Below are 56868 nucleotides of genomic sequence, written 5' to 3' on the forward strand. Positions count from 1 at the left end.
GCGGTGGGACTGGCCCGCCAGCCGGTGCTGAGCGGCGAGCACATCGTCGATGCCCGCGCCAATATGGGGGAGATGGGGCAACCCCAGGTCAACATCGTGCTCGACACCCTGGGGGGGAGCAAGATGAACCAGTTCAGCCGCCAGCACGTGGGCAAGCCCATGGCCACCGTCTTCACCGAGTACAAGACCAACGCCGAAGGCAAGCTGCGCGCCCGAAGCGAGGTGATCAACGTCGCCACCATCCAGACCGCCCTTGGCAACCAGTTCCGCATCACCGGGATTGGCAGCCTGCCCGAGGCCCAGGAGCTCGCCATGCTGCTGCGGGCCGGGGCCCTCACCGCGCCGCTGAAGATCCTGGAAGAGCGCAGCATAGGCCCGACCCTGGGTCTGCAGAACATCGAGGCGGGCTTCACCGCCCTGGCGTTCGGCATGGCGGGCATGATGCTGTTCATGATGGCCTGGTATCGCAAGTTCGGCTGGGTCGCCATCACGGCGCTGGTCGCCAACCTGCTGATGCAGGTGGGCATGCTGGCGGTATTGCCGGGGGCCGTGCTGACCCTGCCGGGGATCGCCGGTCTGGTGCTCACCGTCGGCATGGCGGTGGATACCCATGTGCTGATTTTTGAGCGGATCAAGGACCGGCTGCGGGAAGGGGGGAGCCTTGCCAACGCCATCGACTTTGGCTATCGCTCGGCGTTTCGCACCATCTTCGATGCCAACATCACCACCCTCATCTGCGCCGTGGTGCTCTATGCCATCGGCTCCGGGCCGCTGCAGGGCTTCTCCATCACCCTGATCCTGGGGCTCATCTCCAGCATGGTGACCGGCATCTGGGGCACCCGCGCCATCATCAACCCCCTGTGGGGCAACAGCCGCGCCAAGCTGCTGAGGGTATGATCATGAACCGACTTCATCACCATGACGCCGCGCCCGTGAGTCTGCATGACCTGCGCACCGACCACTTCCTGCCGGGAAGCCTGAACCACCTGACGTCGAGGGAAGAACAATGCTGAGAATGATCCTGGCCATGGGGCTGACCCGCTGGCGCTATATCGGGCTGTGGGCCTCCGTGCTGCTGACCCTGGCCTGCGTGGCCGTCCTTGCGACAAAAGGGCTCGCCCTCGGGCTCGATTTCACCGGCGGGATCCTGCTGGAGTTTCGCATCCAGACCCTGAAAGAGGCCCATGAGCTCAACGCTCTGCTGACGGCGCCCCTGGCGGGGGTGGTGGAGCTGCACGGCGCCGGTGTGCCCGGCGAGTGGCTCATCAAGCTGCCCCCCCACGCGCTGCCCTGGGCGGCGGAGGATCTGGCGACCATGCTGGGGCAGCAACTCGCCCTGCCGGTGGAACTCTTGCGCACCACCATCGTCGGGCCCCAGGTGGGGGCGGAGCTATTCCAGCAGGGGATGCTGGCGGTACTGGTGGCCTCGCTCGCCATCTCCGCCTACCTGGCGGTGCGCTTCGAGTGGCGCCAGGCTATCGGCATCCTGGTGTCGGTGCTGCACGATGGTCTGGTGGCCATCGGGCTGCTCGCGCTCTTTGACATCGAGTTCGACCTCAACGTCATCGCGGGCCTGATGGCGGTGATAGGCTACTCCCTCAACGACAGCATCGTCATTTCGGACCGGTTGCGGGACTTGCTGGGGTCGCGTACCCGCATGGGGATCCACGAGTGCTCGGACGTGGCCATCAAGGCCACCTTCAGCCGCACCATGATCACCTCGGGCACCACCCTCTTCACCGTGGGGGCCCTGCTCCTGTTCGGCGGCGACGCCCTCTACGGCTTCTCCTTCACCCTGTTCGCCGGCATCCTGGTGGGGACGCTCTCCTCCATCACGGTGGCCTCCACCGTGCAGGAGCTGCTGGGGCTCTCCCCCCAGGCCTACCAGAAAAAAGAGGAGGAGCTGGCCGAGGCGGCGTGACCGCCGAGCGCCCCGTCACGGGGCACATGGGCGGCCAGTGCGGCCGCCCCGGGCAAAAAAGGAAGGCGAATGCCTTCCTTTTTCCATTCTGCCAGAGGGGGCGGCGGTCCCGAAGGCCGGGCTGGGGCGGCGGGTGTGACGCGGCCGAGCAGAAGTTGAAAAGTGTAATGAAATGCATGTTTTAGGCGCTATTTTCGGGGCCCGCTTCGGCTACACTGGCAGGGAGTCTATGGATGGAGTAAGCACTCATGAATATCGCTCGTCGGCTTCAACTCATTGCCCTGCTGGTCATGCTGGCCCTGGGGTGTCTCAGCTGGTTCAGTATCAGCAGACTCTCCTCCGCCCATGCGGATCTCAGCTATGTAACAGACAACACAGTCCCCAGCATTTCCACGATCAAGGAGATAGAAACGGACTTCTACGCCCTGCACTCATTGATCCAGGCGCACGTGCTCAACACCGACGACGGCAAGATGAGTCAGATAGAGCAGGGCATCGCTTCCTATCACACCAATATGGACGCCCTGCTGAGCCAGTATGAAAGCGGGATGATCACCAATGAGGAGGACAGGCAGCTCATCGCCGATGATCGGCGCCTGGTTGCCCAGTACGACAAAGCCTCCGAAGACGTCCTGCGCCTGTCCCGCGAGAACAAGAGTGTGGAGGCCAGAGAGGCGATCGACAAGGCGCTTGCCCCCTTGTATGAGCAGCTTACCAAGGCCATCGACAAGCACGTCCACTTCAACATCCAGCAAGGTGACGCCGTCAAGCTGCGAGGCGAGCAGAATGCCGATAGCAGCATGCAGGCACTGTTGTTCATCTCGGTGGGCACGGGTGCCCTCACGCTGGTGCTCTTTCTCTGGCTGTTCAGGCAGGTCGCCAATCCCCTCCGTCTGGCCATGACGACCCTGTCCGAAATCCAGCGCGACCTGAACTTCACCCTGCGGGCCAATGTGAGCCAGCAGGACGAGATCGGCCAGACGCTGACGGCGGTCAACCGCCTGCTGGACACCTTGCAGCAGACCTTCACCGAGTTTTCGGTGGGCAGCCTGCAGATCAAGAGCACGGCAGAGTCCCTCTCCCAGGCGGCCCAGCACATGGCGGAGTCGGCGAGTCAGGCCAATGACGCCACCAGCCTTATCGCCGCCGGGGTGGAGGAGATGAGCGTGAGCATCACGGACATCTCCCAGCGCACCCAGGAGACCAGCCGCATCACCAATGAATCCGGCAAGCTCGCCAGTGACGGCGGGGCCACCATAGATCGCACTGTGCTCGCCATCAACGACATCGCCGACGCCATTCGTCAGGCCTCCCGCGATGTGACGGCGCTGGGGGAGGGGATCTCCCGCATCGGTGGGGTGGTGAACGTCATCAACGATGTGGCGGGGCAGACCAACCTGCTGGCGCTCAACGCCGCCATCGAGGCGGCGCGGGCCGGTGAGCAGGGACGCGGCTTTGCGGTGGTCGCCGACGAGGTGCGCAAGCTGGCGGAGCGGACGGCCCAGTCGACCCAGGAGATCTCAAGGACGGTGGAGGCAATCCAGCAAGGGTCCGAGGCCACGGTGGCCAGAATGGTCCTGGTGGAGGAGAAGGTGGCGCAAGGGGTGGCCATGGCGACGGAAAGCGGTGCCATCATCACCCAGATCCGCCAGGCCTCCCATCGCGTCATGGATCAGGTCGGCGAGATCTCCTTGGCCATCCGCGAGCAGACCTCGGCGGCGGAATCCATCGCCCTCCAGGTCGAGCAGATAGCCCAGGTGGTGCAGCAGACCAGCAGCACGGCGGAGGAGACCTCCGCCGCCGCAGAGGAGCTGAACGTGACCACGGAGAATATCCACCAGCAGATCTCCCGCTATCGCATCCAGTGATGTGTGGATCGGTTGTTCTCTCCCCGCCATGCCCATGGCGGGGATTTTTTTATGTCAGAACCCCGAACCGGGCTGTTGCAGGAAGGCGGCCTCTTCCTCCGTGCTCGCCCTGCCCAGGATGGCGTTGCGGTGGGGGAAGCGGCCAAAGCGATCGACGATCACCTGGTGGCGCCGGGCAAAGTCGGCAAAGCCTTCGAAGGTGGCCCGGGCCGGGCCTGTGGCCTGCTCGTCGGCCAGGGCCTCGAACAGGGCGACGCTTCTGGCCTGCTGCTCTCTGGACTCCGCGTGCTCGAGGGGCAGATAGAAGAAGACCCGGGCCAGCGGCGAGAGCCCCTTGTCGACCCCGAGGGTGAGCCCCTTGAGGCACAGCGCCCTGGCCTTGTCGTCCTGGGCGAAGGCGGCGGGGGTGTGGCGGTGAAGGTTTCGCGGCAGCTGGTCCAGCAGCAGGATGAGGGCCAGGCGCCCTGCGGGATCGTCCTCCCAACGGGCGAGCTCGCCTGCTGCGGCACGGGCCGCCAGTTCGCCGAAGCGTGAGGCCAGCAGGGCATCGGTCTCGCTGCTCTTGCCCCACCAGAGGGGGGCCTGACGGGCGGCACGGGGGGCGTCGTCTGCGTCATCGCCAAACCAGAAATCGAGCAGAGGTTGCCAGGGTTGCATGGGAACTCCTTGGGCCGGTGGCCGTGAGGTGAAAACGGAGCAGGGGATCTGCCATAGGGGGCTGCCGCCGTGGCGGCTTCCCGTTACACTGTGCCATCTTTTGCCCCAAAGGGTGATCCCCGGATGGGCCCGTGATCCCCTGACCCCCTCATCACCCTGACCGGGGCAGCCCGGATGTGTCCCACTCAATAGAAGGAATGCCAGATATGGCCGGAGCCAGTTTGTTGACCCTGCTCGATGATATTGCCAGCGTGCTCGATGATGTCGCCCTGATGACCAAGGTGGCGGCGAAGAAGACGGCCGGGGTGCTGGGGGACGATCTCGCCCTCAATGCAGAGCAGGTCTCCGGGGTGCGGGCCGAGCGTGAGCTGCCGGTGGTGTGGGCGGTGGCCAAGGGGTCGTTTCGCAACAAGCTCATCCTGGTGCCTGCCGCCATCGCCATCAGTGCTCTTATCCCCTGGCTCATCACCCCGCTCCTGATGCTGGGGGGGGCCTACCTCTGTTTCGAGGGGGCGGAGAAGCTGGTCCACAAGTTCCTGCCCCACGAGGAGGAGGCGCATCAGGCGGCGCCGGTGCCCGAGGATCTGGCGGCCTATGAGCGCCAGAAGGTGAAGGGGGCCATTCGCACCGATTTCATCCTCTCGGCGGAGATCATCGTCATCGCCCTCGGTACCGTGCAGGGGTCGAGCCTGGGCCTGCAAATCGCCGTGGTGGCGGGCATCGCCCTGCTGATGACCGTCGGGGTCTATGGCCTGGTGGGGCTCATCGTCAAGCTCGACGACATCGGTCTGCACCTGCTGCAAAAGCCCGATGGGGGCGCCGTGCGCCGGGCGGTGGGGCAGGGGCTGCTGGTGACGGCGCCCCGTCTGATGCACCTGCTTGCCCTGGTGGGCACCATCGCCATGTTCATGGTCGGCGGCGGCATTCTGGTCCATGGCTGGCCCTTCCTCCATCATCTCATCGAAGGGACGGCGGACACGGTGGCCGCCCTGCCCGGGGTCGGCGGGGTACTGGCCGTGGTGACGCCCACCCTGCTGAGCGCCCTGGCCGGCGTGGTGGCAGGGCTGGTGCTGGTGGTGGCCATGACCCTGGTGAGCAAGCTTCAGCCCGCCAAATAGATCGCTTGTCGGGGGAGGGCCGACAGGGGCCGTCGCACCCGGGGGCGCTCTTCTGCTGGTTGCCTCGAATGGGGGCTAGGCAAGTGCCTAGCCCCCTTCGTACTATCCGGTTTCACCCGCCCGCAGAGGCGGGGTGACCCGATATGGACGCAAACAGACAAGGATAACCATGAAACCACCCGTTTGGCGAGATGGTCACATCTATGCCGCTCCTGACGATCCTGCCATCGAGGCCGCCTTCCAGGAGGCTGCCCGCGCCCTCACCCGGCTTGACGCCCTCCTGGCGGACCTGCCGGATCCCGCCCATCCCGTTGCGGATGCCAATGCCCTGCGCCACCTGCTGCGGGCCATCCGCCGCGAGGCCAACGGGGTGAAGAGCCTGGCCTGGAACAGCCAGGTCTATGGTTACAACCGGCTGAGCCAGAACGGGCGCGGCGAGGAGGCCCGGGTACTGCTCTCCCGGGGCCAGCAGCTGGAGGCGACCCTGGCCCAGCGCAGCAAGCCGGTGGACCTGTTCTGGGTTCGCGCCCCCGAGTCACTGGTGCGCACCCTGCTGCAAGACCCCGAGCTCTTCGAGCTGGCCTACCAGATCCATCACGACAGAGCGCTGCAGGATCAGTGGCTTTCGCTCGAGAGTGAGCAGCTCATCGAGGGGTTGGCGGTAGACGGCCTGCAGGGGTGGGGGGATCTCTACGACAACCTGGTGGGGCGGCTGCTGCCGGTGGTGGAGGGGGTGCCCATGGGGCTTGCCCAGGCGGACAACCTGCTCGCCCACCCGGACAGGGCACGGCGCGCCAGTGCCTGGCACGCCATCCAGGGCGCCTGGGAGGCGGAGCAGGAGACGGTGGCCGCCATTCTCAACGCCATCAACGGCTGGCGCAACGAGCTCGGCCGCCAGCGCGGCAAGGGGCGCAGGCTGGATGCCCTCGAGGTCACCTGCCATCAGGAACACATCACGGGCGCGACCCTGGAGACCCTGATGGCGGCGGCCGGGGAGCACAGGGAGCTCGGGCGCCGCGCCTTGCGTGCCATGGCCTGTGCCCAGCAGATCACCGACTTCGCCCCCTGGGATCTCTTTGCCCCGGCGCCCCAGGCCGTACACGGCAAGTTCGGCTTCGAGCAGGCGCTGAATCTGGTGATGGAGGCCTTTGCCGCCTTCGATCCCGAGATGGGGGCGTTTGTCCGCATGATGGCCGACAAGGGGTGGATCGATGCCGCCCCGAGCGAGCACAGGCGAAGCGGCGCCTATTGCACCGAGTATGCCGATCCGCCCGAGCCAAGGGTCTTCCTCACCTTCGAGGGGACCATGGACAACGTCATCACCCTGGCCCATGAGCTCGGCCACGCCTGGCACAGCTGGTTGCTGCGGGATCTTCCCTTCGAACAGCGGTGCTACCCCAAGACGCTGGCGGAGACCGCCTCCCTCTTTGCCGAGGTCCTGGTGCGCGATGCCCTGCTGGCCGCCACCGACAAGGTGGAGCAGCGCCGGGCCATCGCCTGGCTGGACGGGGAGCGGGCCGCGAGCCTGCTTCTCGACATCCCCGCCCGCTTTGCCTTCGAGCGCGCCCTGGTGACGGCGCGGGAGGCGGGTTACGTGGGGGCGAGCCAGATGCGGGAGATGATGAAATCGGCGCAGCAGCAGTGCTATGGTGACGCCCTCAGCCAGTATGACGAGCTGTTCTGGGCCAGCAAGGGTCACTTCTCCATCGCCGAGTCCGGGTTCTACAACTACCCCTATCTGTTTGGCTATCTCTTCAGCCTGGGGCTCTATGCCCAGCATGCGCGGGCCGGGGGCGAGTTTGTTCCCGCCTATCGCGCCCTGCTGCGAGATACCGGCCGCATGAGCGCCGAGGCGCTGGTGGAGAAGCACCTGGGGGTCGACATCCGCGAACCCGGGTTCTGGCAGGAGAGCCTGCGCTATGTGGAAGAGGCGGTGGTGCGCCTCGAGCGGCTGGTGTGAAGCCTGCCCGCGAAGGTGGTGGCTCTGGCCACCTGGATTTCACGACGGGCCAGGCCCGTCCCTGACGATGAGCGTTCGATGCAACAACGAGTCTATCCACAGCAGTGGCAAAATGATCACATCTACCCCTCCCTCGACAGCTGTGTCCTCGAGGCGGACATGAGCCTGGCCCGCGCCAGCCTGGCCGAGCTGAGCGGTTTTATCGAGGGAGTGGCCCTGGTTCCTCGCACCCCAGGCGCCTTGCAGGACTTCCTCAGGGAGGTACGCCTGCGGGCCCGGCGCATTCGCGACATCGGCTGGAACATCGCTGTGCTGGCCGCCTGCAAGGGGAGCCAGGACGCCCGGGATCCCCTCGCCAAGCAGGTTGCCTCCCGGGCCCGTGCCCTCAATGCGGATCTGTTCAAGACGCTTGCCCCCATCGAAGATCTGATGCTGGGGCTGCCTGCGCCCGAGTTTGAGCAACTGATGGCCGACCCCCTGCTCGGGGAGGAGGGGTACCGGCTGCGCCACGAGCGTCGCCTGCAGGATCAGCGGCTGCCGGTGGAGGCGGAGCAGCTGGTCATCGGCCTTGGCACCGACGGCCTGCACGCCTGGGGCAACCTCTACAACGATCTGGTGGGCAAGATAAGGCTGGTGATCGCGGGTCGCGAGATGGGGCTGGCAGAGGCGAGCAACCTGCTCTCCAGCCCGGATCGTGCCCTGCGCAAAGAGGCCTTCGATGCCATCAGCACCGGCTGGGAAGGGGAGCAGGAGACGGTAGCGGCCATCCTCAACGCCCTCAACGGCTGGCGCCTGGAGCTCTCGCGCCAGCGCGGCAAACATCGGCGCCTCGATGCCCTGGATCTCTCCTGCCACCAGAGCCACATCGAGCGGGCGACCCTGGATACCCTGATGGCGGAGACCTGGCAGGCCCGCCATCTGGGCCAGCGGGCCCTGGGGTTGATGGCCGGTCACCTCGGCCTCGAGGTGCTGGGGCCGGAGGATCTCTTTGCGCCGCCCCCTGCCGCCAGCCGCCGGGAGATCCCCTTCGAGGAGGCGGTCGACATCATCGCCCAGGCCTTCGCGCGCTTTGACCCCGAGATGGGGGACTTTGCCCGCATGATGGCCGAGCGCGGCTGGATTGATGCCGCCCCCACCCCCAACCGGCGCACCGGGGCCTATTGCACCAAGTTTGCCGAGCCGGTGGAGCCGCGGGTCTTCATCACCTATGCGGGCACCATGGACAACGTCATCACGCTGGCCCACGAGCTCGGTCACGCCTGGCACAACTGGCTCATCCGCGACTTGCCCATGAGCCAGCGCAGCTACCCCATGACCCTGGCGGAAACCGCCTCCATCTTCGCCGAGACCCTGGTGCGCAGCGCCCTCTACGAGCAGGCCCGAAGCGCCGAGGAGCGTCTGGCCATTGCCTGGGCGGATGCCGATGGCGCCGCCACCTTCCTGGTCAACATCCCGGCCCGCTTCGACTTCGAGCGGGCCCTGGTGGCCGAGCGCGAGCAGGGCTATGTGTCGTCGGCCCGGCTCAAGGGGCTCACCGACGAGGCCTGGGGGCGCTGGTACGAGCAGAGCCTCGACCGCTATCACCCCCTGTTCTGGGCCGCCAAGGCGCACTTCTCCATCGCGGGCTTCGGTTTTTACAACTACCCCTACCTCTTTGGCTATCTGTTCAGCCTCGGGGTCTATCAGCAGCTGATGAGCCGCCAGGCCGCAGGGGAGGCGGGGGTGGCCGAGGCCTACCGCGCCCTGCTGCGAGACACAGGTCGCATGAGCGCCGAAGAACTGGTCGAACGGCATTTGGGGCAGGACATTCGAAAACCCGCCTTCTGGCAGGGGAGCCTGGCCCTGGTGGAAGCGGCGGTGGCGCGCTTCGCCCAGTGCGGCAGTTAACCTCGCCAGACCCGGTTTGCGCCATGTCCCGCCGGGGCATGGCGCTGCCACAGCCGCCCCGACGCGCGGTTTGGTGGCCCGAAGGGGCGTGATCCAAAGCAAGAAAGTGGGATGTTTTGGTGGCGCAAGGCCCTGTCGCTGGGGTAGTTTCGATAGAACCGACACAGTTTTTGAGGTCTTGTCCATGATCATCTATCTGCATGGCTTTGATGCCACCAGCCCCGGCAATCATGAAAAAGTGCTGCAGTTGCAGTTTATCGATGATGATGTGCGTTTCGTGCACTACAGCACGGTTCACCCCCGCCACGACATGAGCCATCTGCTCAAGGAAGTGAAGAAGCAGCTCGACATGAGCACCGATCCCAAACCCCTCATCTGCGGCGTGGGCCTGGGTGGCTACTGGAGCGAGCGGATCGGGTTTCTGTGCGGCATCAAGCAGGTGGTCTTCAACCCCAATCTGCACCCGGAAGAGAACATGCAGGGCAAGATCGACAGGCCGGAAGAGTACGAGGACATCGGCACCAAGTGTGTAACCGAATTTCGTAATAAAAATTCAGGAAACTGCCTGTGCATCCTTTCCGTTCAGGATGAAATCCGCGATAATCGGGACACTGAACGTGAATTGAAGAACTATTACGACATCGTATGGGATGAGCGCGAGACCCATAAGTTCAAGAACATCTCGCACCATCTGCAACGGATGAAGGCCTTCAAAGAAGCCTGAGCCATCACGTCAACCGATTTCGTTTTAGGGAGCCAATGGCTCCCTTTCGTTTTGAGGAACCAAGGAAAATCATCATGATGAATATTGTCGTTGTAGGCGGTGGCGCCGGTGGTCTCGAGCTTGCGACCAGCCTGGGCCGCAAGCTGGGCAAGAAGAACAAGGCCAGGATCACCCTGGTGGATCGCAATCGCACCCACTTGTGGAAACCCCTGCTGCACGAAGTGGCCACCGGCTCCATGGATGCGGGCATCGACGCCCTGAGCTACCAGTCCCACGCCAAGAACCACGGCTTCGAATTCCAGCTCGGCAGCCTGACCGACATCAAGCGCGACGAGAAACGCATCGTGCTGGCGCCGATCCACGACGAGAGCGGCGCCCTGGTGGTCAACGAGCGGGAAGTGGCTTACGACATCCTGGTGATGGCCATCGGCTCCGTCTCCAACGACTTCAACACCAAGGGCATCAAAGATCACTGCATCTTCCTGGACAGCCCCTCCCAGGCGCACCGCTTCTACAACAGCATGATGAACCGCTTCCTGCAGTTCGCCACCGAATACCAGCCCGGTGACAAGGTGAAGATCGCCATCGTTGGCGGTGGCGCCACCGGCGTCGAACTCTCTGCCGAGCTCTACAACGCGGTGGAGCAGCTCTACGCCTACGGCTTCAAGAACCTCACCACCGACAGTCTCAAGGTGACCCTGGTGGAAGCGGGCCCCCGCATCCTGCCGGCCCTGCCGGAGCGCATCAGCGGCTCCGCCCATCAGGAGCTGGTGAAGCTGGGCGTGGACGTGCGCACCGCCACCATGATCACCGAAGCGACCGCCGAGGGTCTGCACACCAAGGATGGGGAGCTGATTGAAGCAGACCTCATGGTGTGGGCCGCGGGCATCAAGGCGCCGGACTTCATGAAGGAGATCGCGGGCCTCGAGACCAACCGCATCAACCAGCTGGTGGTCCACGAGACCCTGCAGACCACCCGGGACGAGAACATCTTCGTCATCGGCGACTGCGCCGCCTGCCCGCAGCCGGACGGCAAGTTCGTGCCGCCCCGCGCCCAGTCCGCCCACCAGATGGCGACCCAGGCGTTCAAGAACATCCTGGCCAAGATGAACGGCGGCGAGATGAAGCCCTACCGTTACCACGATCACGGCTCCCTGGTCTCCTTGAGCCGCTTCTCCACCGTGGGCAGCCTGATGGGCAACCTGATGCGGGGCTCCATGATGGTGGAGGGCTACATCGCCCGCATCGTCTACATCTCCCTCTACCGGATGCACCAGGTGGCCCTGCACGGCTACATCAAGACCGGCCTCATCATGCTGGTGGGCCGCATCAACCGGGTGCTGCGCCCGAGCATGAAGCTGCACTGAGTGCATGGCGGCTGCCGCTGCGAACATCAAAAAGGAGAGGCTTGCCTCTCCTTTTTTTATGGCCGACGCGGGGCGCTCCTGGCAGCGCCTGCCGCCGTTCAGGGGGCCGGTGCAGCTGCCGTCGTGTCTGCATCATCAAGGCCCCGCTTTCATCGTGGCCCGGAAACCCTCTCCCCAGCACCGGTGCCCAAGGTCGCTGTGCGGGGGAAAGTGGCACGACACAGGCCCTATGGATGGCACCTTGATGAACCTGGCGGGCGCTGTGCTTGAAGCCCCTGGCCACGCCGGGCTTATGCTTTGGCCAACGCCTTGCTACCATGACGGCAACGGTGCTTCGCGCACCCAGCCCAACTCACAGGAGACCTCATGATCCTCTCAACCACCCCCACCCTGGAAGGCAAGACCATTCGCGAGTACCGCGGCATCGTCGTGGGCGAAGCCATCCTCGGCGCCAACATCTTCAAGGATCTGTTCGCCGGCATCCGCGACATCATCGGCGGTCGCTCCGGCGCCTACGAAAAAGAGCTGGCCCGGGCCCGGGAGATCGCCTTCGAGGAGCTCAAGGAGCGTGCCCAGGCGCTGGGGGCCAACGCCGTGGTGGGCATCGACATCGACTACGAGGTGGTGGGCCAGAACGGCAGCATGCTGATGGTCAGTATCAGCGGCACCGCCGTGGTGGTGTGAGCTTGCGCTCACGCCGTTAGAAGCCAATGCCCAAGCCGATCGCGAGATCGGCTTTTTTATTGGGGAACGGCGGCGGGATGTCGTCGGGAGAGGCGGGAACTGACCTCGCGGCCATGTATCAGCGCGTGATAGGCACCTTAAAGCCGGGGAAAGGGCGCGATCTGTGCTGTTATTGTTCAGTTTTTGTGTGCATGTAGCGAAAGTCATTTGATTTTTCTAAACAAAAACGAGCACTGTGAGTGCGATTTTTCGCCCTTGCCGGGCGTTCAAAGGCCGCAGTAGGATGCAGTCTGGCGCCGGGCTCGCATTTCCCGGCGGCGTTCATCTCATATGGCAGGGCTGCATCCATGACCTTACTCAAACCGCCGGGGCTCAATTCCGGCGACACCATAGGTTTCTTCTCCCCCTCCAGCGCGGCCACCGCCTGGGCGCCGAACCGCTTTGCTCGCGCCAAGGCTTATCTGGCGGCGCAGGGCTTCGAACTCAAGGCGGGCAGCCTGACCGGCGAACAGGATCACTGGCGCTCCGGCTCCATCGCGGCGCGGGCCGCCGAGCTCAATGCCCTCATTCGCGATCCACAAGTGCGAGCAATCATGTCGGTGATTGGTGGCAGCAACTCCAACTCCCTGCTGCCCTACCTCGATTTTGATGCGCTGAAGCGGGATCCCAAGATAGTCATCGGCTACTCCGACGTAACGGCCCTGCTGCTCGGCATTCATGCCCAGACCGGCCTCGTCACCTTCTATGGCCCGGCGCTGGTAGCTTCCTTTGGCGAGCTCTCGCCGCTGGTGGACGAGACCCTGGCGGGCTTCCTGTCCGTTTGCATGGCCGGTGGCGCCAGCCTGCCCCACCGGTTGCCGACTCCGACGCAATGGACCGAGGAGAGGCTCGACTGGGAGCATCAGACCCGGGCCAAGCAGTGCTGGCCAAACCGGCTGATCTCGGTGGGCACTGGCCGGGTGCGGGGTCGGCTCATTGGCGGCAACCTCAATACCCTGGCGGGGATCTGGGGTTCCCCCTTTATGCCGTCCATCGAGCGGGGCGACATTCTGCTGCTTGAGGACAGCCTCAAAACCGCCGAAACGGTGGAGCGCTCCTTTGCCCACCTCAAGCTGTGCGGGGTGTTTGAGCGCATCGGTGCCCTGGTGCTCGGCAAACACGAGCTGTTCGACAGCGAGGGCAGCTGCAGGCGGCCCCTCGACATCCTGCTGGAGGTCGTGGGGGAGCCGACCTTCCCCATTTTGGCGGAGTATGACTGTGCCCACACCCACCCCATGCTGACCCTGCCCCTTGGCATCGAGGCCGAACTGGATCTCGATGCCCAGAGTCTCACCCTGTGCGAGTCCTGGCTTGGGGAGTGAGTCACTGCACTGCCTGCCATAGTTGCATCGGCACATAGACAAAGAGGCCGCCCGGGCGACCTCTTTGTCGTCTGCTACTTCGCTTCGGATCAGGGCAGGGCATCGGCCCGGAAGGTGTTGCAAGGATCTGTGTCCCTCGTGTCTCAATCGATCAGGGCAATGCATCGGGCCGGAAGCTGGCGCGGATCTGCGGCACCAGGGGGGAGGGGTCGAAGCCTTTCTCCTCCCCGAGCACCGGGTGGAGCAGGGGTTGGTCCCGGATAGGGGTGAGGTCCCCCGCCAGCAGCTGCCTTGTGGCCTGGCCCATCTGGTAGAGCTGGCGCACCGGGTCGAACTGGCGGGCGAGATCCAGCCCGTCCCCGGCCCGGGTGAAGGCCATCATGGGGATCTGGTAGCTGGCATCCCGTGGTGGTTTGGTGCCGTGGATACCCTTGCCCGCCGACATCAGGAAGGGCTGGTGGTCCCCGAAGGCCACCACCAGGTAGCGCTTGCCGGAGTTGTCCAGGGTCTTGAGCAGCCGCTCCAGGGAGGCCATGGCATCCACCACCCCGGTGTAGTAGGTGTTGAGCAACTGGGTATCCGCCGGGCTCTGATCCGGGCAGGCGCCACTGCGCTGCTGGGCCCGGTAGCGATCCCCGTCGAAGGGGCCGTGCCCCTGCATGGTGACCGCGTAGGCGAACAGGGGCTGATCGTCCTGGTTGCTGCGTTTGAGCAGGTGATCGATGAGGGCATCGTCGGAGATGTAGAGCCCCTTGTGCTCGAGGGCGGTGAAGCGGGTATCGAACCAGCGCTCCTGATAGCCGAGGGCCGGGATCGCCTTGGCGCGGCCCCAGAACTTCTCCACATAGGGGTGGGCGAACAGGGTCTGGTAGCCGCTTTGGGCTGCGCTGCGCGCAAGGCCGGGCACCCGGTCCGAGAGGTAGTAGTAGGGCACCACCCCCTGTTTGAGCAGGCCCACCGGCAGGCCGGTGTTCATCTCGAACTCCGCCAGTACCGTCATGCCGCCCGTGGTGGGGGAGTGGATGGTCTTGCGCCATTGGGCCACGCTGGCGGGCAGGCTCAAGGTGGGGGCGGGGGCGCAGAGACGGCCCTGCCAGTCAAGCCAGAGCGACTCGTATTGCAGCACGATCACCAGATCGAAGCGGGGAGCCCTGGGCTGGGCGGGCAGGCTCAGCTCCGGGGTGCGCTCGTTGATCTGCAAGGGGTAGCGAAACACGTTGCCGCTTTGCAGCATCTCGTCCACCAGGTTGAACAGGTAGAGGCCGGGGCCGGCGCGGATGATGTCCCTGTGGTAGTTCACCGCCCTGTCCACATAGCGGATGTTGGCCCCGAGCAGCTTGTTGCCGGTCTGGGTGGCGAACACGCAGAGGGCAAAGAAGGCGGCGGTGGCGGCGGCGGTGCGCAGCAAGCCCCGCAGGATCCAGCGGGAGAGGGCGAAGCGCCACACCAGAAAAAGGAGCCCCAGCACGACGAGTACCGGCACCACAGGGTGCTGATCGAGCAGGATGTGCAGCAGGGCCAGCAGGTTGCCCAGATCGTCCCCCCCCAGCGGCACCCCGTAGATGGCGATCTTCATGAAGTTGGCGAGCAGCCCGATGCCCGAGAGGGCGGTGAAGAGCAGCCCCATATAGAGGCTGAAGCCTGCGAGGGCACAGAGGCTCCAGCCCAGCACCATGCTGCCCCAGGCGAGGTAGTAGTGCTCTGGCCGAAAGCCCGACCAGAACAGGAATTCCCCCAGCTTGAACACCACGAAGCCGTGCAGCAGCACGAAGGTGAGGTTGCCAAGCAGCAGGCTGCCTGCCACCCGGGCGCGGTAGCTTCGGCGCAGCCGCGGCAGCAGGGCCTTGAGCACGGCGGCGCTCACCAGCAGCACCAGCAGCAGGCTGGTCATCAGGTAGAGGAGGTTGAAACCGCGCTCCGGCAGGGTCTGGAGGATCTGGCTGTATTCGGCGCTCTCCGGCCTGTCTGCCAGCAGCAGCCCGATGCGCAGCTGGTAGCGGCTGTCCAGGGCGTCGTCGGGGGCGCGCAGGGCGCTGTTGAGGCTCAGGGTGCAGCGCTCCTTGCGGCACTTCTGGCGCTTGTCCACCGCCTGGCTCAGCTGATCGATGCGAACCCCTTTGTCGTTGAGCAGCTCCACCCGCACCTTGTCCCCCTCCTGCAGGGGTTTGAGCAGTTGCCACTGGCTGCGCACCACCAGATAGAAGCCCCGGTTGTCACTTTTGTAGAGCAGGCTGTAGCGATTGAGGGTGGCGATGGGCTGATCCGCCGGGCCCAGAATGAGGGGGGCGGCACGCCCGAGCCAACTGACGGGGTTGAGCAGCGGCAGGGCGAGGGTCAGCAGCAGCAGGGCGGTCAGCAGACCCAGCAACAGCCCGGCCAGGGGCTGGGAGGCGGGGCGGTGGCCGGTGACGGGGGCATTCATAAGGGCTCATCCTTGGAGCGGTCATGGCAGCGACGACTGCCTCTATTTTGACCCGATGGTGCGTGGCTTGTTCCTTGATGTCAATTTAATGACAGCAAGATGAATATTCCGTGATGAGCACAGTGAAGCAATTTGTGATCCCGATCCGCCAGGGGCACTCATTCTGTGATGAAAGCGTCATCATGAGCCTTTGCTGCTGGTCTGGGAGGGGGGCGCTGTTTAGTCTCTCAGTAACGGTTGGAGGTACATGTATGAATCCCAAAGTTGCGGCGCGTCAGGCCAGATTGCTCCAGATGCTGGAGAGCAAAGAAGAGATCCGGATCGGGCGGGAGCGGGACTGCCCCCTGCCGCTGCCCCAGCTCGTCCGGCTGACCGAGGATCACCCGGACGTCGTCAAGGTCTACGGTCACGGGCTCACCGCCGAGGTGTTCCATCTCAAGGTGGAGGGGCACCACTGGTGCCTGAAACGCTGCCGCCAGGACTCTCTGGTGGCCAATGTGGACGGCAAGACCGCCTTTCTCACCGAGCTGGAGCGGCGTCGGGAGATAGAGAGCCTGCGGGAGCTGCACCCCACCATCCTCTCCAACGTGGTCTGTACCAGTTTCGGCTCCGCCCGGGCCGGGGTGCTGGTCTCCCCCTGGCTGCGGGGGGAGCCGGTGCGCACGCTCTGCGAGCGCAACCTGGCGCAGATGCTGGCGGTGGAGGCGGAGCTGGCCCGCTGGGGCTGGTTTGACTGGGATCCGAGCCCGGGCAACCTGCTGGATGACGGCCAGCATATCTCGGTGTTCGATTTTGGCTACATGTGGCCCTTCGATCCCCTGCACGAGTTCAACTCCAACGGCCTCACCGATCCCGACTTCCATGTGCCTGAGCGGCTGGAAACCCGCACCCTCTCCGGGCTCTGGCTGGACGAGGCGGATCCCTTGCCGCTGTTTCGCCGCTGGCGCGAGCTCTGCCTCGCCTGGGCCAGGGGAGAGCTGCAATACCTGTCGCGGGAGGGGGCGAGCGCCCCCGTGCTGGCGCGGATGCAGGGACTGGTGGGGGAGTGGAGTGCGGCGCTGGCAAGCGACGAGGCGCTGGCGGCCAACTGGTGGCGCGACATGTACCGCAGCCATCGGCTCGACATCCTGGATGATCTCAGCGGCAAGAGCTGCGGCCCGCTCACCCTGCGCCGCCTTGACTGGCTGGAGCAGGCGGTACGGGAGCACTTCCCGGCCCTGGTGGACAATCTGGCTCCTGACGAAGCGGGGCTCGGTCAGGCCGGGTTGCTGCAACGGCTGGGAGGGTTGCGCGAGCAGATCCGGGCCAATCTGCTGCCCACCCGGGCCACCCTGGTCACCAGCTGATGGTGGAAGAAGAGTGACAAGAGGGGCGCCGCGGCGCCCCTCTTTGCTGAGTGGGGAAGGCCGCCCCGGGTGTGATGGGGCGGAGGAGGCTCGTTGTGTGCCAGCGCCGGGGCGACTCAGTCGAGCAGTTCCCGGTGCAGGCAGTTGACGATGTGGCCCGCCTCGTCCTCTTTGACCAGGAAGCAGAGGTTGTGGGCGCTGGCGCCGTAGCAGATCATCCGGATGTTGTGCTCGCGGATGGCGTCGAACACCTGGCTGCCCACCCCGGCCGCCTCGCTCATGCGGTTGCCGATGAGCGCCACCAGGGCGAAACCGGTCTCCACTTCGACCTTGCACAGCTGGCCGAGCTCCGCCAGCACCTTGTCGTTCAGGATGGGTTCGCCGTTGCTCTGGCTGCCGGTGTGATCCAGGGTCAGGGAGACGCTCACCTCGGAGGTGGTGATGAGATCCACCGAGATGCGGTGACGGGCCAGGATGCCGAACACCTCGGCCAGGAAGCCGTAGGCGTGGAACATGTTGAGGCTGTGCAGGGTCACCAGCACCTGCTGGCGGCGCAGGGCCACGGCCCGGAACAGCGGGTTGCTGCGGGTGGTGGCGCGGATCCAGGTGCCACCGGCGGCGGGATCCCTGGCGGAGCCCACGAACACCGGGATGTCCTGGCGCAGCGCGGGTTGCAGGGTGGCCGGGTGCAGCACCTTGGCGCCGAAGGTGGCCATCTCCGCCGCCTCTACGAAGCTGATTTCTGGGATGGGGCGGGCGCGGGTGACCAGGCGGGGATCCGTGGTGTAGATGCCGGGCACGTCGGTCCAGATCTCGATGCTGCCTGCGTCCAGGGCCTCGGCCAGGAGGGCCGCGCTGTAGTCGGAGCCGCCACGGCCGAGGGTGGTGGTGCGGCCATCGCCGTCGGCACCGATGAAGCCCTGGGTGATGACCAGGCTGTCACTCAGCAGCGGGCCCACCGCCTGCTGGCAGAGGGCGCGGGTTGCCGCGAGATCCACGGTGGCCTTGCCAAAGCGGCTGTCGGTGCGCAGCAGTTGGCGCGCATCCTGCCACTGGGCCTTGACCCCGCGCTGGTGCAGGAGTTCGGTGAAGAGACGGGTGGACATCAGCTCGCCGCAGGCGATGAGGCGATCGGCGAGTTCGGCGTCGGTGTGCTGACTGGCCTGACGGGCCATGGTGCGAATGTCGCCGAGCTGGGCATGGATGAGGGCGCTCACGTCGCTCGGGTTGCCAAGGGCGGCCAGAATGGCCAGCTGGATGTCGGCAAGCCTGGCAAGCTGGGCATCCTGTCCGGCTTCGTCCAGTTCACCCTGAGCCAGGCTCACCAGCAGGTTGGTGACGCCGGCGCTGGCGCTCAGCACCACCACCCGGGTCGCCGGATTGGCCAGCACCACGTCGGCGCAGTGGTTCATGGCCGCGGCATTGGCGACGCTGGTTCCGCCAAACTTGGCGACATTGATCGGGTTCATTGCATACTCCTGTCTCAAGGTGAAAATCCGGTTTCATCGGGCAAATAGAGAGGAGGAGGCAAAAAATGGCAGGAAAACGCGAGGATCCCGGCCAGAAGCACTCCACCTGCAGAGCCCATCCCGTACCGGCCCCAGGTGGGGCGCGGTGTGGGATGACCACTACCGATGACAACCCGGGGGATTCAGCCCCCGCAGCCGACGTGGCGGTGTCCAGTCACTCGCCTCGTCTCGGCGCTGCTCCCCCTGACCCAAGTTCACCGGACACTGGTGTCCTCCCCTGGGCTGCCTGGGCAGCGCTCCTCTTCTGGTGCCACCTGTGACAGGTGGCGTGCATGTACAAATACCTTGGTCTGGATTGCACTGTCAATCGAGTTCGTAAAAAAGAACAAAATTGACGGTAACCAGGCACAAGATCAATCAGTTACGAAATGGTCTTGGACAAAACCTTGGAGCGACGCTGCCAGTTGTAGAAGCGCTGGCGCTCCACCGGCAGATCTTCGACTTCCAGGGGATCGAAGCCCCGCTCCCGGAACCAGTGGATGGAGCGGGTGGTGAGCACGAACAGGCGACGGATGCCGAGCCGCTTGGCCCGCTCGGCCACCTTGGCGATCAGGGTGTCCCCCCGGTTGGAGTTGCGATACTCCGGGTGGATGGCGACGCAGGCCATCTCGGCCATGGCTTCTTCCATGAAGCAATAGAGCGCGGCGCAGCCGATGATGAGGCCGTCCCGCTCGATGATGGTGAACTTGTCTATCTCCATCTCCAGCTGCTCCCGGGAGCGGCGCACCAGGATCCCTTCCTCCTCCAGAGGACGGATGAGATCCAGGATGCCGCCGATGTCCTCAATGGTGGCGGCCCGGGCCCGCTCGGCGCTTTCGCGCACGATCTGGGTACCCAGCCCCTCGCGGCTGAACAGCTCCTGCAGCATGGCGCCGTCGTCCTGATAGCTCACCAGATGGGAGCGGGGCACGCCACCCCGGCAGGAGGCGATGGCCGCGCGCAGGTAGCGGGCGGTGCCTGACATCTCTTCCCCCGCCTGCTCCAGCGCCACCAGCAGCTCTTCGGCCTGCTCGGGGAAGAGCTCGGAGATGGCCTCCCCGTGCCTGTCCATGACCCCCTGGGTGCTGCTGAAGCAGATGAGCTTGTCGGCTTTGAGATCCACCGCCACCCGGCGGGCTACCTCTTCCGAGCTCAGGTTGAAGCTCTCGCCGGTGACCGAGCAGCCGATGGGGGAGATGAGCACCAGGCCGTGCTGATCCAGCTGGCGGGTGATCCCCTCCACATCGATGCGACGCACCCGGCCGCTGTGGCAGAAGTCGATGCCGTCATCCACACCCAGCGGCTGGGCGGTGACGAAGTTGCCGCTCACCACGCTGATGCGGGCCCCCTGCATGGGGGTGTTGGCGAGGCCCATGGAGAGCTGGGCGGTGATGTCGTATTGCAGACCGCCGCACACCTGCTTGATGATGGCGAAACTGGCATCGTCGGTGACCCGGATCCGCTTGTGATACTGGGCCTGGATGCCGGCGCGGGCCAGGGCCTCGTCATTTTGCGGACGCGAACCAAACACCAGTACCAGGCGGATCCCCAAGGTCTGCAGCAGGGCGATGTCGCTGACGATGTTGGCGAAATTGGGGTGACAAATGGCTTCCCCGCCGATCATCAGGACGAAGGTGGCCCCCCGGTGCACATTGACATAAGGGGTGGATTGCCGAAAGGCATGGACCAGGCTGGGTTCGCGTTCACGCACGTGTTTCATTCCATAAAAAAGCAGCAATTCGCCCAATATATGAAAATAAATTCACAAATCAAGACTAAATATCGACTTGGTGTTTTTTTGTCGCCATTTTGACCAGTGCGGGCGGGGAGGGGAAGACGCAGGCGAGGGCGGGAGGGTCGCCCCGGGGGCCGCTCCCTGGTTGATCCGGGCTAATAACCTGATATCTTCGGTGTTCCTTTTCGTCAGCCGCATTGCGCGGGGTTTTATACAAGGACAGGGCATATGGAGCAGATTATTTCACCGGCAGAGGCGCTGCCGGGACGGCGGGAAGCGCTGGAGATTGGCCAGGTGCACGCAGTAAACGGCCACCCGACCCAGGGACCCTGGCCCGAGGGGATGGAGCTTGCCTGGTTCGGCATGGGCTGTTTCTGGGGTGTGGAGCGTCTGTTCTGGCAGCAGCCCGGAGTCTATTCCACCGCCGCCGGGTATCAGGGGGGGCTGACCCCCAATCCCACCTACAAGGAGGTGTGCAGCGGCCTGACCGGCCACGCCGAGACGGTGCAGGTGGTGTTCGATCCCAAGGTCATCAGCTATGGGGATCTCGTCAAGCTGTTCTGGGAACACCATGATCCGGCCCAGGGGATGCGCCAGGGTGGCGACATCGGCACCCAGTATCGCTCCGTCATCTTCGTCGGGGACGACACCCAGGAGGCGATTGCCCAGCAGAGCCTGGCCGCCTACCAGCAGGCCATGACGGCGAGCGGTGACGGGCGCACCATCACCACCCGCATCCTGCCGCTGGCCCCCTTCTACTATGCCGAGGATTATCACCAGCAATATCTGGAGAAGAATCCCGAGGGGTATTGCGGCCTGGGGGGCATTGGCGTCTGCCTGCCTCCCAGCCTGAATCGCTGAGGCGTCATTGCATACCACGGGGGCCATCAGGCCCCCGTGTCATTGTGATGAAAAATAATTGAAAAAAATGCGTCAGGTGGGGAACTAAACTGAACCCTGGCTGACCAACAGGGTAGCGACCACGGATGGTTGCCAAGACCAGACACATTTTTTTGCCCCGAAATTCATTACTCTGACAAGCGCGATGAATTGACAATGCTAGCAAGCAGGGCTGCCCGATGAGGCGGCCCTTTTCATTGGGCGTCCCGCCTCACTCCTCGCCTCATTGCATCTCGTCCCCTTGCCGTCACGGCAGGGATGGGATCAGCCGATGGTGCTGTCGAACAGGTTCTTGATCAGGTCGATGAACTCGATGAGGAAGGCTTGCTGGGCTTCGCTGGGGGCGGACAACCAGACGGCGGAGAGCACCTCTTCCAGGTCGGCGACCACGGCATCGGCCTCCTGCATGATCAGGAAGCGCACCTTGGGGTCGAGCTGGGGGTTCTGCTCGCAGATGGCCATCAGGTTGCCGGCCACCCGGCTGCTCACCAGATCCTCGATGGTCTGGGCGCCCCCGCCCTGCTGCTGGCTCTCGAACAGACCCAGACTTTCTACCAGATACTCGATCAGCGCAATGTAACCGTCGCTCTCTACCACCATGATGGCTGCCCTTTCTTCATTGCCTTGGGGAAATGGTGCGTATTTTAGTGGCTGAACCCGTCATGGCAAGCGGCAGTGGAGCCGATGGCGGATAAATTGGACACCGCCGCGCTCCACTGTCTCCAATCCGGTCAGCAGGAAGCCGTGACGCAGGAAGAGGGCGAGGCTGAAGGCGCTCGCCTCCGTGGTGAGGCTGCCAAGCCCCATCTGGCTGGCGGCTGCCAGCACCCGCTCCAGCAGCAGGGTGCCAAGCCCCTGGCGCGGATGATCCGCGCTCACGTAGAGCAGGCTGAGATGACCGTCATCGCTCAGGGTGGCAAAGCCAAGGGGCACATCGTCTTGCTCGATGACCCAGCCATGGTGCTCGCGCAACTGGCTGGCAAGCCCCGGGTGATGGGCGCCCCTGGCCCACTGCTCCACCTGCTCCGGGCTGTAGTGTGCAGGCCCCAGGCGGCGTACCGACTGCTCGAACAGATCCAAAAGTCTTGGAATGTGCGCCTCCACAAGGGGGACGATGCGAGGAGAAGAAGGAGACGGCATGGGTCAACCCTCCCTGATGGTCGAGCGGGGGGCCTGGGGCCGCTTCGCCCTAGGCAGACCCGCCACCACCCGCTCATAGGAGTGGACTATCCAGCCCTGCCAGAGATCGTCAGACAGGCCTTCACTCAGGGTCACCGTGTTCCAGTGCTGCTTGTTCATGTGCCAGCCCGGTTTCACCTCGGGGTGGATCTCCCGCAGCAGCAGGGCGAGCTCGGGTTCGCACTTCAGGTTGATGGAGAGGGGCTCCGCCTGCCAGTCCACAAGGGCAAACATCTTGCCGGCGATGCGGTAGACCAGGATCTCCGGGCCGAAGGGGGTGTCCTCGGTGGCGCCGGGCTGGCTGAGCAAAAATTCACGCAATTGAACGAGGGTCATGGGGACTCCAGGCTGGTCCGATCATGGTGGAAGCATGTTCACCGGGGTGAGCCTTCTGTTAATATGCGCGCCGAGTATACCCCCCATCACCCCGGGAGCCCATGAGATGTTGTACCACAAGACCTTTGAACTGGGTCCCGATCGGGATTGGGTGGTGTTCGTGCACGGTGCGGGCGGCAGCTCCTCCATCTGGTTCAAGCAGTTGCGGGCCTACCGGGAGCACTTCAACGTGCTGCTGCTGGACCTTCGCGGTCACGGCCAGTCCAACCAGCTGCAGCAGGTGGTAAAGGGGCACTACAGCTTTCGGGCCGTGACCGAGGATATCCTGCGCCTGCTGGATCACCTGCGCATCCCCCACGCCCATTTTGTCGGCATCTCCCTTGGCACCATCCTCATTCGCCATTTGGCGGAGCTTCGCCCCGAGCGGGTCAAGAGCATGGTGCTCGGCGGTGCCATCCTGCGTCTCGACATCCGCTCCCGGGTGCTGGTGCAGCTTGGTCGCCTTGGCCAGCACTTCCTGCCCTACATGTGGCTCTACCGCCTGTTCGCCTTCATCATCATGCCGCGCCAGCACCATCAGGAGTCCCGCAACCTCTTCGTGCGCGAGGCCAGAAAGCTGTGCCAGAAGGAGTTCAAGCGCTGGTTCCGTCTCGCCACCGAGGTGAACCCCCTGATGCGCTACTTTCGCGAGCGGGCCCTGCCCATTCCCACCCTCTACGTGATGGGGGAGGAGGATCACATGTTCCTCGCCCCGGTGCGCGAGCAGGTGGCCCGCGACCCTTACAGTTGCCTCGAAATCATCGAAAAGTGCGGCCACGTCTGCAATGTGGAGCAGCCGGATCACTTCAACCGCCAGTCCCTGGCGTTTCTCTCCCGTCAGGCGGCGTCATCCGCCCTTTGAGGCCCGACAAGGGCCTCAGATGAAGTAGTGGCCAATTTCCAGATAGCGCTGGCGGATGTGCTCGATGAGCAGCCTTATCTTGCGCGGCGGCTGGCGGGTGAAGGGGTAGACGGCGTAGATGCCGAGCTTCTTGCCCACCCGGTCGGGAAACAAGTCCACCAGATCCCCCTGCATCAGGTCGTGATAGACCAGACAGCGCGGCACATAGACGATGCCGCGCCCCCCCAGCGCCGCCTTGCGCAGGGCCCCGGCGTTGTCGGTTGAAAAGCTCCCCGACACCGACACCAGATAGTTGCCCTCTTCCCCCTTGAAGGCCCACTCCGAAGCCCCCGTGCTCTGGTAGGCGTAGCGCAGGCAGTTGTGGGTGAGCAAATCCGACGGCTCCCGCGGTGCCCCGAAGCGGCGCACATAGGCGGGGGCGGCGCAGATCACCCACTGGGAGTCGAGAATGTGGCGGGCAATCAGGCTCGAGTCATCCAGATAGCCGGTGCGAATGACCAGATCGAACCCCTCTTCCACCAGGTTGACGAAGCGGTTGTCCAGCGACATCTCCACCGTGAGCCCCGGGTGCTGCTGGCAAAAATCGGCCACCGCATCGGCCAGCAGCAGCTCGCCGGAGATGGTGGGCACCGACATCCGCACATGACCGCTCACCTTTTCACCAAATCCCGCCACCGCGTCGAAGGCGTCCAGTGCGGCGGCCTTCACATTTTTGGCACCCTGATAGAGCGCCTTGCCCGCCTCGCTCAGGGTGAGCCGGCGGGTGGTGCGATAGAGGAGCTGCACCCCGAGCTCCTCTTCAAGACGCCCGATCCGCTTGCTAACCACTGAATTTGTCAGGGAATTTTGTTCAGCCACCTTGCTGAAGGAGCCGGCCTCCACCACCTGGGCGAAGAGGATGAGGTCGTCGGTACTGGCCATATTGATCAACTTTTGGAACGAATGTTGTTCATTATTTCCATATATCGCGAAAAAGGAACAGGGTAAGGTCACGTCCGCTTAACAAAACAACAACAAGGTGCGCCTCTGCACCCCTCTGGACAAGGACGCAATGATGACAGACACCCTGCTGGCCCTGGTGGCCTTCTCGCCGATCCTGGTGGCCGCCGTGCTGCTGGTCGGCCTCAACTGGCCCGCCAAGCGCGCCATGCCCGTCGCCTTCCTGTTGACCGTGTTCATCGCCCTCTGGGGCTGGCAGATGAGCCCGACCCGGGTCTTCGCCTCCACCCTGCAGGGGCTGGTGATCACGGTGACCGTGCTCTGGATCGTGTTCGGCGCCATCCTGATGCTCAATACCCTCAAACACACCGGTGCCATCACCGCCATTCGCGGCGGTTTTACCAACATCTCGCCGGACAGGCGCATCCAGGCCATCATCATCGCCTGGTGCTTCGGCGCCTTTATCGAAGGGGCCTCGGGCTTTGGCACCCCGGCCGCCATCGCCGCGCCGCTGCTGGTGGCCATCGGCTTTCCGGCGCTCGCCGCGGTGCTGCTCGGCATGATGATCCAGTCCACCCCGGTGTCGTTCGGCGCGGTAGGCACCCCCATCCTGGTGGGCATCAACAAGGGGCTGGATAACCAGGCCATCGGCCAGACCCTGAGCGCCGGTGGCAGCAGCTGGGACATCTACCTGCAACAGGTGACCACCAACGTGGCCCTCATTCACGCCACCGTCGGCACCCTGATGCCGGTGCTGATGGTGATGATGCTGACCCGCTTCTTTGGCCGCAACCGCAGCTGGACCGAGGGGCTCTCCATCCTGCCGTTTGCGATTTTCGCCGGGCTCGCTTTCACCGTCCCCTATGCCCTCACCGGCATGCTGCTCGGCCCCGAGTTCCCGTCCCTCATCGGCGGCCTGGTGGGGCTGGCCCTGGTGGTGACGGCGGCGCGAGCCGGTTTTCTGGTGCCCAAGAATTCCTGGGATTTCGCCCCCGAGAACGAGTGGCCCGCCGAGTGGCTGGGCTCCTTGAAGCTCGATCTCAAAGAGGCCGCCGGTCGCCCCATGTCGCTCATGCTGGCCTGGCTCCCCTATGTGGCGCTGGCGCTCCTGCTGGTGGCGAGCCGGGTGAGCCCGGCATTCAAGGCGAGCCTCCTGTCGGTGAGCCTCGCCTTCACGGACCTTTTGGGGGAGAAGGGGGTCAGCGCCTCCATTGAGCCGCTGTACCTGCCGGGGGGCCTGCTGGTGCTCTGCGCCCTGCTCGCCACCTGGCTGCAATCGCGCTCCCTCGCCCCCTTCGGGCGGGCGCTGGGGGAGTCCAGCCGCACCCTGATCGGCGCCGGTTTCGTGCTGATTTTCACCGTGCCCATGGTGCGCATCTTCATCAACTCCGGCGTCAACGGGGCGGATCTCGCCAGCATGCCGGTGACCACCGCCAATTTTGCCGCCGGGCTCGTCGGGGAGTTCTTCCCGGCCCTCAGCGCCACCATCGGCGCGCTGGGGGCCTTTATCGCCGGATCCAACACGGTATCGAACATGATGTTCAGCCAGTTCCAGTTCGAAGTGGCCCAGACCCTGGGGGTCTCCACCGCCGCCATGCTGGCCCTGCAGGCAGTCGGCGCCGCCGCGGGCAACATGATCGCCATTCACAACGTGGTGGCGGCCTCGGCCACCGTGGGGCTGCTCGGTCGTGAGGGGGCGACGCTGCGCAAGACGGCGCTGCCGACCCTCTACTACCTGCTGGTCACCGGCCTTATCGGGCTGGCGCTCATGTACAGCTTCCACATCTCGGACGCACTGCTGCAGCTCAAGTAAGGAGAGCAAGTGATGAAGGTAATGCGGGTCTACCCGGCCAAGCCGGCCGATGTCTATCTCTACGCTACCTGTCTGGTGGACCTGTTCGACCCGGTGGCGGGGCTCGATGCCATCGCCCTGATCGAGCGGGAAGGGATAAGGGTGCACTTTGTCGAGAAACAGACCTGCTGCGGGCAGCCGGCCTACACCTCGGGTCACGAGGAGGAGGCGCGCAAGGTGGCGCAAAGCCAGATGGCGCTCTTCCCCGAGCCCTGGCCGGTGGTGGTGCTGTCGGGCTCCTGCGGCGGCATGATGCACCACCACTACCGCCGCCTCTTCCCCGAGAGCCCCGATGTGGCCGATTTTTGCGATCGGGTGTTCGAGCTCACCGAGTTTCTGGCCCGGGTCTGCCGGGTGCGCTGGCACGGGGTGGGGGAGGCGAGCATGGTCATGCACACCTCCTGCTCGGCCCGGCGCGAGATGCAGGTACACACCACGGCCCGCAGCCTGCTGGGGCAGCTCGATGGTGTCACCTTGCATGAACAGGCCTACGAGAGCGAGTGCTGCGGCTTTGGCGGCACCTTCTCGGTGCGTCACCCCCACATCAGCCAGGCCATGGTGGAGGACAAGACCCGCCACCTGCTGGCCACCGGCGCCGACACCCTGGTGAGCGCCGACTGGGGGTGCCTCTTGAACATCAAGGGATCCCTGGCCTATCAGGGCAGGATCTTGCCTGCCACCCACCTGGCGAGCTTCCTGCTCGCCCACAGCCGCCCCGACAGTGACGAAATAGCTCATGACGGCGCCGCTGTTAGCGATTTGGCTCATACCAAAGAGGCCCAGCCCCATGTCTGATCACGCCAAGTATTCGCCGCGCCGCTTCCATCCCCAGGCCGAGGCGGCCCTGGCCGACCCGGTGCTGCGCCAGAATTTTCGCGGCGCCATGGATTACCTGCGCGCCAAGCGCCGGGATGCCTTCGCCGACCCCGCCGAAGAAGCGGCGGTGCGCGATGCGGCGGAGCAAATCCGCCAGCGCTGTCTCTCGCGCCTGCCGGACCTGCTGGAGCAGCTCGAAGCCAACTGCGAGCGCAACGGCATAAAGGTGCACTGGGCCCAGACGCCGGCCGAGGCCAACGCCATCATCCTTCGCATCGCCCAGCAACACGGGGTGAGCAGCATCGTCAAGGGCAAGTCCATGGTGAGCGAGGAGGTGGGGTTCAACCACGAGATGGCGCGCCACGGCATCCGCTGCCTTGAGAGCGACATGGGGGAGTTTATCGTCCAGCTCGACGGCGACACCCCGTCACACATCATCATGCCCGCCATCCACAAGAACAAGCAGGAGGTGAGCGACACCTTCGCCGGCAATCTGGAAGGCTTCACCCCCACCACGGACGTGGACGAACTGATCCAGACCGGGCGGCGGGCCCTGCGTGAAGAGTTTCGCCGCGCCGGCATGGGGCTCTCCGGCGTCAACTTTGCGGTGGCCGAGACCGGCAGCCTGTGTCTCGTGGAGAACGAGGGCAACGGGCGCATGTGCACTACTGTGCCGAAAGTGCACGTGGCCATCACCGGCATCGAGAAGGTGGTGGAGTGCCTATCCGACGTGCCGCCGCTTTACAGCGCCCTGACCCGCTCGGCCACCGGTCAGGCCATCACCACCTACTTCAACGTCATCAGCGGCCCGCGCCGGGCAGGAGAGCTGGACGGCCCGGACGAGGTGCACCTGGTGCTGCTCGACAACGGCCGCAGCCAGGCTTACCGGGATGAGGAGCTGCGCAAGACATTGCAGTGCATCCGCTGCGGCGCCTGCATGAACCACTGCCCGGTCTACACCCGCATCGGCGGCCACGCCTACGGCACCATCTACCCGGGTCCCATCGGCAAAATCATCTCCCCCCACCTGCTGGGGCTGGAAAGCACGAGCGATCTGGTGACGGCCTCCAGCCTGTGCGGTGCCTGCGGCGAGGTGTGCCCGGTGCGCATCCCCATTCCCGACCTGTTGCAGCGCCTGCGCCGGGAGGCCAAGCACGACGCACAGCCCGGCCACGAACCGCTGGCGGGGCAGGGGGCGGCCAGGAGCCGACTCGAGACCCTCGCCATGCAGGGCTTTGCCTTTGCCGCTACCCACCCGCGCCTCTACCACGCCGCAACCGGGGTGGCCGGTCGCCTGCGGGGCTTGATGCCCAAACACCTGGGCCCCTGGACCCAGTGCCGCGAAGCCCCCAAACCCGCCCCCCAGAGCCTGCACGCCCTGCTGCGCCAGAAGAAGAAGGAGTCCTGAGATGTCGAGCAAAGAGGCCATATTAAGCCGCCTGCGCGGCGCCGCCACCCCCATGGCCCACGCACCGCACGCCTGGCAGCCCTGGCGCGGGGTAGATGACAACGCACGGCGCGAGCGCTTTGTTGCCGGGATCAGCGCGAGCCACGCCGAGATCCTCACCGTCAAGGAGGAAACACTGGCCCGGGAGCTGACCGCCTGGCTGGATAGAGAAGCAATAACGCATCTGGCTTGTGGCCAGGGCGGCCGTTGGCAGAAAGCGGTCGCGGCCGCCTGCGCCGGGCGCTCTGTGCTGGCCCCGGCGGGGGAGTTCGCGAGCTGGAAAGACGATCTGTTTGACATCTGTCAGGCGGGCATCATCCACTGCGCGGGGGCCATCGCCGATACCGGCACTCTGGTGTTGCTGCCGGATAACGGTGAGCCGCGCACCTTGTCCCTGGTGCCCCCCTGCCATATCGCCCTGCTGGCGGCCTCCACCATCGCCGACAACCTGGCGGGGCTGGTGGCGGCCGGGCGCTGGCAACAGGCCATGCCCACCAATCTGCTGCTGGTCTCCGGCCCCTCCAAGACCGCCGACATCCAGCAGACCCTGGCCTACGGCGCCCATGGCCCGAGCCGTCTCTTGGTCGTGCTGGTGGAGGATTGCTGATGCGCTGGAATGAATTTGACGCTGCCGTGCTTTCGCGCATCCCGCAGGAGCGCCTGGTGAGCGACCCGGACTTGCGATTGGCCCACGGCACGGACGCCAGCTTCTACCGGCTGGTGCCCGAGCGCATCGTGCGCCTCGACTCTTTGGATGAAGTGCGCTTCGTGCTGTCGGTGTGCCGCGAATTGGGCCTGCCGTGCACCTTTCGCGCCGCCGGCACCAGTCTCTCGGGCCAGGCCCTGAGCGATTCGGTGCTCATCACCCTGACCGACAGCTGGCGCGGCCACCGCATTCTGGACGAGGGGGCCCGCATCGCCCTGCAACCCGGGGTGATCGGCGCCGATGCCAACCGCTATCTGGCGCCCCTGGGGCGCAAGATTGGGCCGGATCCCGCCTCCATCAACGCCTGCAAGCTCGGTGGCATCGCCGCCAACAACGCGAGCGGCATGTGCTGCGGCACCGCCCATAACAGCTACCACACCCTGCACGCCATGACCCTGCTGCTGGCCGATGGCACCGTGCTGGAGAGCGGCGACCCCCGGAGCCGCGCCGCCTTGGCGGCCAAACGCCCGGAGCTGCTCTCGGGGCTCGCCGCCCTGCGCGCCGAGGTGCTGGCGAACGCCGAGCTTGCCGCGAAAATTCGCCACAAGTACCGGCTCAAGAACACCACCGGCTACGCCATCAATGCCCTGCTCGACCATGAGGACCCCGTCGATATCCTCACCCACCTGATGATCGGCTCGGAGGGGACCCTCGGCTTTATCGCCGAGGTGGTGCTCGACACCGTGCCCGAATACCCCCACAAGGCCTCGGCCCTGCTGGTGTTTCGGGACGCCGAGCAGGCCTGTCTGGCCACCTCGCGCCTGAAAAGTGCGCCGGTGGCGGCGGTGGAGCTGATGGATGGGCGATCCCTTCGCTCGGTGGCGGGCAAGCCCGGCCTGCCGGACTTTATCAAGACCCTGGACCTGGCGGCCTGCGCCCTGCTTGTGGAGGTGCATGGGGCATCGAAAGAGGCGCTGGTCGATCGCTGCGAGCAGGTGACGGCCATGGCCGCCGAGTTCGCTCAGGTCGCTTCTGTGCCCTTTACCGGCGACAGCGCCGGGCTCTGGGCGATTCGCAAGGGGCTCTTCCCGGCGGTGGGGGCGGTGCGCACCACCGGCACCACCGTCATCATCGAGGATGTCGCCTTTCCCATCGAGCGCCTGGCCGAAGGGGTGGCGGGGCTGCAAGCCCTGTTCGATCGCTTCGAATACGGTGAAGCCATCATCTTTGGCCACGCGCTGGAGGGGAACCTGCACTTCGTCTTTACCCAGGGCTTTGACGATCCGGCCCAGGTGGCCCGCTACGGCGCCTTTATGGATGCGGTGGCGGAGCTGGTCGCCGTGCGCTTTGGCGGGTCCCTCAAGGCCGAGCACGGCACCGGTCGCAACATGGCCCCCTATGTGGAACTGGAATGGGGGCCGGAGGGGATGGCGCTGATGCGCCGCATCAAGGCGCTGCTGGACCCCGATGGCTTGCTCAATCCCGGCGTCATCATCAACGACGACCCCAAGGCCCACCTGGCACACCTCAAACCCATGCCGGCGAGTGATGCCATCGTCGATCCGTGCATCGAGTGCGGCTTTTGCGAGGCGGTCTGCCCCTCGCGCACCCTGTCGCTCTCGCCGCGCCAGCGCATCGTGCTCTATCGCGAACTGGCCCGCCGCAATCGTGCCGATGAGCCCTCCAACCAGCTGGCCCGGCTGTTTGACTATCAGGGCATCGACACCTGCGCCGCCACCGGGCTCTGCGCCGATCGCTGCCCGGTCGGCATCAACACCGGCAGCCTGATCAAGAAGCTGCGCACTGACAAATACCGGCGCTTCGTGCCCATCGCCCGCTGGAGCGCCGATCACTTCGCCGGCGTTACCCGCACGGCGCGCAGTGCGCTGGGCCTCAAAGCCATTGCCGGCAAGCTGCTGGGAGACAAGGCGCTGGCAGGATTGGTGAATGGGGTTCGCCATCTGAGCGGCCAGCGCACCCCCGCCTGGTTGCCCACCCTGCCGGGGCCGAGCCGTTACCGGTGGTCGCAAGGGGAGGGGAGCCATGGCGGATCCAGCGAGCGCGCTGTGGCCTATTTGCCGTCCTGCGCGAGCCGGGTGTTCGGCCAGCAGGAGGAGGCCCCGTCACTGCCGGACGTGGTGTTATCCCTGCTCAATAAAGCGGGCTGCCGGGTGATAGTGCCGCAAGGTATTGAGGGGCTCTGCTGCGGCATGCCCTATGACAGCAAGGGGATGGTCGAGGTGGCCGCTGCCAAGCGTACGGAGCTGGCCGAGGCCCTGTGGCAGGCAAGCGAGCAGGGGCGCTGGCCCGTGCTGCTCGACACCAGCCCCTGCGTGCAGCGACTGCTGTCGGGGGCGCTCGGCAAGGGGCTTCGGGTGTTCGAGCCCTCCGCCTTTGTGCTGGAACACCTGCTGCCCCACCTTGAGCTGACCCCCATCGATGAGACAGTGATGCTCCATATCACTTGCAGCAGCCGGCGTATGGGGCTGGGGGATAAGATGCTGGCGGTGGCCCGCGCCTGTGCCCGCGAGGTGATCGTGCCAGAGCATATCCAGTGCTGCGGCTTTGCCGGCGACAAGGGGCTGATGACCCCGGAGCTCAACGCCGCGGCGCTTGCCAGCCTGCCCGCCCAGGTTCCCAACGATTGCCGTCAGGGTTTCAGCAACAGCCGCACCTGTGAAATGGGGCTCAGCCAGCACGCCGGCATTCCCTATCACAGCATCCTCTATCTGGTGGATCAGGCGGCGAGATAGGGAAACAAAACGGCAGGATAACTATCCTGCCGTTTTCAATGGGGTGAACAAGGTGGCTTAAAAACGGGACTTGTCTGGTGCTACGTGCTATGAAAGGGGCCGATGCTGATACGAGCGATGGCAAGGAAGGATTGATGACGCCGCTAAACCACTATCTGCCTGCCTATCACTTCTGTGAAGAGCACGCTCGCGACATTGCCGCCGACCCGCACACCGTCATCCAGGCGGCGGCCAACTATCGACCGGAAGCGGATCCGACCTTTCGCCACCTGATCGGCTTGCGGGAAGTGCCGATGCGCCTTGGGCACCTTCTCGGCCGCCAACAGAGCGCCAGCCCGCCTCCCTTTGGCCTGCACAGATTCGTGCCGCTCGACAGCCAGGACGACAACACGCTGCTCTACGGCCTTGTCGGCCGGTTCTGGCGGCCGGACTTTGGTCTGGTGACCATGGCGGACAGTCAGGCTTATCTGGACTTTGCAGCGCCAGGCGTTGCCAAGCTCGCTCTGGGGTTTTCGGCCAGCCGCCAGCCAAACGGCACCACCCGGTTGACCACCCAGACAAGGGTGTTCTGCCCGGATCTGGCTTGCCACCTCAAGTTCGCACCTTACTGGTATCTGATCCGCCCCGTCAGCGGCCTGATCCGGCGCCGGATACTGGGCGCCATCAAGGCAGAGAGTGAAAGGAGGTTGTAGTCGTTATGTCGGAGCATTCACCACTAGGTGATAACAAACATAGAGTTTATTAAATTTATAGATAGCTTCCACTAACATGCCAACGATATATGTTGTGAAGCGTTTTATTTTTATTGACAAGGCCGACTCTAACATCATCCCAATCAAGTAAAAGTGCAAACTGTTCTATTGGCTTAGATGTTGGATTATCTACATTCACGATATACGCACTTGCTCCTATAGCATTACCTGAGTTAGCCTCTTTATAGTTATTTAGAGCATTTTCAACGTTCACTCTAGATGATGATACGTTTTCACTTATAAGTGTTCTAATTTTAATATGCACATTACTAAAACAGCCGATGTAAATTCTAATTGCCTTTATAATTTCTACTCTTTCAGGCATTTCATGGAATACTGTTTTTTTAAATCCTGAATTTAAAGAAATATCATGTTTAGTAGCGAAGATTTTTATCTGATTAATCAGCTGATGATCCTCATGAGGGCCAACCCACTTACTTTGTAATGAAAGTGAGTGAACGGCTAAGCCGTAATGTTGGACATGGTTTCTAAGTGCCTCCATAAACCTATATTCGAAGTGGGTGTCATACTCAGTGCTGAAGTAAATCTTTGCTTGTCTGCCACAATCATGGTCACCGTGCATACAAATGCGAACGTGTTTTTCAATCTGATCATAATATAATTTTGTTGATGTAAGTAGATTTACCACCCTTCTATTTAAAGTACTTTGTAGCTCATAAGACTGCTGATAGGTTTCTTGGGTGAAAATCATTTGTTGGGCTAGTTGTGATAGTATTTCCTTCTCAAATTATAAAAAATTTGAGACAAGAATATCATACTTTTCTTCTATCGCCTTTGCTGATAATAATATATCCATTGAGTGCTTTAGTGAATAAAATTCAGACTCATCTATCCGTAATGCTATTGTAGGGTCAAGGATCATTTGCTTAATAAAGAAGTGCTTCATATCTATCCTATATAGAACGTTTTGCGACGAAATATAATTAGATTCTCTTTGTGTAAAAAGGTATGTCTATCCATTGCTAATGGCATGAATATCTTAAAGTTGCAAATGTCAAATATATTTAAGGGCCATATGTATTTTTTGTTAACCTATATTTCTGATATTTTTAACTTTTATAAATTATCCTACTCAGCTTTCACTGATACCTACTCCATACCATTATGTCAGAAAGCAACATTGCTACCGTACAGGCTTAAAGTTCCCAGAGTGCTGCGTTTAACCTGATTGGGTGGGAGGCATACGGGACTCCATTGTCTGCCATTAGAGCTGTGAAAACAGGATGAGCAGGGTATCAAGCGCGACTTCACTTGTTGAGTGAAACGTTTTATGTGAGAAGAGGTTTGACGCGTTATTTTGATGGGGATCCAAAATCGAAGCGGGGAGGCCCTGGGCTCAATACCCCGTCATCTCCAGATAGCCGACCCCCTTGGCATCTCCCGAGACGGATACCGCCCCCTCCCAGTAGTCAAAGCGTCCCGTCATGGCCTGATTGGGTTGGCGAGCACGGATAGTGAGGTTCAAATCGGCGGCCTTGAGTTGCCACTCCACGGGGTAGTCCTGCCCCTTTGGACCGCGCCAGGTCTTGCCGGGAGTGAGGACGATGGAGTCAGGCGACAGCACCCGACTGCTGCCGTCTTGTTCAATCAGGATGCCGTAGCGGTTCTCCGGCTCAGAGTGTCCCGATTTGGTGCGCAGGCGAAACAGCATCAGCTCGCGGCCATCTTCAAATTGCAGCGAAAACCAGTCCCAGCCCGATTGCCACTGGGCCAATACCGAGCTGCTCCACTCGTGATCAAACCACCCCTCACCGCTGACGGTGCGGGTCTCGCCATCCAGGGTCAGGGTGCCGCTGATGGTCAGGCGGGGGTAGGAGTAGTAGAAGGAGGCGTTGCCCGGGCTCTTCTCGCTGTAACCCGCTTTGCCCTGTAGCACCGCGGGCTTGGCGGCGCTCACCTTCACATCAAGATCCCCCGCCTTGCTCTGCACCTTGAGGGTGGCAGGAAAAAGCGCTTCCCCTTGAGAGGTAAGCACCCACTCTTTCAGCCAATACTCACCGCCGCTGGCACCGGCGAGCCCTGGCCCCTGGCGGCTGGTGCGCTCGTCCTGCTGGTGGCTGCCTTTGCTCACATCCGTGATGGCGAACTGGGCCAGCCAGAGCTGGGGGGTGAGCCAGGGGTTCTCCGAGGTGATCTCCTGTTCGATGCCTTGGCGAAACAGGGTCCACTGCATGCCGTAGCCGCGTCCCTGCTCGTCTTTGAGGTTGCCAGTGAGATACCACCACTCGGAGCGGTAGTCGGGGTGGGCAGCGTGATCAGCGGGCAGGTTGATGGATTGACCCGGCAGGGCCTTTTTGAAGTGATCGTTGCCGCCACCCAGGATGGTTCCCAGATCGCTGGCCTGCGCGTTGCCATTTATGGCAACAAGCGGGATCAAGCGGGCTGCAAGCCACAGGGTCCGTAAAGAGGACAAGATTCCCCTCACCCTGGCCCTCTCCCGAAGGGAGAGGGGATGGTTCGCTGCAGCTCTGTGCGCTTCTCTGCGCTGAATCAGGGGCGGTGACAGAGATCTGGTCAATGGGGACGTCAAGCCATGGCTGAGCCAGAGCGCCAACCGATATGTCATACCACTCTCCTTGCGGCGTACCAGGAGGCCAGCGCCCCGCACACCGGCGCCAGCAGAAGCGCCGTGACGGCGTGCAGGGGGGCGGCCTCGAAGGCCAGCCGCCAGCCAAAGGCGCGGGGGTTGACCACCTCAATCAGCACCCAGGCAAGGCCATAGCCCACCGGCAATGCCAGGATCGCCGTGAGCAGCCCGAGGCCTGCCCCTTGCCACACCAGCAGCCGGCGGCAGTGGCGCGGGCTCAGGCCAAGGCTCTGCAGGGTCTGCAACTCGCCGCGCCGAGCCAGCCCCAGCACCATAAAGGACGAGCCGATGCCGACGAAAGCGATCCCCAAAATCAGTAACTTCAATAGCTCGGTCACCACGAAGGTCTGATCGAACACCCTGAGGGCGGCGGCGTGGATGGCGGGGGCGGGCAACAGGTTCACCTGCTCGCCAAACTGGCTCCTGAGCCTGTCGCCAAGGCGCTCGGGATCCGGGCTGAAGAGGGCAAGGGATTGCACCTTGCCCCCTTCGAAGGCGTGCAGTATCTGCCCCTTGTCGCTGCCGTAATCCTGATAGACGCCGGTGACGGTGAAAGCCCTCGGCCCTCCTTCGCTGGTTACCTCGAGGCGCTGGCCCACCCTGACCCCGAGGCGTACCGTCAGCGGTTCGCTCGCCAGCACCTCGTCGGGAGCGGCGGGCCAGCGCCCGGCCAGCAGGGGATAGGCGGCTTTGAGCTCGGGAATAAAGTCCATCTGCGCCCACTCGATGGGCTGCCCCTGCCAGCGGGCGGGGAGCACGGCGCGGCGGGAGGCGGCGCGCACGTCCGGCGCGGCGAGGATGGTGTTGAGGGTCTGCTCGCCGAGGGCGCCCCTGCTGCCTGCCACCCCCTTGGGGGCGGTGACGTAGAGATCGGCGGCCAGACGCTGGCCGAGCCAGATCTCCACGCTCGAGCGAAAGCTCGACACCATGACCCCGATGCCGATGGCTGCGGCGATGGCCAGTTGCAGCGCCATCACCGCAATGGCGGTGCGATCCAGGTGATAGAGGGTTTCGGCCACCCCGAGCCGGGCGGTGAGGGGGCCGCGTGCACGCAGCCGCCCCAGCAAGGAGCGAAGGGCATCGGGCAGCAGGAGGGCCATGGCGAGCAGCCAGCCTCCGGCCACGAAGAGGGCGCCGCCAAGGCCAGTGTAGGGCTGCCATAGACACAGGGCGCACAGCAGCAGAATGGCGATGGCAAGCCCCCGGCGTTGCCAGGGGTGAGCCGGTGGGCGACTGTTGCCCTCTCGCAGCGCAAGGGGGGATTGGCGCAGCAGTTGCCACCAGCCGGGCAGGTTGGCGGCAAGCATCCCCAGAAGGCCAATCACCAGCGCCTTGCCAAGGCTCGTCGGGGAGAGGCGCAGCAGGTCGATGGGGTTGGGGCCATAGAGATCGGCCAGCGCCTGGGTGAGCTGCCCCATCAGGGCGAGGGCCAGCAGGATCCCCAGCAGCAGCCCGAGCAGAGTGCCGATGCTGGCGAGGATCACAAGCTCCAGCATGAGCCAGCCAAGCACCCGGCGCGGCGGCATCCCGAGGATGATGAGCTGGGCGAGCAGGGGGCGGCGCACGCTCTGCACGAAGCGCTGGGCGTTGAACACCAAAAACAATCCCACCGCCATGGCGAGCAGGGAGAGGGCGGTGAGGTTCAGCGCCAGCGCATCCCCGAGCTGGCTGGCATCGAGCGCCGGGCTGATGGGCTCAAGCCAGAGGGGCTGATGGGGAGCATAGGATTGCAGGGCCGCCTGCAAGGCTCTTTGCAAGGTATTGGCCTCTTGCTCGCTGAGCTTGAAGACGATGCGATCGAGCCGTCCTTCCTTGCCAAGCAGGGGCTGGGCGAGGCCGATGTCGGTCACCAGCAGCCGCTCCATGGGCACGGCGCCGGGCTCGAAGGTGCCCGCCAGGGTCAGGGTCAGGGGGCGCAGCCCCTCATCCCCCAGCACAAAGGTTCGAGACTGGCCCGCTTGCCAGTCAAGGCGCCTCGCCTCGGGGGCGGCCAGCCAGACGCTGTCGGCGCGATTCAACGAGACATCGGGTTGGCTGTCTGGCGCATCGCCAAAGAGGCGGCGCAGGGGGCCGGGGTTGAAGAGATCCATCCCCAGCAACTGGAAGCTGCGCCCCTGCTCGTCCTTGAGCCAGGCGTGAAGCTCTGGCATGGCGTCAAGGTTCGGCTGGCTTCGCACCAGCCTCACGTAGACTTGCTCATCCAGGCCACCCTGGGGGGCCAGGCGGTAGTTGGCCTCCCCGGCGAGCTGGCTGCGGGCGGCGACGAAGTTGGTGCGGGCGCTGTGGTTCAAGAGCTCGATGGCCACCACCAGGGTGACCCCGAGGGTGAGCCCGGCCAGGCTCATCAAGAGCAACCAGGGGTGAGCGCGATAGAGGCGCAGCAGCGCCTTGAGCGGCAACATCAGCAGGCCCCCCGGCAGACGTCAGCCATGGCGGCGCCCCTTGAGCTCGACCAGCTGCCCCCCTTCAAGGCGCAGCACCCGATCCGCCAGGTCGCCATAGCCCGGGTTGTGGCTCACCAGCAAGAGACCGGCGCCGGTATCGCGCACCGCCGCCATCATCAGGGCCATCACCTGCTCGGCGTTGTGTTCATCAAGGCTCCCGGTGGGTTCGTCGGCGAGCAGCCAACGGGGCTGATGAATGAGGGCTCGGGCCAGCGCCACCCGCTGGCGCTGGCCGCCGGAGAGCTGTTCCGGCCAGGCGTGGCGCTTGTGGCTCATGCCAAGGCGCGCGAGCAGGGCATCGAGGCGCCCATCGTCCTGGGGCAGGTTGTTTATCTGAAGGGGCAGGGCGAGGTTCTCGGCCACGGTCAGGGTCGGCAGCAGGTTGAAATCCTGATAGACGATGCCGAAATGGCGCCCGCGAAGCCGGGCCCGCTCGTCTGTCGGCAGGGTGTCGAGGCGGGTCTCTTCCAGCCAGATCTCCCCCTCGTCCGGGGCGATGAGACCGGCGATGAGGTTGAGCAGGGTGGACTTGCCACAGCCGCTTTGCCCCAGCAGCAGGCAGGTTTCCCCCGGGGTGAGGGCGAGATCCAGCCCCTCAAACAGGGGGAGCGTCTCGCCGCCGTTGGCGAAGCGTTTACTGAGGTTGCGCAGGCTAAGCATGGGATAACCGTTTGATGGTCAATGGCTTTCACAATGTCCGTCACTATGCCAGTTAGTGATCGCGCCTGCAAAAGGGATGGGGATCCTCGCTGGATCCCGCTTGCCTGAGGTGGTTAGAATAGGGCCTTCCATGGGTCACAGGATGAGCAAGGATGTTACACAAGCAAGTCAGTTTTATCGTCGACAGCAAGGGCGTCAAGCAGGCTGCCGTGGTCCCCATCGATATCTACAACGAGCTGATGACCCTGCAAAAGGCCCTCTCCGACAACAAGCCGGGGGAGCGCGAGCTCTACCACTTCAACGGCAAGGGGGCAGAGGCCCATGGTTATCCGGTGGGCAAGCGGCAAAACCCCGGTTTCATGGTCCAGGCGGGCTCCACCGCCAACGGCGAGGATGCGGCCTCCCTGCGCGAGGCGGTGATCGAGCTGCGCCAGGAGCTGCTGGGCAAGGGGGTGCTCGTTCCCCACCCCGAAGGGGGCTTCATCTTTACCGCCGATCAGCTCTTCAACAGCCCGAGCCTGGCCGCGAGCCTGGTGGCGGGCAACAACCGAAGCGGGCTGGATGCCTGGCAAAACAGCGCAGGCTACACCCTCAAGCAATCGGGTTTTGGCAAGAAGACCTCCTGATGACGGGGCCCGGCAACGGGCCTCGCTCATGTTTGCCTGAGTGCCCGCGGCGGGCCGCTCATCAGGATGACAAGGAGGGCGGCTTCCCTTTGCGCTGCTAGCCTCAATGCCAGACGCCTGCCAGGAGATGCCGCCATGTCTGGACTCCTCCGCCTCGTGCCCGGGGCGGCCCTGCTCAGTGCCCCCGCAGTTGCGAGCAACGGCCCCCTCGATCTGACCCACAGCGGAATCGGGCTCTTCGCCCTCGCCATCTTCGCCCTGGCTTATGCCCTGGTGATGGCCGAGGAGTACCTGAAGCTGCGAAAGTCCAAGCCGGTGCTGGTGGCCGCCGGCATCATCTGGATAGCCATCGGCCTGGTCTATACGGGGCAGGGGCACAGCGAGCTGGTTCAGGCCGGGTTTCGGCACAACCTGCTGGAGTATGCCGAGCTGATGCTCTTCTTGCTGGTGGCCATGACCTATGTGAACGCCATGGAGGACAGGCTGCTGTTCGCCGTGCTGCGGGTACGCCTGGTGCAGGCGGGATTCAGCCTGCGCACGCTCTTCTGGCTCACCGGTTTTCTCGCCTTTTTCATCTCCCCCGTGGTGGACAACCTCACCACGGCGCTGCTGATGTGCTCAGTGGTGCTCAACGTGGCCAACGGGGAGCGCCGCTTCATCAACCTGGCCTGCATCAACATCGTCGTGGCAGCCAATGCGGGCGGCGCCTTCAGCCCCTTTGGCGACATCACCACCCTGATGGTGTGGCAGGCGGGCAAGGTGCCGTTCCAGCAGTTCTTGCTGCTCTTCATCCCCGCCCTGCTCAACTTCCTGGTGCCGGCCACCCTGATGAGCCTGATGGTGCCCCGTCTGGTGCCCCCCATGCCGGGCGAGATGGTGGTGCCAAGGCGCGGCGCCGTTGTCATCGTGATGCTCTTTGTGCTCACCATAGTGACCGCCGTCGCCTGCCATCACTTCCTGGGGCTGCCCCCCGTGCTCGGCATGATGATGGGGCTGGGCTACCTGCAATTTTTCAGTTTCTATCTGCGAAAGACCCAGCCCGTCACCCTGGCCCGGGCACGGGCGCTGTATGAGCGCACCGGGGACGAGGCCAGGCTGCTGCGTCTGGGCTCGGTGGTGCCGTTCGATGTGTTCAACAAGATTGCCAAGGCGGAGTGGGACACCCTGCTCTTCTTCTACGGGGTGGTGATGTGCGTCGGCGGCCTCGGGTTTATGGGGTATCTGGCGCTTGCCTCCCATTTCCTCTATGACGGTGGCGATCCGACCCTGGCCAACGTCGCCATCGGCCTGCTCTCCGCCCTGATCGACAACATTCCGGTGATGTTCGCCGTGCTCTCCATGGAGCCGCAGATGAGCACGGGGCAGTGGCTGCTGGTGACATTGACCACCGGGGTGGGGGGCAGTCTGCTCTCCGTCGGCTCCGCCGCCGGGGTTGCCCTGATGGGGCAGGCCAGGGGCATGTATACCTTCGTCGGGCACCTCAAGTGGTTGCCTGCCATTTTGCTTGGCTATATGGTCGGCATAGGGGCGCACCTGTGGCTCAACAGCGCCCTGTTTTAGGCAACCCGGTTCCAGGCACCAGGGAGAGGCAGGATGGGACAACTGTTCGAGGCGCTTTCGCCGCGCCATGTCACCTTTATCGAGGGGCAGAAGATCTTCTTCGTCGGCACGGCAGCCGCGAAGGGATCGGTCAATCTCTCCCCCAAGGGCGGGGATTCGCTGCGCGTCCTCGATGCCCACACCCTGGTCTGGCTCAACCTGACCGGCAGCGGCAACGAGTCCGCGGCCCAGGTGCTGCAACAGCCGCGCATGACGGTGATGTTTTGCGCCTTCGAGGGGGCGCCGCTTATCCTGCGAGCCTATGGCCAGGCACGGGTGCTGCACCGCACTGATCCGCAATGGCCGTCGTTGCTGGCGCTGTTCCCCCCAAGCGTCGCGGCTCGTCAGATCTTCCTGCTGGACATTGAACGGGTCCAGACGTCGTGCGGCATGTCGGTGCCTCTGTATGAGTACCAGGGGGACAGGGAGGATCTTGCCAACTGGTCGGCACGCCAGGGGCAGGAGGGGATTGAGGCCTACTGGCGCAAGAAGAACCAGCTAAGCCTGGATGGGCTGGAGAGCGAGATCCTGGCGCGCAGCGGGTTGCAGGCCGATGACTGAGGCCTGCGCCCCGATGCAAAAAGCCCTGTCCATGGACAGGGCTTTTTCATTGCAAGGCATCAGGGGACGCGCTTGCCGCTCAGCAGCCAGTAACTGAGGGCCGACCCCAGGCCGCAACCGGCGATGGCGATGGCCATGGGGAGCGGCGACTCAGGGGGATTGAGGTTGACCAGGACCCCCACCAGGGCCCCAAGACCAAAGCGCAGGGTGCCCGCCAGCGCCGAGGCGGTGCCTGCGGACTGGGGAAAGTGGCCCATCAGGCCGGTCATGGCGTTGGCCCCCACCAGGCTGATGTGGCCGACGAAGAGCACGACGGGGATGACGATGCCCCACAGGCCGCCGGTCTGGCTCCAGGCGTTGTAGATGAGCAGGGCCCCGGCGAGCGGCAGCACGGTCAGGCCGTATCGCAGCATGCGTTCGGCACCCACCCCTTTCACCAGCCGGCTGTTGGCGAAGGTGACCACCATCATCAGCAGGATGTTGAGACCAAAGAGCCAGCCATAGTGCTCGGTCGGCACCTTGAAATACTCGATGTAGACATAGGGGGAGGCGCTCAGGAAGGCGAACATGCCGGAGCTCGACAGGGCGCCGCACAGCACATAGCCCATGGCACCACGGTGGGAGAGCACTCCCCAGTAGTTGCGAAGCACCTGCCCGAGTCGCAGGGGCTGCTTGTGCTCGGGTTTGAGGGTTTCCTCAATCTTCCACTGCATCACCAGGCAGATGAGCAGGCTGATGACCACCAGCAGCCAGAAGATGACCCGCCAGTCGCTGTGAGCGCTGATATACCCCCCCACCACGGGGGCCACCAGGGGTGCGAGGGTCATCACCAGGATGACGAAGGACATGGCGCGGGAAAACGCATCCTTCTCGAACAGGTCTCGCAGCAGGGCGTTGACCACCACGGAACCCGCGGCGCCCCCTGCGGCCTGCAACATGCGCCAGGCGAGGAGCTCAGGCAGGGAGTCCGCCATGGCGCAGCCCACGGAGGCCACGGCAAACATCGTCAGGCCCGCCAGGATCACCGGCTTTCTGCCGAAGCTGTCGGCGAGCGGCCCGTAAAAGAGCTGACCGATGGCAAAGCCCCCCAGGAAGGCGCTGATGGTGAGCTGGGCGCCGTCGATGCTGGTAGCCAGATCCCGGGCGATGGCGGGAATGGCGGGCAGATACATGTCCACCGCGAGGGGAGTCAGGCCCGCCAGGGCACCGAGCAGGATGAAGAGGAAACGGGGGGAGAGGGAGCTGGCTTGGGGCATAGGGTATCCGAGTCGTGGGCTGGGCCGGGTTAAGAGGCAGGTGTTGAGTCTATCAGTTTTGGCGGGCGCGATCAGGTGCATCCTGCCCGATGCCCTTTTGTCTGGTGTGGCGCCAGAGCAGCCAGAGCCAGGCAAGCCATCCGAGCAGGGAGAGGGCATTGCCGGTGCGCTCCGGCCAGCGTGCCGCCAGGGTCAGGGTGAGGCTGTGGTGGCCTGCCGGAACCCAGAGTTGCATCAACCCCTGGCGATTGGCGCTCACCGTCAGCGTCAGGTGCCCGTCGAGGCGGGCCTCCCAGCCGGGGTAATGGTATTGGTGCAGGACCAGCCGGGTCGGCACCCGGGCCTTGACCTCCAGCGCCAGGGCGCGGGGTTGCCAGCGGGTCAGGCTCCAGCTCGCGCCTGGCGGTTCGGCGCTGACAGGCGGCTGGAACTCCTCCTTCCAGGCGAGCAGGGTCGGGGCGAACATGCCCCCCGGCACCTGCCTTGGCCTGTATTCCCGGGCACTGCGCTTGCTGTCGAACTCGAATGCCATGGCCTCTCGTTCGGGGGCCTGGGTGAGGGGGGCGTGACGTACATAGGCCAGGGTGGAGAGGAGGGTCAGCAGAAATACTCCCCACCAGAGCCCCTGCCAGAGACGATGGGGCTGGGTGCCGAGCGCCACCACGGCGACCGTGGCAAGGGCGAGCACCAGGTTGAGCCGCCAGGGAAACTGCACCCGCTGCAAGGGGGGAAGCAGGCTCCAGAGAGGCTGGCTCGGGGGCAGCATCATCAGGAAGGCGACGACGCCGATCGCCCCCCAGCACAGCAGCTCGGGGTGGCGCGGCTCCCGGGCGGCGGCCCAGGCGATGAGCAGCAGGACCAGGGTCAGCATGCTCTGCCACGCCAGGTGACCGCGAAAACGCCAGTCCTCCCAGGCGCTGGGCAGGCGGTCGAGAAAGTTGCGCCTGTAGTCGAACATGCCGCCGCGCATCAGCTCCATGGAGATGGCCCCCTGATCCGCCAGGGCAGGCAGCAGCAGGGCGGCTGCCATGCAAAGCCCCACACCCTGGGCGCCGAGGGCTTGCCAGCAGGGCGTCAGAGTGCGGGTGCGTCTGGCGAACCAGAAGGCGCGCAAGGTGACCAGCCCCATCATGAGCAAGAGGCTGGGGAGGTGGGAGAAGGCCAGCAGCGCCAGCCCCAGGATCAGCAGGGGCAACCCCTGAGGTCGTCCGCGGTGGGCGAGATCCTGCCCCAGCAGGATAAGGGGAGCCCAGGCGAAGGCCCAGAACTCCGCCAGGGCGAAGCGGGCATAGAGATTCATGGCGACATGATAGGGCAGCGCCAGATAGAGCAGGCTGGCGGCCAGGGCCCGGCCAGGGGGCGTGGTGGCACGCAGCCACAGATAGGCAAACACCCCGGAGAGCAGCAGGGCCAGGGTGGCGCTGCCAAGCAAAGGGTAGATGGCCTGCTGGGGGAGGGCACCGGGCCCGGCAAAGAGGGCGCTGACGTAGTAGGGGAGCGGGGGATAGAAGAAGAAGGTGGGGCTGCCGAAGCCGCCGTTCATGGCCATCAGCCAGCGGGGATAGAGCTCCCCCTGCCAGAGCTGACGGGCAAAGTAGTGGCCGGAGAGCAGGTGATGAAACAGATCGTGTCCCTGGCTGCCCCCCTGCCACCAGAGCGGCAGCATCAGCAGGGCGCAGGCCAGCAACAGGGCCAGCGCGACCCGGATCCCCTCCCTGGTTCCGCTCGTGTTTCTTTCCATTGCACTGGTTCCTGACAGACCCGGCTGTGAGTGTAGACGAGTCGTGCGATGCCCTCGCAAGTGCCCGGTTCAGCGGGGCAGGGCGAGCCAGAGGCCGGGTTCGGCGTGAAAGCGGGGGGAAAACCAGAGGGTGTCATAAGGCCCTGGTAGCGCCTCTGCCCCCAGGGGGCGGCGGCTGAGGCGGCAGGCCCCCTGGGTGAGCGCAAGGGCGGCATCCCCCCGGTACCAGCCGTCGGTGACGGGCAGGGTTGTGGTTTCCCTAAGCAGCCTCACTCCCCACTGGGTCACCAGCGCCGGGCACGTTTGTTCGGCCAGTCTGGCGGCCCGGGTCATGGCTGGTGCCACCGGTGGGGTGAGGGTGCTGAGCAGCAGCAACAGGGCTCCCAGCATGGCTGTCAGCTCGCCCCGGCGCGGCAGCCAGCTTGCCAGCAGCACCAGGCCAAGCAGGGTGATGGGGGCCAGATGGCGGGGATTGTCCGGGTTCTGGCCAACAAGGGTCCAGAGCAGCAGGACGAGCCAGTAGAGGGGCCAGAGCACGGAGGGGGTCGCATTGTGATCTTTTGACCGCTTCCAGAGTGGCAGTACCAGCAAGGCCCCCATCAACAGGGGCCAGAGCGGGGTGAGCTGATCGTTGAAGGTATTCGCCCAGCTCAACAGCCGATCCCCGTGGGCCGCCGCTGTGTTGCCCCAGAGGGTAAAGTGGCCGTCGGTAAAGCGGCGCCCCTCGGCAAAATAGGCCCAGCCATCGGCCTGCCAGACAAACAGCAGGCAGGCTAGCCCCACCAGCGCGATGGGGAGCACAAACCTGACGCGCGCGCCCTTCTGTGCCATCCCCAGCCAAAGGGGCAGCAGGGCCAGCACGAAGTAGGAGGGACGCAGGGCCAGCATAAGGCCGAGCAGCAGACCTGCCAGGGCCGCTTTGCGATGCAGCAAGGCCAGCAGCGCGGCCAGCCAGGCGGCGAGCGCAGGCCCGTCGGACAGGCCGGAGAGCGCCAGGGTCGGGGTGAGCGGCAGGGCCAATACCAGCAGCCAGACAGGCGCCAGCAGGCTGGGCCGCTGCCACAATCTGGCCGCGAGGAAGGCGGCGAGCGGCGCCAGCAAGCTGCTCCCCAAGAGGCTGGCCCACTGCACCGCGCGGGCCGGCTCGTCCACCGCCAGATTGATCAGCCGCGCCAGCCAGATAAAGGCGGGGTAGCCTGGAAAGTGGGGGGAGAACTCCAGCACGCTGAAGCGCACCACCCCGTGGGCAAAGTTCAGGGCATCGTCGGAATCAAGCGCCACGGGGAAGGTCAGCAGCCAGCCAAGCCAGGCCAGTTGCAGCAGGGCAAGCAAGTCGAGTCGATTGGCGAAGCATAATCGAGCGTGGCGACGCCCCCCTTCTCCCCGTGCGGGAGAAGGGCTGGGGATGAGGGGGGCCGTCGTCATCGATGAGAGGCCATCAAAGCGGTGCCAGCACGGCCATCAGCGCTTTTTCGGCCTCGGTGAAAGCGGCGGCGTCGGCGGGCTTGGCTCCCACCCCGAACACCCCAGGGTTGCCGATGGCATCGAGCACCTTGGCCAGCGCCTGTTCGGCGGCCTTGCGATCCCCTTCATCGAGGGAGGGGAGGATCAAATCGAGGAAGCGCTTGCTCTTGACCACCAGCACCTTGGCGGTCTGGTAGTCGCCAAGATTCTGGCTGGCCCCTTCTAGGCGGCGCTCGATCTCCGCCTTGTAGGCCCGGTTGAGCAGGGCGGCGGTGGCTGCGGCGTCTTTGGCCTTGATGGCGGCGGCCAGCGGTGCTTGCAGCTCGACCTTGTGGTGCTGTTCCAGATAGGTCAGCTCCTCGGCAATCTCGCTCAAGGTGGCGCTGGCATCCTTGCCGTCAGTGGCGGCGCCCAGCAGTGCCTCGCGGGCGTCGATCAGCGGCTCCTTGCCGGCGGCGGCGTAGGAGTAAGCCTGCGCCTGCCCGCTCAGGGTCAGCAGCAGGGTGAGGGCGAGTAAACCCGGGCGGATGGTCATCCTGTTCTCCTTACTTATGCCAAGAGGTTATGCCCATGGCGCGGCACTCAGGCCACGCTCTGGGTTTCAATGACGGTATTTTCGTTGCGATGATTGAAGGTGTTGCGGCGTCTGTCCACCTCCTTCGTTCACCACATTCAGGGGCCATCAGGCCACGCTCTGGGTTTCGATCACGGTATTTTCGTTGCGATGATTGAAGATGGCGTTGCGTCTGTCCACCCCGTCGATCACCATGTCGGCGGCCATCATCCCCATCTCCATGGCGGTGTCGGTGAAGATGTAGCGGAATGTCCCCTGACGGCCGGTCATGATGAGGTTGGTGATCGGCATCAGCGCCTGGATGGCTTCGTTGCGGCGGGCCTGATAACCCAGATCCATCAGCGGATAGGCGTACTCGCTACGTGCTTCAAAAGTCTCATCGCCAAGTTTCTGGGTGTCGACGCCGAGGCTGTCGAGATCGGCGGTGACCCGGCCGCGCAGATCAGAGAGCGGTGCCTGCCAGGTGGCATCCCCCGGATTGCAGGGGATCTCCAGCATCACCGAGGTTTGGCCCTGTGGCGCCATAAAGGGGCTGCGCCGGCGCGGCTCCTGCAGACGGGTCGCCAGAATATGGGGGTCGGAGAGGTACTGCCAGGTGTTGTCCGACAGGTTCTCCTGTTTGAGGGGCATATTGACGAAGCGAAGCGACCGGTAGTGCAGATCACACGGCAAGCCCAGATGCTGGCAGGTGAGCGGCAGCGGCAGGGTGGAGATCACCTGATCAAAGCGCTCGCTCTGTTCAACGTCATCTTGTTTCCAATAAACCCGTTCGATGCGGCCATCAGCCTGCTCGAGACGGGTGATGGTGGCGCCGGTTTTCAGCTCAACCCCTTCGGCCACCAACCGCTCCCCCAAGGTGGTGAAGATCTGGCCGAAGCCGTACTTGGGATAGCGGTATTTGCGGGCATAGGTGCGCACCGACATGCTGCCGTTGCGCGTTGGCAGCAGGCGGCGTGCCACGTCTTTGAGATCGATCAGGCTGATGCGCTGGCCGGCCCAGTCGGCGGAGAGCTGGTCCGGGTTGATGCCCCACAGCTTGCCGGTGTAGCCCTCGAAGAACTGGCGGTAGAGGGTGCGACCGAAGTGGCTCTGGATCCACTCGGCAAAGCTCGCCTTGGCAAAATCGGTGGGCTTCTTGGCAAAGGGCAACAGCAGCAGATCCTTCACCGCACCGGCCATCAGGGCCAGCGGCGCCGTCTTGAGCAGGTTGGGCAGGTTCAAGGGGTAGTCATAGGTGCGCCCGCCAAAGCGGATGACGCTCTTTCGCTCGGCGTGGAGCAGGTCGTCCCCCATCAGCTCGTCGATAAAGGCGAGCAGCTCGGGGTTCTTGGTGATGAAGCGGTGGCCGCCGTAGTCGAAGCGATACTCCCCGTCGCGCCCCTTGAAGGTCTGGGTGGCGCACATGCCGCCGACGACCGGCTCCTGCTCGAACAGGGTGACCGCAAAACCGGCCTGGCGCAGGCGCCAGGCGGCCATCAAACCGGCAGGGCCGGCGCCCAGCACCGCAATGTGCTTCTTGTTGTTGTCGTTCATGAGTGTTCCGAAACGGCGTGATAGCTGGGGGAGCGCGCCTGTGCGCGGCTCCCGAACAGAGTGTTATCCCGGGCTCAGCCCCTGGTCGGGGCGGCGCTCCCCTGGGGGCGATAGCTGCGATGCCAGAGGGTGACAAAGATCATGAGGTAACAGGCCCAGGTCAGCAACTGCAGGCCGGCCGGTGAGGCGTTGTAGCCAAACAGGGCGCGCAGGAAGGTGCCGAATACCCCCTGATCGTCGAGGATGTGGCTGATGTTGAAGACCGGCGTGGTCCAGAAGGTGATGACGTCCGCTGCCTGCAACATGTTGACGGCGGACGAGAGCAAGCCTGCGGCGATGATGATGATGAGCAGGCCGGTCCAGCGGAAGAAGGGGGCCAGCGCCACCTTGCGGGTGGAGCGCAGCAGCCCCCACACCAGCACCACAGAGACCAGCAGCCCCGCCAGCGCCCCCATCAGCCCCTGGTGCAGATCCACCCCTTGCCCGGAGTAGACCAGGGCCGAGAAGAAGAGCACGGTTTCAAAGCCTTCGCGCATCACCGCCAGAAAGGCGAGCAGCACCAGACCAAACAGGTTGCCACCGTCGATGGCGGCATCGATGCGCGCCGTCATGGCCCCCACCTGGGATTTGGCCTGTTTTTGCATCCAGATAGCCATATAGGTGAGCACCAGGGTGGCGAACATCAGGATCCCCGCCATCAGCAAATGGTTGTAGCGCTCGCTCTCGAACTGGCTCACCACCACCTGGAACAGGAAGGCGACGACGAGGGAGGCGACAAGACCGAGGCCCACCCCCAGATAGATGAACTTGTTGTAGCGGCTCGCCCCCAGCTTGGCGAGGTAGGAGAGGCAGATGCCGACCAGCAGGAAGGCTTCCAGCCCCTCGCGCAGGGTAATGAGAAAACTTGCGAACATCAAGATTGAGGCTCCGTATCGGGCGTGACGGGGAGGGGCTGCAGGGTCAGTTGCAGCCGATTGAGTTGCACTATGGGTGGCTCCGGCAAGCTCGGCTCGGCGGCGCGCACCGCATCATTGACCCACTTGGGGTAGGTGCGGAAATTGAGTTTGATATCGGCCTTGAAGGGCCCCTCGGCATCCGCCGGCAGTGGCCAGACTTCATCGCGCCAGCCATCGGCCGGGATGCGGGTGTCTTCAAGGAGCTTGGCGTAGCGCCAGAACTTGAGCCCCACCGGCTTGCCCTCGGCATCGCCGAACACTTTTCTGAACAGCCGCGCATCCTCAGGGACGGCGCCGTTCACCGGCTGGCCGCTTTGGAGCACCAGCTTGCCGCTGGCGTCGGTGACGGTCAGCTCCAGCCAGAGTTCACGGAAATCGGCGACCCCGGTGGGCAGGGCGTGGCCGGCGCCGGTATTGGCGACTCTCACCACCAGCGCGGGTTGGCCACTCTGGTTTTCAATGCGGGCCGAGAGGGTGGCGCTTGAGCGCAAGAGCGCCAGGCTCTCCTGCTCGAGGGTTGCACTCCTCAGCCCCACTAGCTGATGCTGGGCGCCGGTAAAGTTGTGGCGATAGAGCCGCTCTTTCACGGTGCCGTTTTCGGTGGACTGGCCCGCCACCGGCGCGCCGCCGTTGCCAGGTGTAGGGTTCATGTGGCAGTCGATGCAGGTGCGCCGTTTGGCAGGATCTTCGGCTTTGGCGAAGCTGGATTTTTCCCACTCATCCCAGGTGTTGACGATATTGGCGCCGGTACCGGGGGCGAACTCGTTGTGGCACGACTTGCACAGGGCCGCGTCCCGGTAGAAATCCTTCTGGTAGGAGGCCTTGTGCATGGCGGGGCGGGCGTTGATCTGCCGCTCTGCCAGCCAGTGCTGGAGGCTGCCCCCCGGGGCATCCTCGAACACATAGCTCTCGCGGTCTTTCAAATTGACCGTAAAGGCGCTGTTGCCACCGGCATCCTCGAGCCGGGTGATGCGATGGCAGAGCACACAGCCAGTCCCTTCCTCAACCACAGGTTCGCCTGCCTGGTGGGCCGCAATGAGCGAAGCCCCGCCCTGCTCGAACATGTGAGAGCCCTTGGGCAGATCAGTCTGGCCGTTCATCACCTGCTGGGGCATGTGACAGCCCTGGCACCACTGGCCGAAGGCTTCGCCCTCGGTTTCGCGGGCCAATGCCTGCACCACCTTGTAGTAGGGGTGGGAGTTGCCCATCAGCCGGTGGTTGCTCTCGCTCCAGTCCTGGAACGCCTGTTGGTGGCAGTTCTGGCAGGAGGCGGAGTTGAGCCACTCCTTGGGATGAGTGGTCGGCGCCTTGGCAGGATCCCTGCGCGGGGCATCGAGCCTAAGCCAGTTGGCCAGATAGGGGAGGTTGCCATCACTGGTCACGAAAGCGTGCAGATCCTCCATCATCGCCTGCACCTCGGGATGGGGCCTCGCGGGGTCGACCGGCTCGGCCCCATCGCGGGTGTCATGGCCCATGCCGCCCTGGGTCTGCTGGGTCATGCGCAGGTATTCGCCGATAAAGTCCCCCGCCACCATGTTGGCGAGGTTGGCGTGGCCGTTGATGGCGTTGTCGCCGCTCTGCTGGCGATGGGCCGCCATCAGATAGCGGTTGGTGAAGTTGAACCCGTCCAGATGGCAGGAGTTGCAGCTCATCCAGTTGTCCCCCGCCATGGGGAAGCGGCTATTGGCGGCAGTATTACCCAGGTTGAACAACCGTTCACCGCGCTTGAGGGCTTTGGGGCGGGGATCGGTCTCTACCAGCTTGGCGAAGTGGGGCACATCCACGGTGACCCGGGCAAACGGGCCGCTGCCGCCGCTATTGAGGCGGGTGAGATCCTGCCCCATGACGTTGTGGACCAGGATATGGTGGCCATCGATCAGCAGATCGCGCGGATTCTGGCCCGGCAGGTGACGCAATAGCTGGGTCGCCTTGGCGCCCCCCTGAAACTTCTTGCGGCGGTGGCGGTTGCTGTTCTGCTTGCCGCTGCGCGACAGGTCGAACACCAGCAAGTCTTCGGAACCCGCCAGGGTCAGGTAGACCCGCTTGCCATCGGCGGCGAAGCGCGCCGCGAACGGGTTGGAGACGATCTGGCTGCGGTTGCCGACGCTGGGCAGGTTGATCTGCAAAAAGAGCTGTTTTCTTTCATCGACCCGCTCCTTCTCTTCATCGAGATCGATGATGGAGACGGCCGGGAAGACGGTGCTCTGAAACTGGAAGGGGTGATCGAAACTCCAGAGCACGTGGGGCAGCCAGGCTTCGCTGCCATCGGGGGAGAGGGCGATGCCGTCCAGCAGGCGCGGCAATCCCTGGGAGTCGCTCGGGGTATCGCTGTGGGTTTCCGCCAGGGTGATGAGCTTGGGCTTGGGGAGGGTAGCGCCCTTCTCAAGTTTGGCGAGATCATAGATGGCGAGCTGGCCTGTCATGGCGTGGGTGAGCAGCAGGCGATCGTCGTTGGTCAATGCCAGCCCGCGGGGAGTCTCGGCGGTTTTTGCATCCAGCTGGAGGTTGCCCGCCCTGTCATAAGCCTGAAGGCGCCCTCCCTCGAACAGCGTGACCCAGAACCAGCGCCGCTTGGGATCGAAGATGACGCCGTAGGGTCTATGGCCGGTGGGGATCGCTTTTTCCTGCTCGAGATCATCATCCAAGAGCAGCAGGCGATCGCCGCTGTAATCGGTGACCAGCAGGGTGCCGTCATCGGCGCGGGCCAGCTGGCGCAGGTCGCCCCTCAGTTGTGCCTCTTTGAGTCGCTTGCCGCTATCGCGCTCAAGCAGGGTGACCGAGCCGGCACTCTGGTTGGCGGTGACGAGGCGCGGGGCGCTCCCCTCGTCATAGGCAATCATGGAGGCGCCCATCTCCCGGGCCGAGGCGGTCCCCAGCAACAGGGTGGCCAACATCAGGGATAACAACAGCTTCAACATAAGATCAGGTGCGCCATTTCAAGATGGTCCAGCGCCAGGCGTGGCGCAGCACCAGGGGCGTCAACGCGAGGGCGCTCAGCCAGTGGGCCCAGCTGGCAAGGTTGCCGAGGCTATCCCCCGGGGTGCCGTGCAGCACCAGCAGCAGGCCGCTTGCCAGACAGACCAGCAGCAAGGCTTCGATGATGCGCCCCGTGGTGCGCAAAAAAGGCTTGCGGCTCTTGCGCAGCAGGCTGCGATGGGAGAGCCAGAAGGCGCCAAACAGCAGGGGAAACAGGGTGAGCGAGAGGGCGACGTGCAAAAACAGGTTCCAGCGCGCCAGGGACCAGGTCGGCGTCAGGGGTTCCCACAGCAGCAGACCGGAGAAAAACATCAGATAAAGGGCACCCTCGGCCGCCTGATGGTGATAGGCCAGCCACTGCCAGCATTGTCGTGGTGAGAGGGAAAGACTCGTCATGGGTGCTCCAGCTCCCGGGCGGTTCAGCCCGGGGCGAGCAAGTTTACAATGCAGTAAGGGTAATGAAAAGAGTTATCAATTCGGCTCTTGATGAATAGACCCTGAATGGCGCCGGGCCCTATTTGTGCTCCGCCAGTCGCTCGGTCACCGCATAGATAAGTGCCGCGGTGGAGAAGGCGAGGAAGACGATGACCGACCACTTCATCTCGATTTCGTTGCCGGTGCCGTCGTCGAGGAAGGCTTTGAGCACCTCGATGCCGGCGATGGTCACCAGGGAGTTGATGACGATGAGCTTGAGGGACGCGAAGTTGATCTTGCTGAGCCAGTTGTCGCCGAGGGCCGCTCGCTGCTCCGGGGTCTTGATGAACTGCACGTAGCCGCAGATGGCCACGAGGATCAGCATCTGGGCCACCAGCACGAAGTCCACCAGGGTGAGTACCCCCGTGATGAGATCCAGATAGTGGATGTCGATGATGTCGCGGCACAGCACATAGAGCTGCATGGCGAACTTCACCATCAGGAGGGCGACACAGATAAGGATGCAGACATAGAAGGGGAACATCATCAACCGGCTGCCGTTGAGCATGACGTTGAAGCGGCGCATGGGAAACTCCATCGAAAAGGAAGGCAGCCAGAATATCCGGAAAGAAAGGAGCGGGAAAGCGCCTTGGCGCCTCCCGCCCGGCCTAGAGGGGGAAGGTGGGAAGGCCCTGGAACAACTGCTGCAACCCCTCGCCCCAGGCCTTTCGCAGCGCCACGAAATGGGGATTCTGTTCGGTGATGCGGTGCTGGTGCGTCGCCGAGAAGCTGCCCTCGTGATAGACCAGGGCATCCAGAGGCAAGCCCACCGACAGATTGCTGCGCAGGGTCGAGTCGATGGAGATGAGGGCGCACTGCAGGGCGGTCTGAAGCGGCGTCTCATGGTGAATGATGCGATCGATGATGGGTTTGCCGTACTTGCTCTCACCAATCTGGAAGTAGGGGGTGTCGGCGCTCGCCTCGATGAAGTTGCCCTCCGGATAGATGTGGAACAGGCGGTGGCGCTCCCCCCGGATCTGCCCCCCCAGCAGGATGTTGCAGCCGAAGTTGATATGGCCCTGCTGCTGACCCCCATCCCGGTTGATGACGGTGCGTATGGTCTGGCCGATGAGGGCGGCAGCCTCGTAGAGGCTGGGGAGGGCAAGCAGTTCCTGCCCCTCCGTCAGCAGGCTGATGACGCTCTGGGTGGTGGCCAGATTGCCGGCGCTTTGCAGCACTATCACCCTGTCCTCCCGGGTGAAGAGGTGCAATTTGCGGAAGGTGGCGATGTGATCCACCCCCGCATTGGTGCGCGAATCGGACGCAAACACCATGCCGTCTTGCAGGCACATGGCGACGCAATAGGTCATGACCGCACTCCCGCCAGGACTCTCCCGGTCTTCATTGCTGCTGTCCATCCAGGCGGGTCACCTGCGCCTGGCTCTGCAACTGTTCGCACCCGCCGCCATAGCGCACGCCGCGCACCGGACAGGCATCCAGATAATCCATGCCGACCGCGAGCTTGAGGTGCTCACTGGTGGAGCTGGTGAGGTTGGTGACGTCGAACGTGTGCCAGCGCTCCTCGATCCACACCTCGGCCCAGGCGTGCATCGCCACGTGGCTGTTGTCCTGGCTGTAGAGGTAACCGCTCACGTACCGGGCCGGCAGGCCGGCGTGGCGGCAGCAGGTCAGGAAGACATGGGTGTGGTCCTGACAGACGCCGCTGCCCGAAGCAAGTGCCTCGTCGGCGCTGAAGGTGGCATCCGTGCTGCCAGGTTGATAGGGCATCAGCACCAGGATGCGTGCCATCAGGCTCTGCAAGTCGGCCAGGGTCGGCTCCTCTGGCAGGCAGGCCTTCGCGAGATCCTGCAGGGCCGGGGTCGGGCGGGTGAGGGGGGTGGGCCTCAGGTAGCTCAGGGGAGAGATGAGGGAGGACTCCTCATCTTCCGGGGCGTCGTCGCAGATCTCCACCTCCCCGTGGGCGCGGATCAGGATCCCCTCGTGGGGGGACTCCAGGCTCAGCACGTGCAGTATGTTGCCGTAACCGTCCGTGGTGCAGGTGGCCTCCCCCGGCAGCTCCAGCTCCCAGGAGAGGATCTGCTGGCGGGCCGTGCTGTGGGGGGTCAGGCGCAGGTACTGGGTACTACGGCGCACCACGTCGGCATAGTGGTAGCGGGTCTGGTGATCGATGATGAGTCTCATAATACCTCCAGGTAGGCGGCGTGGATGCTCTGGCCGATGGCGCCGATGTCGCTGAGGAAATCACTCAGGTACTCCTGCATGCCGAGGGCAAAGACATCGTCGATGGCGCCATAGGTCAGATGGGCGTTGAGTATGGTGGTCAGGCGCCGGGGCGTCTGACCGGCGTTGCCCTCGATCTGGGCCAGGATCAGCTCCATCTCGTCGAGGCAGGCCCGCAGGGAGCGCGGCACTTCATTGCGCAGGATCAGCAGCTCGGCGATGGAGGCATGGGAGAGCGTCTTGTAGAGGGTCTGGTGGGCCTCGTAAGCACCCACTGACCGCAACAGGGCGTTCCAGCGGTAGAACTCGCGCACGCTGTCCTCGTCCTCCCGGATCACCTGATACTTCACGGTCAGGATGCGCGCCGTGTTGTCGGCCCGCTCGATGAAGGTACCAAGGCGCAGGAACCAGAGCACGTCACCGCGCATGATGGTGCCATAGGTGGCGCCGCGAAACTGGTGGGAGCGCTCCTTGATCCAGTCGAAGAACTCCTGGGCCTGGCCGCTGGAGAGCCCCGCCTGGCGGCGCCGGCGGATCTCTATCCAGGCGGCGTTGATGCTCTCCCACACCTCACCGGGGATCTTGCCCCGCACGGCGTGGGCGTTGTCCCTGGCCATGCGCAGACAACTGAAGATGCTGCTCGGGTTCTCCTCGTCGAAGCAGAAAAATTGCAGCAGGTTCTCCATGTTCACCTGGCCGTAGCGGGCCAGGAAGGGCTCATGGGTGCCGCTGATGGTGAGGGGCGCCACCAGCTCGCTGTGATCGGCGTCGATGGAGGGCATCAGCGACATGGTCTGGGTGACGTCCAGCATGCGCGCCGTGTTCTCCGCCCGCTCCAGGTGGCGGGACATCCAGTAAAGTTCGCTTGCGGTGCGGCTCAGCATGGGCTGCCCTCCATGACCCAGGTGTCCTTGGTGCCACCACCCTGGGAGGAGTTGACCACCAGGGAGCCTTCGGTGAGGGCGACCCGGGTCAGGCCGCCCGGCACCAGGCGCAGCTCCTGCCCCGTGAGGACGAAGGGGCGAAGGTCGATGTGGCGGGGGGCGATGCCGGCGTCGACGAAGGTCGGGCAGGTGGAGAGGGAGAGGGTCGGCTGGGCGATGTAGTTGTCCGGCCGCGCCTTGAGCAGCTCGCGAAAACGGGCCAGCTCCTCGCGACTGGCGCAGGGGCCGATAAGCATGCCGTAGCCGCCGGCGCCATGGACCTCCTTGACCACCAGCTCCTCCAGATTGGCCAGCACGTGGGAGAGGGCAGCCGGCTCGCGGCACTGCCAGGTGGGCACGTTGTTGAGAATGGGATCTTCCCCCAGATAGAAGCGGATCATCTCCGGCACATAGGGATAGATGGACTTGTCATCCGCCACCCCGGTGCCGATGGCATTGGCCAGCACCACGCCGCCGGCGCGGTAGACCGAGAGCAGCCCGGGCACGCCGATGAGGGAGTCCGGGTTGAAGGCGAGGGGATCGAGGAAGTCGTCGTCGATGCGGCGATAGATGACATCCACCCGTTTCAGCCCCGTGGTGGTGCGCATCAGCACCTGACCATCCTTGACCACCAGATCCGCGCTCTCCACCAGCTCCACCCCCATCTGCTGGGCGAGGAAGCTGTGCTCGAAGTAGGCGCTGTTGAAGCGTCCTGGTGTCATCACCACCACGCAGGGGTTGTCCACCGGGCTGCTCTCGCGCAGGGTCTGCAGCAACAGGGCCGGGTAGCGCTCCACCGGGGCGATGGGCTGGTTGTGAAACAGCTCCGGGAAGAGGCGCATCATCATCTTGCGGTTCTCCAGCATGTAGGAGACCCCGGAGGGGGTGCGCAGGTTGTCCTCCAGCACATAGTACTCACCGTCGTGGTTGCGGATGATGTCGACCCCGGTGATGTGGACATAGGTGTCCCGGTGCAGGTCGACCCCCTGCATGCAGGGCTGGTACTGGGCATTGGTGAGGATCTGGGCGGCCGGGATCACCCCCGCCTTCAGGATGCGCTGATCGTGATAGATGTCGTGCAGAAAGGCATTGAGGGCGGTGACGCGCTGGCGGATCCCCTTGTCCAGATGTTGCCACTCCCGGGCGGGAATGATGCGGGGAATGCTGTCGAACGGGATGAGGCGCTCGGCGCCGTCCCCATCCCCGTAGACGT

Annotated in this window: 47 protein-coding genes and 1 riboswitch (2 of these 48 running past the window's edge); of the genes, 22 read left to right on the forward strand and 25 right to left on the reverse strand. The window is 64.2% G+C overall.

The window, feature by feature from the left end:
* The 3 genes from secD to AB5Y47_RS05130 form a co-directional block, all read left to right on the forward strand.
* Positions 1–897, forward strand: partial view of a protein translocase subunit SecD gene (gene secD / locus AB5Y47_RS05120; RefSeq protein WP_029314367.1) — the final stretch only. Its footprint begins 906 nt before the window's first position; only the last 897 of its 1803 coding nucleotides appear in the window; its start codon lies beyond the left edge, outside the window; its stop codon occupies positions 895–897.
* Positions 898–1006: 109 nt separating this feature from the next.
* Complete coding sequence (gene secF / locus AB5Y47_RS05125) at positions 1007–1921, forward strand: protein translocase subunit SecF (protein ID WP_029314368.1); 915 nt, start codon at positions 1007–1009, stop codon at positions 1919–1921.
* Between the two features lie 248 nt (positions 1922–2169).
* Positions 2170–3789 carry a methyl-accepting chemotaxis protein gene (locus AB5Y47_RS05130; protein ID WP_216944094.1) on the forward strand — a complete coding sequence of 540 codons (1620 nt, stop codon included), beginning with the start codon at positions 2170–2172 and terminating at the stop codon, positions 3787–3789.
* A gap of 54 nt (positions 3790–3843) precedes the next feature.
* Here the strand turns inward: AB5Y47_RS05130 and AB5Y47_RS05135 are convergent, their stop codons facing one another.
* Positions 3844–4446, reverse strand: a complete 603-nt coding sequence (locus AB5Y47_RS05135) for a DUF924 family protein (RefSeq protein WP_102948306.1) — start codon at positions 4444–4446, stop codon at positions 3844–3846.
* Between the two features lie 206 nt (positions 4447–4652).
* Here AB5Y47_RS05135 and AB5Y47_RS05140 point away from each other — a divergent pair, with 206 nt between their 5' ends.
* From AB5Y47_RS05140 to AB5Y47_RS05170, 7 genes are all read left to right on the forward strand, one after another.
* Complete coding sequence (locus tag AB5Y47_RS05140; protein ID WP_041212856.1) at positions 4653–5564, forward strand: DUF808 domain-containing protein; 912 nt, start codon at positions 4653–4655, stop codon at positions 5562–5564.
* Positions 5565–5733: 169 nt separating this feature from the next.
* Entirely contained in the window at positions 5734–7524 is a 1791-nt protein-coding gene (locus tag AB5Y47_RS05145) for a M3 family oligoendopeptidase (RefSeq protein WP_368219971.1), read from the forward strand.
* 78 nt (positions 7525–7602) lie between these two features.
* A complete protein-coding gene (locus AB5Y47_RS05150; RefSeq protein ID WP_368219972.1) occupies positions 7603–9411 on the forward strand; it encodes a M3 family oligoendopeptidase in 1809 nt (602 codons plus the stop codon).
* Positions 9412–9595: 184 nt separating this feature from the next.
* Positions 9596–10135: an alpha/beta hydrolase YcfP gene (ycfP, locus tag AB5Y47_RS05155; protein ID WP_005331594.1), complete on the forward strand. Its 540-nt coding sequence runs from the start codon at positions 9596–9598 to the stop codon at positions 10133–10135.
* Between the two features lie 74 nt (positions 10136–10209).
* Positions 10210–11502 carry an NAD(P)/FAD-dependent oxidoreductase gene (locus AB5Y47_RS05160; protein WP_041212859.1) on the forward strand — a complete coding sequence of 431 codons (1293 nt, stop codon included), beginning with the start codon at positions 10210–10212 and terminating at the stop codon, positions 11500–11502.
* Between the two features lie 366 nt (positions 11503–11868).
* Positions 11869–12186 carry a heavy metal-binding domain-containing protein gene (locus AB5Y47_RS05165; RefSeq protein WP_124244354.1) on the forward strand — a complete coding sequence of 106 codons (318 nt, stop codon included), beginning with the start codon at positions 11869–11871 and terminating at the stop codon, positions 12184–12186.
* 347 nt (positions 12187–12533) lie between these two features.
* A complete protein-coding gene (locus AB5Y47_RS05170) occupies positions 12534–13547 on the forward strand; it encodes a S66 peptidase family protein (protein ID WP_045525149.1) in 1014 nt (337 codons plus the stop codon).
* A 151-nt stretch (positions 13548–13698) separates the two neighbouring features.
* On the opposite strand, the gene AB5Y47_RS05175 is transcribed toward AB5Y47_RS05170, so the two are convergent.
* Entirely contained in the window at positions 13699–15969 is a 2271-nt protein-coding gene (locus AB5Y47_RS05175) for an LTA synthase family protein (RefSeq protein ID WP_368219974.1), read from the reverse strand.
* A gap of 251 nt (positions 15970–16220) precedes the next feature.
* Here AB5Y47_RS05175 and AB5Y47_RS05180 point away from each other — a divergent pair, with 251 nt between their 5' ends.
* A complete protein-coding gene (locus AB5Y47_RS05180; RefSeq protein ID WP_010674362.1) occupies positions 16221–17315 on the forward strand; it encodes a hypothetical protein in 1095 nt (364 codons plus the stop codon).
* 116 nt (positions 17316–17431) lie between these two features.
* On the opposite strand, the gene lysC is transcribed toward AB5Y47_RS05180, so the two are convergent.
* The gene (gene lysC / locus AB5Y47_RS05185) at positions 17432–18784 is read right to left on the reverse strand and encodes a lysine-sensitive aspartokinase 3 (protein ID WP_368219976.1); all 1353 of its coding nucleotides are present in this window, start codon (positions 18782–18784) and stop codon (positions 17432–17434) included.
* 87 nt (positions 18785–18871) lie between these two features.
* A riboswitch (Lysine riboswitch) is annotated at positions 18872–19096 on the reverse strand.
* A gap of 109 nt (positions 19097–19205) precedes the next feature.
* Positions 19206–20534: an amino-acid N-acetyltransferase gene (gene argA, locus AB5Y47_RS05190; protein WP_041215931.1), complete on the reverse strand. Its 1329-nt coding sequence runs from the start codon at positions 20532–20534 to the stop codon at positions 19206–19208.
* Positions 20535–20786: 252 nt separating this feature from the next.
* Here argA and msrA point away from each other — a divergent pair, with 252 nt between their 5' ends.
* Entirely contained in the window at positions 20787–21419 is a 633-nt protein-coding gene (gene msrA / locus AB5Y47_RS05195) for a peptide-methionine (S)-S-oxide reductase MsrA (RefSeq protein ID WP_010674365.1), read from the forward strand.
* 303 nt (positions 21420–21722) lie between these two features.
* On the opposite strand, the gene AB5Y47_RS05200 is transcribed toward msrA, so the two are convergent.
* From AB5Y47_RS05200 to AB5Y47_RS05210, 3 genes are read right to left on the reverse strand one after another with little or no spacing between them, the layout of a single operon-like run.
* Complete coding sequence (locus AB5Y47_RS05200) at positions 21723–22058, reverse strand: DUF3802 family protein (protein ID WP_368219977.1); 336 nt, start codon at positions 22056–22058, stop codon at positions 21723–21725.
* 60 nt (positions 22059–22118) lie between these two features.
* On the reverse strand, positions 22119–22598 hold the full coding sequence (locus AB5Y47_RS05205) for a GNAT family N-acetyltransferase (RefSeq protein WP_368219978.1): 480 nt from the start codon (positions 22596–22598) through the stop codon (positions 22119–22121).
* 3 nt (positions 22599–22601) lie between these two features.
* Positions 22602–22973: an MmcQ/YjbR family DNA-binding protein gene (locus AB5Y47_RS05210; RefSeq protein WP_103243323.1), complete on the reverse strand. Its 372-nt coding sequence runs from the start codon at positions 22971–22973 to the stop codon at positions 22602–22604.
* A 106-nt stretch (positions 22974–23079) separates the two neighbouring features.
* Between AB5Y47_RS05210 and AB5Y47_RS05215 the strand changes: the two genes are divergently transcribed.
* The gene (locus tag AB5Y47_RS05215) at positions 23080–23874 is read left to right on the forward strand and encodes an alpha/beta fold hydrolase (protein ID WP_104452773.1); all 795 of its coding nucleotides are present in this window, start codon (positions 23080–23082) and stop codon (positions 23872–23874) included.
* A 15-nt stretch (positions 23875–23889) separates the two neighbouring features.
* Here the strand turns inward: AB5Y47_RS05215 and AB5Y47_RS05220 are convergent, their stop codons facing one another.
* A complete protein-coding gene (locus tag AB5Y47_RS05220) occupies positions 23890–24867 on the reverse strand; it encodes a LysR family transcriptional regulator (protein ID WP_080988704.1) in 978 nt (325 codons plus the stop codon).
* Positions 24868–24928: 61 nt separating this feature from the next.
* Here AB5Y47_RS05220 and AB5Y47_RS05225 point away from each other — a divergent pair, with 61 nt between their 5' ends.
* From AB5Y47_RS05225 to AB5Y47_RS05250, 6 genes are all read left to right on the forward strand, one after another.
* A complete protein-coding gene (locus AB5Y47_RS05225) occupies positions 24929–26626 on the forward strand; it encodes an L-lactate permease (protein WP_139700293.1) in 1698 nt (565 codons plus the stop codon).
* Positions 26627–26638: 12 nt separating this feature from the next.
* Positions 26639–27460 carry a (Fe-S)-binding protein gene (locus AB5Y47_RS05230; RefSeq protein WP_368219990.1) on the forward strand — a complete coding sequence of 274 codons (822 nt, stop codon included), beginning with the start codon at positions 26639–26641 and terminating at the stop codon, positions 27458–27460.
* Entirely contained in the window at positions 27453–28889 is a 1437-nt protein-coding gene (locus AB5Y47_RS05235; protein ID WP_368219980.1) for a LutB/LldF family L-lactate oxidation iron-sulfur protein, read from the forward strand. The genes AB5Y47_RS05230 and AB5Y47_RS05235 overlap by 8 nt, the downstream gene beginning before the upstream one ends.
* Before the next feature lies 1 nt (position 28890).
* Positions 28891–29535, forward strand: coding sequence for a lactate utilization protein C (locus tag AB5Y47_RS05240; protein ID WP_368219982.1), 645 nt, complete (start codon positions 28891–28893; stop codon positions 29533–29535).
* A complete protein-coding gene (locus AB5Y47_RS05245) occupies positions 29535–32327 on the forward strand; it encodes an FAD-binding and (Fe-S)-binding domain-containing protein (protein WP_368219983.1) in 2793 nt (930 codons plus the stop codon). The genes AB5Y47_RS05240 and AB5Y47_RS05245 overlap by 1 nt, the downstream gene beginning before the upstream one ends.
* Positions 32328–32461: 134 nt before the next feature.
* On the forward strand, positions 32462–33019 hold the full coding sequence (locus AB5Y47_RS05250; RefSeq protein ID WP_069652641.1) for a hypothetical protein: 558 nt from the start codon (positions 32462–32464) through the stop codon (positions 33017–33019).
* A 55-nt stretch (positions 33020–33074) separates the two neighbouring features.
* Here AB5Y47_RS05250 and AB5Y47_RS05255 read toward each other — a convergent pair whose 3' ends face one another.
* The 4 genes from AB5Y47_RS05255 to AB5Y47_RS05270 all read right to left on the reverse strand — a co-directional run bounded on the left by AB5Y47_RS05255 (position 33075) and on the right by AB5Y47_RS05270 (position 38791).
* On the reverse strand, positions 33075–33791 hold the full coding sequence (locus tag AB5Y47_RS05255) for a hypothetical protein (RefSeq protein ID WP_368219985.1): 717 nt from the start codon (positions 33789–33791) through the stop codon (positions 33075–33077).
* Between the two features lie 645 nt (positions 33792–34436).
* On the reverse strand, positions 34437–35477 hold the full coding sequence (locus tag AB5Y47_RS05260; protein ID WP_069652640.1) for a lipocalin-like domain-containing protein: 1041 nt from the start codon (positions 35475–35477) through the stop codon (positions 34437–34439).
* Between the two features lie 185 nt (positions 35478–35662).
* Complete coding sequence (locus AB5Y47_RS05265) at positions 35663–38089, reverse strand: FtsX-like permease family protein (protein WP_069652639.1); 2427 nt, start codon at positions 38087–38089, stop codon at positions 35663–35665.
* Positions 38090–38110: 21 nt separating this feature from the next.
* The gene (locus AB5Y47_RS05270; protein WP_041215391.1) at positions 38111–38791 is read right to left on the reverse strand and encodes an ABC transporter ATP-binding protein; all 681 of its coding nucleotides are present in this window, start codon (positions 38789–38791) and stop codon (positions 38111–38113) included.
* Between the two features lie 152 nt (positions 38792–38943).
* Here AB5Y47_RS05270 and AB5Y47_RS05275 point away from each other — a divergent pair, with 152 nt between their 5' ends.
* The 3 genes from AB5Y47_RS05275 (at position 38944) to AB5Y47_RS05285 (ending at position 41577) form a co-directional block, all read left to right on the forward strand.
* Positions 38944–39417 (forward strand): DUF4357 domain-containing protein, encoded by a 474-nt coding sequence (locus AB5Y47_RS05275; protein WP_010674381.1) that lies wholly within the window; start codon positions 38944–38946, stop codon positions 39415–39417.
* 135 nt (positions 39418–39552) lie between these two features.
* Positions 39553–40977 (forward strand): sodium:proton antiporter NhaD, encoded by a 1425-nt coding sequence (gene nhaD, locus AB5Y47_RS05280; RefSeq protein WP_069652638.1) that lies wholly within the window; start codon positions 39553–39555, stop codon positions 40975–40977.
* A 33-nt stretch (positions 40978–41010) separates the two neighbouring features.
* Positions 41011–41577 carry a pyridoxamine 5'-phosphate oxidase family protein gene (locus AB5Y47_RS05285; protein ID WP_069652637.1) on the forward strand — a complete coding sequence of 189 codons (567 nt, stop codon included), beginning with the start codon at positions 41011–41013 and terminating at the stop codon, positions 41575–41577.
* 59 nt (positions 41578–41636) lie between these two features.
* On the opposite strand, the gene AB5Y47_RS05290 is transcribed toward AB5Y47_RS05285, so the two are convergent.
* The 13 genes from AB5Y47_RS05290 to AB5Y47_RS05350 all read right to left on the reverse strand — a co-directional run.
* Positions 41637–42833: a Bcr/CflA family multidrug efflux MFS transporter gene (locus AB5Y47_RS05290; protein ID WP_049637007.1), complete on the reverse strand. Its 1197-nt coding sequence runs from the start codon at positions 42831–42833 to the stop codon at positions 41637–41639.
* Between the two features lie 52 nt (positions 42834–42885).
* Positions 42886–44574 carry a 6-pyruvoyl-tetrahydropterin synthase-related protein gene (locus tag AB5Y47_RS05295; RefSeq protein ID WP_069652636.1) on the reverse strand — a complete coding sequence of 563 codons (1689 nt, stop codon included), beginning with the start codon at positions 44572–44574 and terminating at the stop codon, positions 42886–42888.
* A 69-nt stretch (positions 44575–44643) separates the two neighbouring features.
* The gene (locus AB5Y47_RS05300; protein ID WP_069652635.1) at positions 44644–45906 is read right to left on the reverse strand and encodes a hypothetical protein; all 1263 of its coding nucleotides are present in this window, start codon (positions 45904–45906) and stop codon (positions 44644–44646) included.
* A 106-nt stretch (positions 45907–46012) separates the two neighbouring features.
* A complete protein-coding gene (locus AB5Y47_RS05305; RefSeq protein ID WP_069652634.1) occupies positions 46013–46573 on the reverse strand; it encodes a hypothetical protein in 561 nt (186 codons plus the stop codon).
* A gap of 147 nt (positions 46574–46720) precedes the next feature.
* Complete coding sequence (locus AB5Y47_RS05310) at positions 46721–48145, reverse strand: FAD-dependent oxidoreductase (protein ID WP_368219987.1); 1425 nt, start codon at positions 48143–48145, stop codon at positions 46721–46723.
* A 74-nt stretch (positions 48146–48219) separates the two neighbouring features.
* Positions 48220–49059 (reverse strand): FTR1 family protein, encoded by an 840-nt coding sequence (locus AB5Y47_RS05315; protein ID WP_069652632.1) that lies wholly within the window; start codon positions 49057–49059, stop codon positions 48220–48222.
* Entirely contained in the window at positions 49059–52019 is a 2961-nt protein-coding gene (locus AB5Y47_RS05320) for a YncE family protein (protein ID WP_368219988.1), read from the reverse strand. Before AB5Y47_RS05320 ends, AB5Y47_RS05315 begins: the two co-directional genes overlap by 1 nt.
* 4 nt (positions 52020–52023) lie before the next feature.
* Positions 52024–52473, reverse strand: a complete 450-nt coding sequence (locus AB5Y47_RS05325) for a hypothetical protein (protein ID WP_103243306.1) — start codon at positions 52471–52473, stop codon at positions 52024–52026.
* 118 nt (positions 52474–52591) lie between these two features.
* A complete protein-coding gene (locus AB5Y47_RS05330; protein WP_010674393.1) occupies positions 52592–53077 on the reverse strand; it encodes a YqhA family protein in 486 nt (161 codons plus the stop codon).
* An 82-nt stretch (positions 53078–53159) separates the two neighbouring features.
* Complete coding sequence (locus AB5Y47_RS05335; RefSeq protein ID WP_252593444.1) at positions 53160–53861, reverse strand: peptidase; 702 nt, start codon at positions 53859–53861, stop codon at positions 53160–53162.
* A 31-nt stretch (positions 53862–53892) separates the two neighbouring features.
* A complete protein-coding gene (locus tag AB5Y47_RS05340; protein WP_010674395.1) occupies positions 53893–54693 on the reverse strand; it encodes a transglutaminase family protein in 801 nt (266 codons plus the stop codon).
* The gene (locus AB5Y47_RS05345) at positions 54690–55616 is read right to left on the reverse strand and encodes an alpha-E domain-containing protein (protein ID WP_010674396.1); all 927 of its coding nucleotides are present in this window, start codon (positions 55614–55616) and stop codon (positions 54690–54692) included. The genes AB5Y47_RS05340 and AB5Y47_RS05345 overlap by 4 nt, the downstream gene beginning before the upstream one ends.
* Positions 55610–56868, reverse strand: partial view of a circularly permuted type 2 ATP-grasp protein gene (locus AB5Y47_RS05350; protein ID WP_010674397.1) — the 3' portion only. The gene runs 178 nt beyond the window's last position; the window shows 1259 of its 1437 coding nt (coding positions 179–1437); its start codon lies beyond the right edge, outside the window; its stop codon occupies positions 55610–55612. Before AB5Y47_RS05350 ends, AB5Y47_RS05345 begins: the two co-directional genes overlap by 7 nt.

Origin of the sequence: Aeromonas sp. R7-2 (assembly GCF_040908105.1) — a bacterium.
In the GTDB taxonomy this organism is placed as follows: Bacteria; Pseudomonadota; Gammaproteobacteria; order Enterobacterales; family Aeromonadaceae; genus Aeromonas; species Aeromonas caviae.

What these genes read in the sequence shown, in the direction of transcription:
- AB5Y47_RS05275 (WP_010674381.1), top strand. Translation starts at nt 38,944, where the DNA reads ATGTTACACAAGCAAGTCAGTTTTATCGTCGACAGCAAGGGCGTCAAG.
- AB5Y47_RS05245 (WP_368219983.1), top strand. Translation starts at nt 29,535, where the DNA reads ATGCGCTGGAATGAATTTGACGCTGCCGTGCTTTCGCGCATCCCGCAG.
- AB5Y47_RS05270 (WP_041215391.1), bottom strand. Translation starts at nt 38,791, where the DNA reads ATGCTTAGCCTGCGCAACCTCAGTAAACGCTTCGCCAACGGCGGCGAG.
- AB5Y47_RS05140 (WP_041212856.1), top strand. Translation starts at nt 4,653, where the DNA reads ATGGCCGGAGCCAGTTTGTTGACCCTGCTCGATGATATTGCCAGCGTG.
- secF (WP_029314368.1), top strand. Translation starts at nt 1,007, where the DNA reads ATGCTGAGAATGATCCTGGCCATGGGGCTGACCCGCTGGCGCTATATC.
- AB5Y47_RS05335 (WP_252593444.1), bottom strand. Translation starts at nt 53,861, where the DNA reads ATGACCTATTGCGTCGCCATGTGCCTGCAAGACGGCATGGTGTTTGCG.
- AB5Y47_RS05255 (WP_368219985.1), bottom strand. Translation starts at nt 33,791, where the DNA reads ATGATTTTCACCCAAGAAACCTATCAGCAGTCTTATGAGCTACAAAGT.
- lysC (WP_368219976.1), bottom strand. Translation starts at nt 18,784, where the DNA reads ATGAACCCGATCAATGTCGCCAAGTTTGGCGGAACCAGCGTCGCCAAT.
- nhaD (WP_069652638.1), top strand. Translation starts at nt 39,553, where the DNA reads ATGTCTGGACTCCTCCGCCTCGTGCCCGGGGCGGCCCTGCTCAGTGCC.
- AB5Y47_RS05285 (WP_069652637.1), top strand. Translation starts at nt 41,011, where the DNA reads ATGGGACAACTGTTCGAGGCGCTTTCGCCGCGCCATGTCACCTTTATC.
- AB5Y47_RS05135 (WP_102948306.1), bottom strand. Translation starts at nt 4,446, where the DNA reads ATGCAACCCTGGCAACCTCTGCTCGATTTCTGGTTTGGCGATGACGCA.
- AB5Y47_RS05240 (WP_368219982.1), top strand. Translation starts at nt 28,891, where the DNA reads ATGTCGAGCAAAGAGGCCATATTAAGCCGCCTGCGCGGCGCCGCCACC.
- AB5Y47_RS05230 (WP_368219990.1), top strand. Translation starts at nt 26,639, where the DNA reads ATGAAGGTAATGCGGGTCTACCCGGCCAAGCCGGCCGATGTCTATCTC.
- AB5Y47_RS05160 (WP_041212859.1), top strand. Translation starts at nt 10,210, where the DNA reads ATGATGAATATTGTCGTTGTAGGCGGTGGCGCCGGTGGTCTCGAGCTT.
- AB5Y47_RS05295 (WP_069652636.1), bottom strand. Translation starts at nt 44,574, where the DNA reads ATGGAAAGAAACACGAGCGGAACCAGGGAGGGGATCCGGGTCGCGCTG.
- AB5Y47_RS05305 (WP_069652634.1), bottom strand. Translation starts at nt 46,573, where the DNA reads ATGACCATCCGCCCGGGTTTACTCGCCCTCACCCTGCTGCTGACCCTG.
- AB5Y47_RS05215 (WP_104452773.1), top strand. Translation starts at nt 23,080, where the DNA reads ATGTTGTACCACAAGACCTTTGAACTGGGTCCCGATCGGGATTGGGTG.
- AB5Y47_RS05165 (WP_124244354.1), top strand. Translation starts at nt 11,869, where the DNA reads ATGATCCTCTCAACCACCCCCACCCTGGAAGGCAAGACCATTCGCGAG.
- AB5Y47_RS05315 (WP_069652632.1), bottom strand. Translation starts at nt 49,059, where the DNA reads ATGTTCGCAAGTTTTCTCATTACCCTGCGCGAGGGGCTGGAAGCCTTC.
- AB5Y47_RS05325 (WP_103243306.1), bottom strand. Translation starts at nt 52,473, where the DNA reads ATGACGAGTCTTTCCCTCTCACCACGACAATGCTGGCAGTGGCTGGCC.
- AB5Y47_RS05170 (WP_045525149.1), top strand. Translation starts at nt 12,534, where the DNA reads ATGACCTTACTCAAACCGCCGGGGCTCAATTCCGGCGACACCATAGGT.
- AB5Y47_RS05145 (WP_368219971.1), top strand. Translation starts at nt 5,734, where the DNA reads ATGAAACCACCCGTTTGGCGAGATGGTCACATCTATGCCGCTCCTGAC.
- AB5Y47_RS05175 (WP_368219974.1), bottom strand. Translation starts at nt 15,969, where the DNA reads ATGAATGCCCCCGTCACCGGCCACCGCCCCGCCTCCCAGCCCCTGGCC.
- AB5Y47_RS05345 (WP_010674396.1), bottom strand. Translation starts at nt 55,616, where the DNA reads ATGCTGAGCCGCACCGCAAGCGAACTTTACTGGATGTCCCGCCACCTG.
- AB5Y47_RS05290 (WP_049637007.1), bottom strand. Translation starts at nt 42,833, where the DNA reads ATGCCCCAAGCCAGCTCCCTCTCCCCCCGTTTCCTCTTCATCCTGCTC.
- AB5Y47_RS05310 (WP_368219987.1), bottom strand. Translation starts at nt 48,145, where the DNA reads ATGAACGACAACAACAAGAAGCACATTGCGGTGCTGGGCGCCGGCCCT.
- AB5Y47_RS05225 (WP_139700293.1), top strand. Translation starts at nt 24,929, where the DNA reads ATGACAGACACCCTGCTGGCCCTGGTGGCCTTCTCGCCGATCCTGGTG.
- AB5Y47_RS05205 (WP_368219978.1), bottom strand. Translation starts at nt 22,598, where the DNA reads ATGCCGTCTCCTTCTTCTCCTCGCATCGTCCCCCTTGTGGAGGCGCAC.
- AB5Y47_RS05210 (WP_103243323.1), bottom strand. Translation starts at nt 22,973, where the DNA reads ATGACCCTCGTTCAATTGCGTGAATTTTTGCTCAGCCAGCCCGGCGCC.
- AB5Y47_RS05150 (WP_368219972.1), top strand. Translation starts at nt 7,603, where the DNA reads ATGCAACAACGAGTCTATCCACAGCAGTGGCAAAATGATCACATCTAC.
- AB5Y47_RS05340 (WP_010674395.1), bottom strand. Translation starts at nt 54,693, where the DNA reads ATGAGACTCATCATCGATCACCAGACCCGCTACCACTATGCCGACGTG.
- AB5Y47_RS05180 (WP_010674362.1), top strand. Translation starts at nt 16,221, where the DNA reads ATGAATCCCAAAGTTGCGGCGCGTCAGGCCAGATTGCTCCAGATGCTG.
- AB5Y47_RS05320 (WP_368219988.1), bottom strand. Translation starts at nt 52,019, where the DNA reads ATGTTGAAGCTGTTGTTATCCCTGATGTTGGCCACCCTGTTGCTGGGG.
- AB5Y47_RS05250 (WP_069652641.1), top strand. Translation starts at nt 32,462, where the DNA reads ATGACGCCGCTAAACCACTATCTGCCTGCCTATCACTTCTGTGAAGAG.
- AB5Y47_RS05235 (WP_368219980.1), top strand. Translation starts at nt 27,453, where the DNA reads ATGTCTGATCACGCCAAGTATTCGCCGCGCCGCTTCCATCCCCAGGCC.
- AB5Y47_RS05130 (WP_216944094.1), top strand. Translation starts at nt 2,170, where the DNA reads ATGAATATCGCTCGTCGGCTTCAACTCATTGCCCTGCTGGTCATGCTG.
- msrA (WP_010674365.1), top strand. Translation starts at nt 20,787, where the DNA reads ATGGAGCAGATTATTTCACCGGCAGAGGCGCTGCCGGGACGGCGGGAA.
- ycfP (WP_005331594.1), top strand. Translation starts at nt 9,596, where the DNA reads ATGATCATCTATCTGCATGGCTTTGATGCCACCAGCCCCGGCAATCAT.
- AB5Y47_RS05330 (WP_010674393.1), bottom strand. Translation starts at nt 53,077, where the DNA reads ATGCGCCGCTTCAACGTCATGCTCAACGGCAGCCGGTTGATGATGTTC.
- AB5Y47_RS05200 (WP_368219977.1), bottom strand. Translation starts at nt 22,058, where the DNA reads ATGGTGGTAGAGAGCGACGGTTACATTGCGCTGATCGAGTATCTGGTA.
- AB5Y47_RS05265 (WP_069652639.1), bottom strand. Translation starts at nt 38,089, where the DNA reads ATGTTGCCGCTCAAGGCGCTGCTGCGCCTCTATCGCGCTCACCCCTGG.